We start from the raw sequence: 56,460 nt of genomic DNA on the forward strand, positions 1-56,460 counted from the left end.
GCGTAAGGCCCGCTGCTCACCGTCCCGCCTGACCGCCATCGTCCAAGCCATCCTCACCCTTCACCACCAGGCCGCATGAAGTTGGAAATGCCTCATGGATTGCCGTGCGCACCGTCTTTATGACGAAAGCGCTACAGGAAAGCCCAGCTTGCGCAGCCGCTTGATGGATCTCTTCGTACTCCACGTCGCTGACGCGGATTCTCAGTTCCCGCTCTCGCCGCCGCCCTCCGCCGAGCTTCGCTCGACGCTCCAACGGCCCCGCCCCGTCGCCACCTCGCCCAACTGTCGCCATACACCTCCGCTCCCGGCTTTCAAGGACCGCGCCCGGTCCCCACCTGGCCAGTGTGATCTTCCGAGCGGAAGTTATCCACAACAGGTAGCGCTCTACCAGCTATCTTGCACCCCGTACCGAGCTGATAAGGCGTCGATTCACGAAGGTCAGTTCATATCAATTGACAGTCGATTATGATACTCGCTGCCGGGCGCTATTACATCGTTCGCCTTGCTGACGAATTCCTCACTATCCGGTCTGTGCAGCAAAGGCAGGAATCGCCGAGAACGTCTTCAGTGCCAGAATCAGCCCAGTCGATCTGGCGAGGATAGGGCTTTCAACCTTCGCAGGCTGCGAGTAGGAGGGCAGCCATACTCGTTACGCTGACGATCTTCCCGGCTTCGACCAAGCCGCGGATGTCAGCCAGGGGGACCCATTCGACCTGCTCTACCTCCCATTCTTCGGTAGGCGGTCAGACGTGGGTGGCGCCATCCGCCCAGAAGATGTGGTGCTGCGAGTCGGAAATCTCTGGGGTCAGGTGGACGACGGTGAGAGGGCGCATCGGCCCCTGCCGCCATCCGGTCTCTTCCTCCACCTCGCGGGCAGCTACAGCGGCAGGTTCCTCCCGTCGCGGATGGCGCCGATGGGTATCTCCCAGGCCCATGCATCGGTGATGAAGCGGTGTCTCCAATCCAGGAGCACACGACGCCGCTCGTCCACCACGACGGCGCCGGTGCCGCCGGTTCGAGACCGGATGATGGAGTGCTCCAGATGACGGCCGCCGGTGATCTCGGGTGACCGTGGCACTCGGACACCCGCTTGCCCCGGCGCACGGGGTCCACGGGGCGTTCGTAACCCCCTGCTTCGAGCTAGCTCGACCATCTGTTTACAAGAAACCGGCCACCTCCTCTCGACTCACCTTCTCCCAGGTCAGACGGTGTGTGACCGGTGGTCCATGTAAGCCACCGTGCGGCCCTGTTGCGGTACTTCCGTGCTGTGCTCGTGCCGGGACTGGCCGACGACCATCCACCCGGTGGGGCCACCCGTTGTGGTCGCCGAACACGCCGAAGCCCTTAGAGCGTCCATGCATTGCTGCCGCTTATGTCTGATGTGAAGTGCTGTGGTCACGAGCCTGTTGTCAGTCTCGCGATATCTAAGTTGCTATTACGTGTTATCTATCCCATCAACGGCCCTAACCATGCCTGGATCCTCCATGACTTTATTGGGATACCAAACGACACATATCTGCATTAGAGGGCAATTCTTCTGTTCTCCAGGGTGCAGGCCACACGTGAATATCGCTAGAACGACTCGCTACCGCCTTATCAAAGGTCGGAGGGTTACTGAACTCTGCCTCGCCGAAGTTCACTTTCCCGCTGAACCTGGTCTCACGAAACCAGGTGTCCCCACTGAATTTGGCCTCCCAAAAGCTGACATCTCCATTAAATGCGGCCTCACTGAACCCCACGTACCCACTGAACCGCACTCCTTCAAACCCGGACTCGCCGTCGAACTTAGTCTTACTGAACCAAGCGTTCCCCACAAACCGGCTCTCAGTGAACGTGACACCCCAACTGAATTTTACCTGCTCGAACCAAGCCTCATCGCCGAACGTGGCTTCACCAAACCACACCGTGTCGCCAAAGGTAGCTTTATCGAATCTGACTTCCTTGCTAAACGTGGCGTCAAACCAGACTTCATAGAAGGTGGCTTCCCTAAATGTGGCGTATCCACTAAACGTCGTCGCGCCGAATCCAGCGATCCCGTTAAACAAGGCACCATCGAACCAGGCGACTCCACCAAACGTGACGCCATCGAACTTCGCATGGTCATCAAACGCGGTCTTGCCGAACATGGCGTCCCCGCGGAACGTGGCGCCGGAGAACTGGGCGCTTCCTTCAAATTTAGCCTCACCGAATTCGGCATACCCGCCAAATGTGACACCATCAAATGCGGCATATCCACTGAAATAGGTGCCAGCGAAGATGGTTTTGCGAGGACGGCAATTCGTGAAATCGAAATTAATCAGGCGAGCTCCAGTGAGGTCAATATCGATGTCGCCCCAGTAAGTGCCCGCTCCTGTTTGCTCGGGCAGCCTGGCGCTAAGGTGGTGCTGCAACAGGCGCTGGGCGGTGACGCGGACTTGGAGTTCTTGCGCTGCGTCGCCAGTGTCCTCACTGGGGGCAGAGGGTGGTTGGAACGGCATCCGCAGATAGGCGCAGATGACATCGATAACGGTCTGTCGGTGCTGCGGATGGTCTTGGCCAAGGCGTACTAGGGAGTACAGTCCTCCAAGTCGTACGGCTGCCCTGTCGTGGCCGAGTTGATCTATAGCTTGGCCGTAGAGCTCGGTCACCCGACGTTCGGTCGCATCATGAGCGTTGTCGCGGGCAATCTCTTCGGCGTGAGCTTGGACACGCTCGGCGCGCTCGCCGGCAGCTTCGTCCACCCGCTGGCGACGGTAGGCGGTTACCAATGCGACCAATGCGCCGATCCCGGCGACCAGAGCGAACACTAGCTTGAGCAGTTCGAGAAGGTCTTTGGTCTCCAGCGGCTTGGTCTTGGCCTGCGAAGGCGAACCCAGCAGCCACAACACCAGGAACCATGCAGCGACCAGCAAGACTATGGCTGCACTAAAGGCAACGGCCAGTGCCCGGCGCATCGACCACAGGCCTAGCGTCTTATGAGCGTCCTTGATCGGCCGGTAGTCCGGCGTCTCCTCGTTTTGACCCACACGCCTGATAGTAAGGAAATTCCTGCGGCACCGATGGTCGTTTCAGGCGATCCCACAACCTTCCCCTCTGCCTTGACAGCAACGAACCATGTGGGGGGCCTATCGAAGGTACTCGTTCGCGCAACTGGCGAGCTTGAAGCAGCGCGTCGGCAGATCGCCGGGCCTCGAACGGTGCCCACGCCCGTGGCGATCGTCCGGCTTGGTTCTGAGCATCTAATTACAAGCAAGTCACCCGGAACCTGAGGGACGCCGCGACGGCGTGAAATGATCTCCGGTCGGGGTCGGGTTGTGAGCCCGTCTGATCTTGCGTTCGGAGCGCGTTAGCAAGTCTGGAGCCGGGAGCGGTACGAGGGTTGCGTCCTGTTGCTGCGAGCACGCCGACCAGATTCGTCGGTCCCTGCCGGTTCCCCGGCCTGGCCCCGCCCTGTCGCTGAACGTTTCTGAAGGGGTGTGCGGGCCGGTGGCCGAGGTGAGGTCTGCTGCGGTGAGCGAGGCCGAGCAGGTGGAGGAGCCGACCGAGTTGCTGGCTCGGGTCGCGGCGGTCGATGTGGCCAAGGATTCCGGGGTGGTGTGCACCCGGGTGCCGCATGAGAGCCGGTCCGGCCGCAAGGTGCAGAAGGTGTGGACGGTGCCGGCCCGGTATGCCGATGTCGTCGCGCTGGCCGACCATCTGCGGTGCCAGGGGATCGAGCGGGTGGTGGTGGAGAGCACCTCCGACTACTGGCGGATCTGGTTCTATCTGCTGGAGGCCGCCGGCCTGCAGGTGTGGCTGGTCAATGCCCGCGACGTCAAGAACGTCCCCGGACGCCCCAAGACCGACAAGCTTGATTCGGTGTGGCTGTGCAAGCTGAACGAGCGGGGCATGCTGCGTCCCTCATTCGTGCCGCCGGCCGCTATCCGGGATCTGCGGCAGCTGACCCGGTTGCGGGCCGTGCTGGTCGCCGAGTCCTCCCGGCACCGCAATCGGATTGAAAAGGTGCTGGAGGACGCACTGCTGAAGATCTCCTCAGTGCTGTCGGACGTCCTCGGGCTCAGCGGCCGCCAGATCCTCAACGCGCTGGTCGCCGGGCAACGATCGCCGAAGGTACTGGCGGAGCTGGCCCACCCACGGGTGCGGGCGAGCCGAGCCGAACTGGCCGCCGCGCTCACCGGCCGATTCCGCGACGTGCACGCCACCGAGATCAAAGTGCTGCTGGAACTGATCGACACCCTGCACGCCAAGGTCGACCAGCTCGACACCCAGATCACCGCACTGATCACCGAGTTGCCCGGCGCCCACGGCGTCTGCACCAGCTGCGGAGTCACCGGAACCGCGCACACCCCGACCTGCCCCGACCTGGCCCTGCCGATCCTGTCGCTGGCCGAGCGACTCGACGAGATCACCGGCGTCGGGCTGCCCTGCGCGCACGTCATCATCGCCGAACTGGGCACCGCAGTCGCCGCCCAGTTCCCCACCGCCGGACACGCCGCCGCCTGGGCCCGCCTGGTACCGCTGGCCGACCAGTCCGGCGCCACCACCAAACCCGGCCGGACCGGCAACGGCAACCGGTGGCTACGCGGCGCACTCGGAACGGCCGCAATGACCTGCGCCAAAACCAAGGACACCTTCCTGGGCGAACGGTACCGGCGGATCCGACGCCGCCGCGGAAGGAACAAGGCCATGGTCGCCATCGCCCGCAACATCCTCGAAATCGCCTACCTGCTCATCGCCGACCCCAGCCTGCGGTTCCACGATCTCGGCGCCGACTACTACACCCGCCTCAACCCCCAACGCCAAACCCGCACCAAAATCCGCGACCTCGAACGCCTCAACCCCGGCATGAAAGTCACCCTCGTCCCCACCACCGCCTGACCAACCGCACACAACCCGTAACGCCCCTACCCGGCTCAACCACCCGCCAGGCACTGCCACCTGCCCACGTCACGATGGGGATTTCCGACCAGATCAGGACCATCCAGGACGGTCCCCACATGTCCCCTGACCAGCGCCGCACCCTCCCCCACGTCCACACCCGTCCAAGCTCATCCGACCCCGTTGTTAGCACTGCCGTTAGCACCCACACCCGTCCCGGAGGGTGCGCCCGCGCGAACGGCGAGACGGTGTGACAGACAGCTTCGCGCGGGCGTGCCCTCCGGCCCGCGGGGGGCTGGGGGCCACGAGGCCCCCGCTTCGGGCTCGTTCAGCCGGGCTTTTCGACAGCCAGTGTGCGATGGCCACTCGGGTTCTCTGCCGACTCGAAGAGGCCTCTCGAGATTGATCTGGAGGCCCTACGGTGCCTGATTCTTGGCGAAAGTCCTGAGGGTACCTCGCCAATCCACCGCCACGACCCTGATCAAGCGCCTTGCCCTTCCCCGCCTTCTGATTCGATGTCAGCTATTTCTATTCCGAAGTCAGGCAGTTCGGCGATAGCTACCCGCTCCCTCCTGGACGCATCCACCAGAAGCGGGAGGGCGCTTGTTAGGAATTCAGAAAGATAAAGCTTGGCAACTGTGCGACCAGTCGCGGTCCCCGTCTCAAAATCACACTTGATGTATCGACTTCCATCCCTGAGTGAAATAATCGCACTTTGAACGTGAGAAGACCTACCGATAACGGAGCTCAGGTCGCGAAGAAGACTGTCTTCTGCAAGGCTTCCTTCCGATGATGTCCGGTAATCCAACTGGCGGCCATCTTCGGCTTCGATACGCACTTCGCTAATGTTGATCTCTGCTTGCTGCGCTCGATCGAGGAGCTCCCCGATGCTGGGAAAAGGGCCCCTCTGTCTGAATGGCAGCGAGAGTGCGGAGAGGGGGCGAGTAGAGAAGTAGGATCGATATGACCGAGTCTGTAAAACCAGCACATTAGAGGCAACAGACCACCGGCGCTCGGAAATTTCTAGGTTGAAGTTGTCGGCGTTCTCTACCCAACAACTCTTAGCCCGAAAGCGGTCTAGATTGTAATTCACCAGATACTGAAGACTTTCAACTTCGGATGAAACATCCGTCTCACATAGACGCTCCAATGAAAGTCCCGCACCGATCCGCATCCAGAATTCTGGATCATCAGAGATCGAGATATCAAGGAGAAGCTGGAGCCCTTCCGCATCGAGGCTACTTACCGTCTCTGTCGCACCTGGGAAGGCCGTGGCGGCTGCTCCGGATCCCATCCAAACTGCGTGCAGGAGACGGTTTATCTGCCCAGAATTGGAGGGGTTCAAAAGGTCTTCAGCTAGTGTAATAGCCGCTCTTGTTGATTCCACCTCTGCACGCTGTGCGGCAACAAACCCCTGAGCTACAGTTTCACTTGCTACCCGAGCACGCCCTTGGTCAACTACACCGCGCCCTCCCTTATAGACCGCGCGGGACAGAAGACCGATAACCGCATTTTTCCTGCCGGCCTGGCTGAACGCATTAATCGTCGACGGCGGTGCGACCAAAGTCTGACTGTACGCCGACTCCTGCTCTAGTTCTCCTGAGTCTGCATCGGACGGAAGGGGAACCAAGGGCATGAGAATCGGTTTGCTATCCGATACAGTGGTTACGTCCTCACGGAGGTAGTCCAAATCGTTAGTGGTCCGCAAGAACACATGACGCTCGGAGGAATCTTTCTTCCATTGCAGGATGAGGTCGGGAGCATAGGAGTGGTTAAAGTAGTCAGTCGATTTGACAGTAACTTCCTTATCGGAAGAAACGAAATCTGCTATCACCGCATTTTTGATGGATGCCACATTGCGCGAGGGGTCGTCGTCAACCAAGTTGTTGAGCACCCGAGAGAGATCATCCATCACAACTCGCCCTTCCTAATCCTGTGCGCGAGGATCAGACTGCGGTGTTCAGGTGTGATTACAAGCTTCTCTTGTTTTTCAGAGAGAACAATCAGCCACATTCTCTCCGCTACATCTTTAGCGAGTTCTCGGTCCACTGCTGCCTTGGCCTCTGTTTCGTCCTCTAGGCCAAGAGCTCTATTTCGATTTCTCGCATGAACCAAGCCATCTATGACACTATCGACAGTACAGAGCTTTGACCAGGTCTTAACTCGGAAGGGATGCCAAGTTATCCACATAAAATGATCGGCAAGCCTGTAGTGGTCTTGCCGAGTCAGGTAGCATTTTGCAACAAAGTCGTCAAAATGCGCGCCCTGATCGGAATCACCGTCGTAGTTCTTACATTCTGCGACAAAGAAGTGGCCTTCAAATTCTCCGCCGCTCAGGATTCCGCCGATGTCGAAGGAGTATGGCCACTGCTCCCCGTGTGGCCAGTTGAATTCAAGCCTAGCTGCGTGAACCGCATCATCGTTTGTCCAAGATGACGTAACTCTCGTGGTGGCATCCATCCATTGCTTTGCCCTTCGTGCCCCGTCTGCACCTTTCTGGTGCATGGCTTCGCCTACCATGAGTGCATTCTAATTTCTTCGCTCCTCACCCTGTACCGCCAGCCGCACCCGGTTTCGAAGATCTTCACCCTAGCAATCGGCTAAGACGCAGTGAATGGCTCGCTAGGTACAAATACGTAACTCGACTCGGCCGGTATTGGCCACCGCGCTACGGGCAAGTATCTTTGGAGCGGCAGCCAGGACCGCCGGGCGGTCCGGGGCGGGTCGGCCCGGAGAGGCCGCATGCCCGGCCCGGACCGACCGGCGGCGGCCGCGTAGCGGGCGCCCTTGAAGGCGTAGAGAAAATACTCATCCAGCGGAGCGACAACCCTGCTGACCGGGTCTGTCCAGTTAAAGGTGTAACTGGATCTTGCAGGGTCTAGTTTCGGGCTGCGGCCAGGCGGCCTTCGAAGGCGATGTCGAAGGCGTTGAGTGCGGGCTTCCACCGTCGCATCCAGCGTTTGCGGCCGGTGCCGGTGGGGTCCAGGCTCATGATGGCCAGGTAGACGCACTTGAGTGCGGCCTGTTCGTTGGGGAAGTGCCCGCGGGCCTTGACCGCCCGGCGGATGCGGGCGTTGACCGATTCGATCGCGTTGGTGGAGCACACCACCGTGCGGATCTCGGGGTCGAACTGCAGGAACGGGACGAACTCGGCCGTGCGACGCGAAGTCGCTCGATGTAAGTGGACTGCCTGAGGAGGGTGGTTGATGGCCATGGTGTAGTCCCAGGTCCGTGCTCGATGACCTGTCCCCGCTCTGGCGTGCGTCGTGGGCGACCGCGGGGTGCGAAGCCCAGGGTTCAAGCCCAAGCGGGCCTTGCTCCATCCAGGGGCCGCAGGTGAGGGGAAGATCGGGCGGGCGAACGCAAGTGAACCCTCGTTGACGCCTCGTCATCGTGTGGTCCCGCAGGATGGGTCGCTTGAGCGGGATCTTAAGAGGGCTGGCCGCTGTGAAGCGGCAGGCGCTGGCCGTGGGGACCGACGCTGCCAGGTCGAGCACCGCCGTCCCGGGGTGGAGAGGGCGCCCTATCCGATCTGCTTGCACGAGCGGAACGCGACAACCCCGTTGAAGTCCAGGCGCATGTGCTCTGGTGGGCCGACCGTGAGGAAGGCCGATCCTTCAGCGGGCGAAGGATGACCCGAGAAGCAAATGCCGGCGGCCGAAAGGCGGCGGGAAACCGGGACGAACGGCGGCTCCTCCGCCGCCGTCTTGGATAACCGGCCGGATACCAGGTGTTTCCTGGGCCCGAAAGGGAGCTGACGCGGGTCTGGTGAACCTGTGGAGAGGCTGGATGCCGACAACGTCGGAACCGACGGACAAGTTGGACGCCAGAGCTCGGCTCGCCGACGGCGGCCGAGAGATGGTGAACGGACCTGAGGACGAACTTCTGGACTGGTCCCAGATCGCTTGGGACTCGGCCGAGGAGGAAGTACGGCGGTTGCGGCAGCGGATCTTCACGGCGTCGCGGGCTGGGGACCTGAAGAAGGTCCGCAACCTGCAGAAGCTGATGCTCCGGTCCCGGTCCAACACGCTGGTGAGCGTGCGCCGGGTGACGGAGGTCAATGCTGGCCGTAAGACCGCCGGGATCGATGGGAAGACCGCGCTGCTCGCGCCGCAGAAGGCCGAACTGGCCGCCTGGGTGCAAGAGCGTGCGTCGTCTTGGCGGGCCCGCCCGGTCAAGCGGGTGTTCATCCCCAAGGCCATGGGGAAGCTGCGGCCGCTCGGGATACCGGTGATGGCCGACCGGGCGCTTCAAGCCTGCGTCGCGGCCGCGCTGGAACCCGAGTGGGAGGCACGGTTCGAGGCGAGATCCTATGGGTTCCGTCCTGGCCGTGGCTGCCATGACGCGATCGAGGCGATCTACTCCGTCTGCAAAGGCGCTCGCGCCAAACGGGTGTGGATCCTGGACGCGGACTTGGCGGCGGCGTTCGACCGCATCGATCATCACCATGTTCTCGGCATGCTGGGCACCTTCCCCGCCAGGGGTCTGGTCCGGCAGTGGCTGAAGGCCGGGGTGGTCGATCGCGGACGGTTCGCTCCGACCGAGGAGGGGGTCCCGCAAGGCGGGGTGATCTCTCCGTTGCTGCTGAACGTGACCTTGCATGGGATGGAAGAGGCCGCCGGAGTCCGTTATCTGACCGGCTCTCACGCCGGTCAGGGTCACACCGCAACGGGCTCGCCGGTGCTGATCAGATACGCCGACGATCTGGTGGCGCTCTGCCACTCGCAGGCGGAGGCCGAACAGGTCAAGGCTCGGCTGGCCCAGTGGCTGACGCCCCGGGGACTGGCCTTCAACGAGGACAAGACGCGTGTCGTTCACCTCGCCGAGGGCTTTGATTTTCTGGGGTTCAACGTCCGCCGCTATCCCAACGGCAAGCTGCTGATCAAACCGAGCACGGCGGCGGTGCGGCGGATCCGGGAACGGCTGCGCATCGAGATGAGAGGGCTGAGGGGATCGAACGCCCGAGCGGTTATCGCGAAGCTCAACCCGATCATCCGCGGCTGGGCCGCCTATTACCGGACGGTGGTGTCCAAGAAGATCTTTGTGGCCTTGGACGCCTATGTGTGGTGGCTCGCCTTCAAATGGGGCGTTCGCACTCACCGGAACAAGCCGAAAAGCTGGGTCACCGCCCGGTACTTCGGGAAGTTCAATCCGGCCAGGCAGGACCGATGGGTGTTCGGGGACCGCGACAGCGGAACCTATCTCACCAAATTCGCCTGGACGAAGATCGTCCGGCACCAGATGGTCGACGGGTTCGCCTCACCCGATGATCCCGACCTGACCTACTACTGGTCCCGGCGGCGCAGCAAACAGCACCACCCACCGCTGAACAAGGACCGCAGGCGACTGCTCTCACGTCAGCAAGGCCGCTGCCCGCTCTGCGGGAACCTGCTGCTGCCCGGCGGCCGACAACCACAACACCCCGACGAGTGGGAACGGTGGATCACCGCAACCCGCAACGCAGTACGCGCGAAAACGCTCACGCTGCAAGCGGAACCGGCCGGACCAGACGATCGAACCGCACTATTTCTCGTCCACGCCGACTGCGCCAGGCACCACGCCCGGCAACGTCGCCCAGCACCTCCGCCCGCCCGCGACACCTCTGGGTTTGCTTGAGCCGTGTGCCGTGACAAGCGGCACGCACGGTTCTGAGGGGGCTCCGGCGCAGCAATGCGCCGGAGCTACCCGCCCAGGCGTCCTCGAACACCCGCACCGCCTGCGGATACCTGCGGCCCAGGTCGGTGCCGGCGAACTCGGCCAACGCCTCCAGCGCGGTGTCGGCGTCCACGGCGGTGTAGACCTTCTTCAGCTGTTTGGCCACCGCGCCGGCGTCGCGGCGCGCGACCGGCCGCAGCGCGTTTCTGATCAGGTGAACCACGCAGGTCTGCACCACGGTGGCGGGGAACGCGGCGCCGATGGCGTCCTCGAATCCCTTGAGGCCGTCGCAGCAGGCGATGAGGATGTCGCGGACACCGCGGTTGCGCAGGTCGGTGGTCACCGAGGTCCAGAACCGCGAGCTCTCGCCGGCGGTGGCGGTCTCGGCCGGGGTGCGCGCCAGCCAGATGCCCAGCACGTGCTTGTGCCCGTCGGTGTCGATCCCGACCGCGATGTAGGCGGGCTTGTTCTGCACGACGTTGTTGTCTCTGACCTTGACCACGATGGCGTCCAGGAACACCACGGCGTAGGTCGGGTCCAGCGGGCGGGTCTGCCAGGCTTTGACCTCGTCCATCACCTGGTCGGTGATGCGGGAGACCTGCTCGTGCGACAGTTCAGTGCCGTACACCTGCTTGAGGTGGTGCAGGATGTCGCGCACGCTCATGCCGTGCGCGTACAGGCTGATGATCATGTCGTCCAGGCCGCCTGCGATGCGCCCGGCCCGCTTGGGCACCAGCACCGGCTCGAACGTCCCCGCCCGGTCCCGCGGCACCGACAGGCGGACCGGGCCGACGCCGGTCTGCACCGTCTTGCCCTTGCCCCGCCCGTTGCGGGAGTTGCCCGAGTTGTTCCCGGACTGATCGTGCTTGTCATAGCCCAGGTGCGCGGTCAGCTCGCCCTCCAGCGCCCGCTCCAGCACCGCCTTGACCAGCTCACCGAGCATCGAACCCTCACCGGTCAGCCGCAACTGCCCCGCCTCGTCGCGGGACTGCTCGGCCAGCACGTCCAGCACCTCGTCGCTCAGCAGCTCCCGGATCGGCACATCCCCGGCCCCGGACGGCATCGGCACCCTCCCGACCGCAGCCGCCCCGGCCTGGGCGACACTCCCATTTCCCTCGATCACGCTCATGGCTTCGAATCCCCCCGAATTCGATGGATGATCTTCCTGTCGATCATCTACCCACCAAGATCATTTCCACGCTAGGAGAGATACCCCCGAGGTCCTCATCCGGCGGGCGGACGTCCCGCTGTGCTGTCCCGGGACATGCTTGACACCTCTGTCCCATCACATGCTTGACGGGTGCCTGTTCGGCTTGGCTGTCGCGTGTTCGTTTGCGGGTGTCGCGCGTCAGGAGGCCGGGATTGGCCCTGGTCGAGTTGTCGGTGGTGGAGCAGCGGTATCGCGCGGTGCTTCAGGTCGAGTCCGGTGTGCCGGTGACCGAGGTCGCGGCGCAGGTCGGGGTGTCGCGTCAGAGCGTGCATGCCTGGGTGAAGCGCTATCGGGCGGAGGGGCTGGCCGGGCTGGCCAATCGGTCCAGGCGGCCGGTGTCGTCGCCGGGGCAGATGTCGGCCGAGGTGGAGGCCGTGGTGTGTGAGCTGCGGCGGGAGCATCCGCAGTGGGGGCCGGTGCGGATCGTGTATGAGATCGGCCGGTTGGGTGTGGTGCCGTTGCGGATGGGGGCACCGGGCGCTGTTGCGGCATGGGCTGGTCAAGCTGGGTCAGCGGCGCCGCAAGCCGCGGGGAACGGGACGAGCCGATGGCGTTGTAGCAGATGGATATCGTCGGCGGGTGCGGCTGGTCCGCGACTAAGGACGCCACACCGCCACCAGCGCAGCCATGGTCCGCTGGGCCGCCATCGGCCTCATGACCCTTCACTTAGCCCACGGCGGACAACCCGCCGCCTGCCAAGCCCTCTCGCATGCCAATCGCGAGATCGTTCTCAATCGCGCACTTGGAGAGCCCCTGCCGTACCGCTCGGCTCAGGGGCTCTCGTCGTGATGCGCATGATGGGGGTGTCAGGGGAGGTCGTGCGCTCCGCGCTTGATGTCGGCGGCCAGTCGGCGGAAGCGCTCGGCCGGGAGTGTGATGGGGGGGCCGCTCGGGTCCTTGCTGTCACGCACGCCGACTGCCTGGGGGAAGCGCGCCAGTTCGACACAATCGGAGGTCGCGCTGCCGCCGCTGTGGCTCGACTTGCGCCAATTCGTCATCGATAGTTCTCCAGTTCGGCCGCCAGCAGCGCCCTGGACGGGCCGACCGGGGCGGCTATGTCGCTAATACGGTCATACCTTATGGCCACCTCTTCCACATCATGAGGGTCTGTCAGGAAACGCCCCCTCGTCACTGCTTCGGTGTAAGCCAGATCCCGACCGTCTGCGCTGACGATCTTGAATGGTCCATCCAGCCCTGGGTGTGCCCTGTCCTGTCGTTCGACGATCCGGATGCTCACGGACGGATGCTCGCTTAACTCGACGAGGCGGGCGAGTTGTTCGCGCATGAGTTCCGGCGCGCCGATGGGCTGTGCTAGGACCGTCCAGTTCAGAATCGCCGTTAGATGCGGGGGGTTGGGCTTGTCGAACACGGTGGCCTGGCGGCTGAGGCGCCGGTTCAGGGCGGCCTTCGGGTCCGCTACCGCGTTACCGGTGAACGTGGCGAGTGCATATTCCGGCGTCTGAAACAGGCCGGGAACGTACAGCGTCTCCCACATGCGAATGCGACTCGCGCGTCCCTCGTACTCCGTGAGCCCGGTGAACCAGTCTCCTTCGTCGCCTGCTCCTGCCAGTGTGACCAGGGACGTAAACATGCCCTGTGTCTGCCACGTTCGGTCAATGATCTCCGCATGCTTACGAGTGAGCTTGAGCAGTCCGGACTCATATCTGGAAACGGTGGAACGATCACAGTCCAGAATGTCCGCAAGAGCCTGGCCGGTGAGGCTGTGCGCCTCCCGGCATCGGCGCAGGTGCACAGCGATGAAGTGCCACAGCGAGCGATCCGGGTTGAGTGCATCGCGCAGGGACATACATGATCTCTTTCGTTGCGGTTGCTTCCGGAACGTAGCGAGCTTAGTTCTACGAAGGCACTCTTGACCTCCAATCCAAAACAACAGTCCAAAGGTCGTAGAGATGTCTGCATTTACCTCTGAAATCCCGACAATCTTCCTCGACCCCGGTGACCGTGCGCCGGCGTTGGCGAGAGACTTCGTCGCGGCGCAGTTCCGGGAGTGGGGCTCCACGGACGACTTCGTAGCGCGCCTGGTGGTGTGCGAGCTAGTGACCAACGCGTGGCGGCATGGCGAGGGTCAGATCATCCTGCGCGTCTTCCGCGACGTCCGCGCGGACTTGGCGGTGATCGAGGTGTGGGACCGGGGAGAGGGGCTGCCGGTGGTCGGCCTGGAGGACCCGGACGCGACCTCGGGGCGGGGCCTTCTGCTGATGTCGCAGCTCGTGCACGACTGGGGGACCCGACCGATCACGGAAGGCGGAAAGATCGTATGGGCGAGGTGCTCGCTGTGAGCGCCCAGGTTGAGCAGTGCGTCCTGCGGTGGCGGACGCACCGGGGCGGTGCTACGGCGGAGAGGTTCCTGAGCGTGTTGGCCGTGGCTCTGGAGCCTCGGGGGTGGCGCCTCGTTCGGCTCTACCGCGCGCAGGGGTTTCCACTGCCCCTGTTGTGGGTCTACGCCGGCGGCCCCTACAACCACGTCGGGCTCGGGGTGGTCGTGCTGGCGGTTTCGGGGAGGGCATGGGGATACCACGACGCGGAGCGCGGGCGCCGCGGTTACCTGGCTCCCTGCGGGGACGTCAAAGCCGCCGCTGAACAGGTCGAAGACCTGCTCAAGCACCGCATGTTCCCAGGCACCTGGTAGGCCGCAGAGGGACGTCCAGTGGGGCCGTGACAAGCGAGCTTCAGGAAGAGGGAATGTCCTTCACGTTCTGCACCCTTACTCCCTTTCGGTCACCGACCAACCCTGGCAGATGGGTAGCATCGGCGGTCAAGATCAGGACATCAGGCTGTTGCCCTGCCGCCTCCGCACGATCGGCGTACATGTGAGCCGTCGCGGCGACCAAGGCATCAACAACCTCCGTCGAGTCGAACCCCGCGTCACCGATCAGTTTCCCGGCGGCGCGCGCAAGGTCCTCGGTGACAGGCTCAACGACAGTCCTGGTGCTGGACAGCACATGGTTCAGTTTCGTGTCCCGGTCGGAGCCGCGCAGGATCTCCGTCAGCACGGCACTGGACGTGACCAAGCGCGCCTGCTTGCGCAGCGCAGCAGCGAAGAAGATCGCAACGTTGCGGTCCGTGGCGGCCTTGTTGATGGCGTCATTGTCGAGTACCAAAACCCCGCCGAGCCTCGCGGCCCGACGGCCTCGCACGGTGCTCACTGATCTTGCGCAGACGGCCAAGCGGCGAGGGCGGCCTGGATCTCGTCCTCACTGAACGGTCCGTGCCGCTCTTCCAGCTCGTCAACGAACTCGGCGAGGGCGTCGAGTTGGAGCTTGGCCGCGATCGCCTCATCAACGTAGGCAGAATCGGACAGGCCCAGCTTGCGAGCCTGTTCGCGGATCTCAGCCTTGCGGCCCCGACGGATAGTGGCCGACAACTTCTCGGTCGCACCGGGACCGCCCGCGGGCTTACGAACCTTCGCGGCCTTGCCGCGCTTCGCGACACGAAGGGGCTGCTTGACGGGAGTATGCTTGGCATCCACAACTCAATCATACCAATGGTAGGAGTGAGCTGCCCTCGGTGAGGGAATGAGATCTCGCATGCGGGCGCCTGGATCCCTACGGCCGCATGCTCGTGACCATGGTGCAGGGATCCGCGCGCCAGGCTACGGATCACCCTGATCAAGCGGCGGACCAGGCGGGGGCCTGCTTCCGACTGATGGCGCTTGCCGTCATCGCGTCAGCCGCGTCGGTTGCGTTGATCAGGTGTCCTCGCTGATGCCGCCGAGTCGTTCGACGTCCTCGGTTGGGATGTCGGTCAGGAGGGAGACGCTGGAGGTTGTCGACCCGTCGAGTTTGCAGAGCTTGTTGAGCATGGCCTGACGCATCTCCCTGCGGCGGGACTCCAGATGGGCCCGCAGGCTTTCACCACCCGATCCTTCTTGGTCATCCGAGGAAGTAGGCACTGTCGGTGATCGGCTCCTCTGTGTCCGGATCCCGCTCAGGGGCAGCGCTACACGGAGCGCAGGTTCGGTCTTGTCTCGGCGTGCTGGGCGACCAGCTGATCGGCGAGGACGGCCTGGAGTTGGCTGATCTTCGCTTGGGCTTCGGCGAGTTGTGCTTCGAGGTCTGAGGGCGCTTCCTGGCTCCCCTGGGTCGTGCGGATCTTGGCGAGGGCTTCGAGGGCGGTTTCGTCGGCGGTGGGGAGGGTGTGGAGGTAGCGCTCGGTTGTGGAGATCTTGCGGTGGCCGAGGCGTTCTTTGACGACCTGGAGGTCGGCACCGCCGGCTAGGAGCCAGGAGGCGTGGGCGTGGCGGAGATCGTGGATGCGGGGTGACCATCCGAGGTTGGCGGCGGTTCGGGCCGGGTGCCAGCAGTGCGTGCGGAACCAGTTGGCGGAGATGTGGGGGTCGTCGTCGATGACGCGGGGGTTGCGGGGGTTGTCCTTGCCCTGGGCGCGGCGCTCGGCCCGGTAGGCGGCGTAGGCCGCTCGGCAGTGGTGACATTTGCACTTGCCGAGGCTGTAGGCCGTGGTCGTTCCGTGAGTGTAGGTGCGGCCGTTCGGGCCTTCGAAGGTGAGAGTGTCGGGGTCTAGGAGTTCGAGCTTGGGTGGCTCGTCGCGGCGGCGGCTGAAGAAGAGGTCGTCGGAGACGAGGTTGTTGGCTTCCGCGTGGGCCTTGAGCCTGGCGACGATCTGGGGGCTGAGCTTGAAGCGGCGCCAGCGCTTGCCCTTGGGGTAGTCCTTGACGAGGAAGCGGCGCCCTTCGGGGTGGAACCTGGGGACGAGTTCGACCACGGAGCGGCTGACGGTGAGGATGCCGGTGGCGAAGTCCAGGTCCTTGACGCGGAGTTCGGTCAGCTCGCCCCAGCGGAGGCCGCTTTCGATGTCGGTCTCGACCAGGAGCTTGGCGGTCGCGTCTGGGAGGGCCTCATAAATGCGGGCGAACTGCTCTGCGGTGATGATCTGGCGCGGCTTTTCGGGGACGGGGTCGGTCTTCACGCCGCGGCTGGGGTGGTAGACGAGGACGCCGTCGTTGACCGCGGTCGTGAAGATGGCGTTGAGGATCGCGGTCTTGCAGTACTTGATGCTGTAGGCCGTGGCGCCCTGCTTCTTGAGGTGCGTGATCCACTCGCGGACGGTCTCTGAGGTGATGTCCTGCAGCTTCATGTCGCCGAAGTACGGCATGACGTGGGCGGCGAGGGCGTAAGCGTAGTCCTGGCGGGTTGATGCCTCGATGCGGTGGTTCGGGAACCAGCGCTCCTCTACGTAGGTGCGGAAGGTCTGGCGAGCGCGGCGGGGGTCGCCCGCCTTGCCTTCGGCGATGCGTGACTCGGCTCGTTGCCAGGCTCGGTCGGCCTCCTTGCGGGTGGCGAAAGTGCCGGCCGTCTGGCGGACGTTCCGGGCGTCGTCGTAAAGCGCCTGGTATCGGGTGCCGTTCGGCCCCTTGCGCTTGCGTGTGAAACCCATGGCCCCCCGAGCAAGATCATCTGTCACTCATTTGTCACTGGATCATGGAAATCCGAGCGATACCGACGAGTACAGGATGGCACACGAAACACCCTCTGACCTGCAGTTTAATGGACTTTTCATGATCACTCAAAGACCCATCGGCGCCGCTTCCAAACTGGCTACGCGGGTTCGATTTTCGTCGCCCGCTCTCGCTGGGAAGGGCCAGGCAGGAGTCGCAGTTCTCTGCTCCCTGCGTGCGGCGTGATTCTTTCCGGAGATCGTCGGCGACCAGCCTGTCTTTGCCCGGCTTGAGGGTTCGTCAACGTCGTAGGAAGGTCTTGACCATCGGCAGCACCAGGTCGGCCCGCGCGGCGACCTCCATATGCCTGGTTGCGGGCAGGATGGCCAGCTGCGAGTCCGGCAACCGGTTGTGCATCTCGACCGCGTGCTCAGGCCGGACGAAGTCGGTGTCGCCGATGATCATCAGGATCGGCATGGTCAGTCGAGCCAGTTGCTCGTCCGTCCATGGTTCGAAGCCGTGCACGGCCGGCTGGATTTTCTCCAGGAACGCGAAGAAATGGTCCGGGTCGGGCGCCGCCTCGGTGTAGGCCCGATACATGGCCGCGCCTTCTTCTTCGGTCGGCAGCCGGGGCGAGTCCTGCTCCGGCGCCGTGATCTCCGGGTAGTACGCGTCCGGGTGGAAGTGCGACGCGGCCAACACCACCCGGCCGACACGTTCCGGGTTGCTGGTGGCGACCTCGGTCGAGACCAGCCCGCCCAGGCTGTAGCCGAAGAAGTCGGCCCGGTCGAGGTTCAGGTGGTCCAGCAACGCCACCACGTCGGCCGCGCACTGCCCGATGCTGAACGGCCGGTCGCCGTCGGCGGTATGACCGTGCCCCTGCAGCTCGACACCGATCACGTGACGGTCGCCGGTCAGCTCCGGCAGCAGCGCATCGAAGCTGAGGTGGAACGTTTGCACGCCGCCATGCAGCATGACCAGCGGAGGTCCGGGGTGGTCCGCTCCGTGCACTTCATAGTAGAGCTCGATGCCGTTCACCGATGCGTACGCGCCCTGCGTCATCTGAGTCGTTCCTTTCGCTGGAGTGAGTGCTCACTGGTGCCCGCCGCGCGCTCTCATCATGGCCCAGGCCGCTGCACCCGGCCACATGATCTCGCTCGGGATGGGGCACAGCACGGTCCCCGCCGCGACGACGGAGACTGTCGGCAGCGCCGATGTCGCGCCTTCGGTGTGCGGGTGGTCGCCGCACGGGGGCGGGGAGACGGGCGCCCGGCAAGTTGACCTGGGCGTCCCGGTAGGCGAACCGCGTAGCTTTTCGCGGAGGCCGGGCCGTTCGACGATGAGGCCGCTGCGCAGCGATCAACGACTCTCCCCCCAGGAGGGCAGGATGCGCAAGGCGCTCATCACGTTCGCTCTCGCGCTCGCGGGCCTCGGCCTCACGGCGGCTCCGGCCGCGGCCGGGACCACCGGCGTCTACTACGAGACGGTCGCGGACGGGGACACGCAGTTCATCCCCGCGTGCATCCCCGGCCCGGACAACCCGGCCTGTGACCCGCGCGGTGCGGGAAGCAAGCTCATCTCGACCGGATCGCTCGCTTACACCCAGGGCGGGGCGTCCATCGGCTCCGTGCACACCGAATGCACCACGACGAGGAAGGTCGGAGCCGACTACTACGGGTTCTGCGTCGACACCCTCACCACGCCGCAGGGCACGTACATCGGGGTCGGTGAGATCAACGAGAGCGCCCTGGAGCGCTACGAGGCGCAGAAGCTCGTCCTCGCGGGCGCCCGGGGCTGCCTCACGGTCCAGCAGGTCGTCTACCCGAACGTCTTCAAGTTGACCGTCGACCGGCACTGACCCGACGTGGCGGCCGGGCCCCGTGGGTCCGGCCGCTTCATGTGTCAGGGGTTGCCGCAGGCTCGGCGCAAGGCTCGGGTAAGGGTGCCGGGATCGTAGGAGGGCAGGACCGCTGCCAGGTGGCCATCCGGCCGGATGAGGTGCACGGTGTCCGGGCCGGCTCGCAGGGCCGTGTGGAGGATCGCGTCGGTGTCGATTTCCGGCAGGGCGTACACGGTCAGCGGGACGTCTGCGGCGGATTCGGTGATTTCCTTGCACCGGCCGGTGTTGCCTGTGAGGACGACGAAGCCGGTGCCGAAAAGGCGGCGCAATCGGACGGGCTCGCCGTCGATCACGCACGGCCCGTCCGGGCACAGGACGCCGGGGAGCGGGGGCCGGACGATTCCGGGCTCGCGGGGGAAGGCGTCGGCCGGCTCCGTGAGGGTGGTCAGCGGGGAGTCGAGGTACCAGTACGGTTCGGCGAGCTTGCCGGAGTCGATGAGCGAGCGGGCGTCCGGGTGCGTCAAGGCCTGTTCGAGGGCCTCGACTCGCCGCTGACGTTGCTCGCGGGTGTGCGGGACGAGGAACTCCATGGTCCGGGTGGTCACGCGGAGGTTCTCCCCCGCCGCGGCCCACCGTTCGGCGTGGTAGCTGGCAAGAAGGTCTTCCGGAGCCCAGCCGCGCCGCACGAACGCGAGTTTCCATGCCAGGTTCTCTGCATCCTGGACGCCTGAGTTCAAGCCGCGGGCACCGAATGGCGCGTACAGGTGTGCGGCGTCGCCGGCCAGGAACACGCGTCCGGATTCGAAGGTCTCGGCGCAGCGTTCGTGGAAGCGGTACGCCGTCGCCCACACGATCTCGTAGGGAATGTCGCCGGCGATCTTCCGGATGCGGGTGTCGAGCGCGCCGGATTCCCGCTCGGCCTCCAGGTCGTAGTCGGCGGGCACCTGCCAATCGATCCGCCAGGTGCCGTCCGGGCACTGATGGACGAGCACCTGCCGACCGGGATTCCAGTCGGGATCGAAGAAGAACCGGCGTTCGCTCGGGAACGGCAGGTCCGCACGAATGTCACAGATGAGGAATTTGTCGTTGAAGGAGCGGCCGGGGAAGCCGATGCCCAGCAGTTGCCGGATGGTGCTGCGTGACCCGTCCGCCGCGACAAGGTGACTGCCGCGCACGGCGACTCTGGCGGTCGGGGTGGCGGCGTCCACCTCGACGCCCGAGCCGTCCTGGTGCAGACCGGTGATCGGGTGCCCGTAGCGGACGTCTATCAGCGGTTCGGCGTCGACCTGGTCAAGCAGGTAGTGCTCGACCTCGGCCTGGGAGATGTTGATCCATGGCGGGACGACGCTGCGCCCGGGGCCGGGGAAGGTGACCGCGAACAGTTCGGCGCCGCGGTAGTAGGTCCGTCCGGTCGTCCAGGTCACGCCGCGCGCGATCATCTTCTCCGCGCAGCCGACACGGTCCAGGACGTCCAGGACGTCGCGTTGGAAGCAGATGGCCTTGGATCCGGTCGGGTCGCGCCGGGCAGCGGCCTCGAGGACGACCGTGGGCACCCCGAAGCGTGCCAGCAGCAGCGCGGTCACCAGGCCGACGGGTCCGGCGCCGGCGATGACCACCGGCTCGGTCTCGTTGCCGTTCATCGTCACCCCTGCAGCTCATCCCAGACCGCCCGGTCGCGGTCCGCCGTCCAGATGATCGGCCGCTCGATCCCGGCCAGTTCGTCCCAGAGCCGGGACACGTCGAAGGGCAGGCAGTGTTCGAAGATCGGCCACCGGCCGTAGCGGGGCTCCAGTTCGGCGTGGACGGCCTGGAACGCCTCCTTGAGGGTGCCGCCACGCTGCTGGACGGTGCCGACCTCGCTGATCATCACGTCCAGGAAGTGGCGGGTTTGGGAGATCGCCGCGGTGACCGCCTCGGTGCCCACCGCGACGGCGCCTCGTCCGCCCACCAGCACCTCTGCGCCCAGCGCGGCGACGGCGTCCAAGGTCGCCGATGACCAGTCGCGGTGGAACGCGTCGCCGGTGTACAGCGCGGCCTGCGCCTCGACCAGGTCGCCGGCGAACAGGATCTTGTGCTGGGGCAGCCAGGCCACGATGTCGCCCTCGGTGTGCCCGCGCCCGCAGTACTGGAGGACGAGTTCGCCCCGGTCGCCGCCGAGTTGGATGGTGAACCGGTCGTTGAACGTCGCGGTCGGCCACGTCAGGCCGGGGATCGAGCCGGGCTCCTTGAACAGGCGCGGCATGCGCCCGTACTCGGATTCCCAGTCCTGCCGGCCGCGTTCGGCGACCAGTTCGCGCGTCTTCTCGTGTGCCACGATCACGTCGGCGTCGAACGCGCTCGCGCCCAGTACCCGGACGGCGTGATAGTGCGACAGCACCAGGTATCGGACGGGCTTGTCGGTGTGCTCGCGCAGCAATGCGAGCCATTCGCGGGCGGCGACCGGGGTGGCCAGGGCTTCGAAGCAGACCACGAAGTCTTCACCTTCGACGGCGCCGACGTTGGGGTCGCCTTCCGCCGTCAGTGCGTAGACACCGTCGGCGAGTACTTCCAGGCTGCGTTCCTTCTGCGCCAGGTCGGCCGAAGACGCGAACGGTTTCATTTCGATGACTCCAATATGGTCTGCGACGTTCATGTGAGCAGGACTTCGGCTCGCCCGACGGCATCGATGTCTGCCGCGATCCGGTTTTCGGACTTTACCGGAACCGATCTGGTGAGTGCTCCAAGGCGGCCGCCACATCCAAGTGATTCACGTGCTTTCCTGGTCGAGAAAGCCGCTGACGACCGCATGGTAATCGTGCGGACGCTCCTCCTGCAGGTGGTGCGAGGCATGGTCCATGACGTACAACTGCCCACGCGGGATCATTCTGGCGAGCATCAACGGATAGTCGGGAGTGAGAAACGCGTCCTGCATTCCCCAGCAGAACAGAACAGGTGCCTGAATCCGGCCGAGTTCGGAGGTGAGGTCCTGCCAGTCGCCGCGGGGGCTGTCGGATCGCGCCGCCAGCTCCATCTCGGCGGGGTCGAGGCTCTGCAGATAGCGCATCGTGACGGTCTCGTCGGGAAGCGCCTCGGGGTCGAACCATTCGAGCCGCGCGATGAGGGCGCGCATCTTCTCCAGGCTCGGGCCGTCACCGCCGTAGTAGGCGTCGCGGGCGTTGCGCCCGCGGCGCCCGCCCTCGGGAAGCGGCGCCAGGGGGCCGTAGAACACCGGCATCGATCCGGTGACGACGAGCGACCTGACCCGGTCGGGGTATTTCGCCGCGAGGTTCAGGGCGATCGTCCCGCCCCAGGAGTTGCAGATGAAATCGGCGCGCTCGATGTCCAGGGCGTCCAGGAGCGCGACGGTCTTGGCGGCGTGGAAGTCCCACATGGGTCCCTCGATCACGCATTTCTCCGACCGGCCGTACTGGAGGATGTCCACCAGGAGGCATCGGCGGTCCCGCGCGAACAGCGGGGCCACCGGGCCGAAGTCGCTCCAGGCGGTGCAGCCGGGGCCTCCGCCGTGCAGGAACACCGTCGGCGCGCCTTGGCCCATCTCGATGTAGTGATAGCCGACATCGGCGGCCTTGACGAAGACGCCTTCGGGTGCGGGCGTGATGTCCGCTTGCATGTCTTCCTTTCTGAGCGGATCCGCTCGCTCAACGACGGTCCAGGAAGTCGGCGACCAGGCGAGCGAACTCCTCGGCCTGGAACTCCAGGGGCACGGCTGCGCCCTCGATGACGGCGGTTTCGGCATGCGGGATCTGGCCGGTCAGCGGACCGAGTTCGGGGAATGCGTACGGGTCGCCGGCCGCGCCGACGCACAGGACCGGGCAGTCGATGAGATCGATCCGCTCCTCCATCCGGTAGGCGCTCACCGCGGCATGTCCGTGCTCGACGTCCGGCCATACGCGCAGCGCGTCCCGGACGAAGCGGGTCAGCAGGTCCGGGCGGCCCTCGGGATAGAAGGCGGCGCGGCGACCCCACAGTTCGGCCAGGTGGGAGCCGTCGGGCCGCTCGCCCACGGCGTCGATGGCCGGGCGGGCGGCGCGGCGCTCCCGCGCGGCGGCGTCGATGTACGGGGTGGAGGACAGCACCAGTCTCCGCACGCGGCGGGGAGCCCGCGCGGCGATCTCGGCCGCGACGACTCCGCCGGTGTGGTGCCCGACGAGGTCGAATCCGTCCAGTCCGAGCGCGTCCAGCAGGTACAGGACGCCGGCGGCGTAGTTCTCGACGGTGTGCTCGGCGACCGGGGCGGAGGCTCCGAAGCCGGGCGTGTCCGGCGCGATGGCGCGGCGGCCGTCGCCGAGGACCGGAAGGACCTCGCGGAACTCGTCCCACGAACGCGGGGTCTGGTGCAGCAGGACGACCGGCGGCCCGCTACCGCGTTCGGCATAGTGGAGTTGACCCAGCGGAGTGTCGGCATAGCCGAAACGGATCATGAGTTGGCCTTCAGGAACTCCAGCGACAGCGGGTTGTACAACTCGGCGCGCTCGTGCTGGGGCCAGTGACCGCAGTCGGAGAAGAACTCCAGCCGGGAGCCCGGGATGGCCTTGTGCATGGCCTGCGCCTCGGGCACGTCCCCGAACGGGTTCTGACGGCCCCAGACGATGAGCGCGGGCGCGGTGATGCGCGACATCCGGTCGGGCTTCAGCAGGTTCCGCTGCCGGGTCTCCATGTCCTGAAGGCACAGCAGATTGTGGACGTTGGCCGCGAAGTCGGGCCGGTGGTAGATCCGGTGGCGGATCTCGACGAGTTCTTCGGAGACGTCCTTGGCCGGGTCATGCATCAACAGGTGCAGCCGCTTGCGGGTGAGGTCGATGTCGTCGGTCTGCACGGCCTTCAGCGTGGACGTGCGGATACGTTCCATCACCCTGGGATCGGCCTTGGTGCCGCCGGCGGCCAGCAGTTGCAGGGACGCGACCCGTTCGGCTGCCTCGCTCGCCAGCCACGCCGCCACCCATCCGCCGAGCGACTCCCCCACCAAGTGGGCGCGGTCTGCTCCGATCGCATCCAGATAGGAGGTGAGGTGCTCGACGTAGCGCGGGATCTCGTACGGGTGGTCGGGCTTCGCGGTGTAGCCGTGCCCGAGCATGTCGATGGCGTGGCAGCGGTATCCCGCGCCGGCATGGGCGGGGATGTTGCGAACGAAAGCCTCCAGGTGCCCGCTGGTGCCGTGCAGGAACACCAACGGCGGGCCGTCCTCGGGTCCGGCGATGAGCGCACGCGTCGGCACGCCTCCCGCGTCGACGTAGGACAGCCGGTGGTCCACGCCGGTGAGGTCGGTCCAAATCGTCATGTGGTGGGCTCCTTCTCAGCGGTCGGGTCGAGGACGGCCACGGCCATGCCGGTGAGCCAGTCGTCGATCGGCTCGTAGGCGAGCCTGCGGCCAGGCGCATGACCGAGCGCGGCGGCCATGAGCAGCCACGTCCGGATCTCCTGGGCGCCGTTGCCGGCTTCCCGTTCCAGTTCCTCGGTGCCGACGGCGCATATCCGGTCGGCCTGTCCGGTCTCGATCAGGTCGAGGAAGTCCCGGTCGAAGTCGGGATTGATGATGCTCGGCGCCGCACGGACGATCTGCCGGCGGCGGGCGTCGTAGCGCGCCCAGTCCTCCCGGCCGTTCAGCCAGGCCGCCACCATGAACTCCTCGTCGTCACCGTGCGGGTCGCGCCAGTCCGGCCACGGCAGCCGGTGCGACAGCCCGCCGGAACCGATCACTGCTACGCGCCGGTCGCCGGGAAAGGCATGGACGGCCGTGCGCAGCGCCCCGCCGAGCGCGGCACAGCGAGCGGTCGTCGGCAGCGGCGGCGCGAACACGTTCACCACCAGGGGCACGATCTCCACGTCGAGCCCGTCCAGCAGGTACTGGACGGCATGGGACTGCCCATGGTCGATCTGCAGCCGCGCCGAGAACGCCGGGTCGAAGCCGCCGTCGACGAGCGAGGACGCGAGGTGCCTCGCGAGCGGCACGTCCACCGGCAGCGGCCCCTTCGGCGTGCCGGACTCGCCGCTCGCCACGCACTCTCCGACGCCGATGGTGAACGCGGGGATGAGGTCCAGCCAGAAGCCGCGGAAGTGGTTGGACCCGGCGATCACCACGGTGTCCGGACGGGCCTCGGCGAGCAGGTCACGCGCCTGGTACAGCGCATCGCGAAACCGGGTGGCCTCCGCCTGCTGCCGCGTCTCGTCCCAGTGGGTGTTCATCAGCGTGCTGTGGGACGCGCCCACACCGAACACGATCTCACCCGGCATCGCGCACCCCGATCACGTCGATCGCCACCCGGATCAGCAGTCGGGTCAGCCGTTCCATCTCCCGCAGGTCCACGGTGTTCATGCCCATCTGGAAGTCGCTCGCCGGATCGACGCCCAGCTCGCCTGTGCGCGCCTTGGGCATGCCGATCCGGACGGTCGGGATGCCGCGCGAGCGCAGGATGTTGGCGTCGGTGGCCCCGGAGTTGCCGAGGATCGGCTCGTGCGGTCGGCCCTCGGCCTCCTCGAACGCGGCCGCGGTCGCGGCGACCACGGGATCGGACGGGTCGGTGCGCGTCCCGGGAATGGCCAGCACCATCTCCCAGGTGACGTCGGCCCCGGCCTTCTGCGCGAGGTCGCCGACGGCCTCCGCGAACTCGCGTTTCGCCTGCGTCGGTGACAGATCCGGCGGCAGCCGCAGATCGCAGCGGAACCGGCATGCCGCCGGCGTGACGGCGGCCATCCGCATCCAGCCGCCCTCGATCGCGCTCACGGCACCCTGCGGCGCGACCGTCCCGGACGTGTGCCGTGCGGCGTACTCCTCGAACCACGCCTCCAGGCCGGCGACGATCTCGCCCGCGAGCGCGATCGGGTTGCGGTACGGGAGCCGGTGCCTGCTGCCGACGTAGGTGTGGGTGCCGTGCACGGTGACCTCGAACCAGGCGAGGCCGACCTCCTCGTGCGACACCGTCCAGCCCGGTTTGGCGATGACGGCGTGATCCGCCCACAGGCCCTGCTCCAGCAGGAACGAGCAGCCGACGCCCTGCCCGGTGTGCCGCCGGACGTCGCCGTCCAGGCGGGGAGAGTTCGTCGGCATGCCGCCGGCGCCCAAGCCGACCAGCAGATCGCCGGCCAGCGGCACGCCCGCCGCCCGCATCGCTTCGGCGGCCGCCATCACGCAGGCGGCGTGGCCCTTGGGGTTGCCCGCGCCGAGGCCGACCACGTAGTCCCCGTGGACGGACGGCGCGGGGCGCATGTCGGCGCGCAGCTCGGGCCCGATCCACGGGACGTCCGCGTCGGCGCGCCCGATGGTCAGCGTGTCGACCGGCGCGTAGAGCATCAGGTCACGGCCGCCGCCTGTGCCGGGCAGCCGCCCCCACGCCGACGCCTGCCGGTCGTCCAGCGGCAGCGTCCCGGCCCGCAGCCCGGCCGCCGCCAATTCCGCCGCCGCGTAGTCGGCCAGTGGCCCCTCATCGCCGGTCGGGCTGGGGACTCCGACCAGCCCCGTCACCAGCTCCAGCAGACGCTCGCGGCGCACGCCGGCTCGGGCTCGCTCGATCCAGCTCACTGGTTGATCCGGTGGACCTGGGTCCGGCTCGTCCGCAGCAGCCGCCATGCGCCGGCCAACAGGCCCGCCAGGGCGACGACCACCAGCACACGTCGCATCTCAGTCGTCCTCCTTGGTGATCGTGGAGAGCTTGGCCTTGTACTCCTTCTCGGCCAGCCCGCGCCAGGCGGTCAGGGACACGTCCGGCCGGTACAGCTGCTCGGGGGGCGCGTCGGTCACGTCGACCATCCAGGCGTCCTGGCCGGAGAACTGGCCGTGGAACAGCCACCGGACCCACCCCAGGTACTTGAGGTAGAACCTCAGCGTCCCGGGGCCGCGCCGGAAGTTGACCATCACGCCCACATACCGGTGCCGGTCCGCATCGACCGGGACGTAGAACTCGTAGTGGATGAACTTGGGGTAGACGATGCGCAGCACGCCCGGCATCGACACCGACGCGAACCCCGGGAACCCCTGGGCGGCGATGACCGGGTCGATCTTGGACGCGGCGCCGGTGTTACCGATGTTGGACGGTGCGCCGCCGTCCTTGGCCGACGGCGGGCCCAGCTTCCACCACCGCTTGTTCGTCCAGCGGCCCAGCCCCGGGAAGTCGGCCTCCCAGAACTGCTCTTCCTGCTTGCGGTAGATCCAGCGCCGCTGCGGAACGATGCGTGTCACGTTCCAGGTCGGCATCGCCTTGAACAGCCGCCACAGCGATGTCCGATGCAGGTACTTGGCGTGCCCCTCGTCGAAGCCGTTCTCGCACGCCAAACGCCAGTTCCCGGTCCGGTCGTCCATGCGGCCGCCCATCACGAACGGGTTCTCCACCAGCTCCCCGGGCAACTGCTCGTCGATCGGATGGGGCTCCTCATCGGCGATCGGGACATAGACCCACACCATGCCCAGCCGCTCGGCCACCGGGTACGTCGCGACCCGCGCCTTGCCGCAGATCGGCGACTGCGGCCCGTCGGTGATCGCGGCGACCAGCTCCCCGTCCCCCAGGTCGTAGGTCCAGCCGTGATACGGGCAGCTCAGCGTCCCCGGGAACTCCTTGCGGCCCAGCGACAGCGGCACACCCCGATGCGGGCACCGGTCGTGCAGGGCGTACGCGGCGCCGGCGTCCCGCACCAACGCGATCTTGTCTCCGCACAGCGTGACGCCCACGGGCCTCCCGGTCACGTGACTGGACCAGGCCACCGGATACCAGTAACCCCGAAAGCCCGCGGCCGCCGCGTCATAGCGCGGCCACGTCGACCAGTCCCGGCGCCCGCGCGCCCCCCGCTGCGTCTGTGTCTCAGCATGTGTCACGCCTCGATGTTCGAGCGCGGACACCGTCCGGCCCAAGGAACAAGGTCCGCCCACCGAACCGGACCCGGTCATCTGCTCTCCTGCTCCAGCTCGTAGTCGATGAGGCGCTCGGAGATTCGGGTGGCGGCGGCGAGGACGGCTGGGACGAGCCTGGGCAGCCGGGTGCGGGAGGTGGGCGCTGCGACCGAGATGGCTCCGGGGATGCGGCCGTGGGCGGCGCGGACGGGCGCGGCGACGGAGAGGTAGCCGACGCGGGTCTCCTCGCTCTCGACGGCGTAGCCGGCACGGCGGATGCGGTCCAGTTCGGCGAGCAGCAGCCGGGGCGCGATCACGGTGTGGCCGGTGAGGCGGCGCAGGGGGCGGGCGAGCAGGCCGTCCACGACGCGGGGCGGCGCGTGGGCGAGGAGGACCTTGCCGGTCGCGGTGCAGTGCAGCGGCATGCGCCCGCCCGTGCGGGACGGCCGGGTGACGCTGCGGTGCCCGCCGAGCTTCTCGATGTAGAGGACGTCGGTGCCGTCGCGGACGGCGCAGTGCACGGTCTCACGGGTGAGGTGCGCGAGTTCTTCCAGGTAGGGCAGCGCGATCTCGCGCAGGATCCGCTGCCGGGGCGCGATCTGGCCGAGTTCGAAAAGGCGCAGGCCGAGCCGGTAGTCGAGCCCGGCGCGTTCGAGCGCGCCCCAGGCGACCAGTTCCTGGCTGAGCCGGTACACGGTGGCCTTGCGCAGGCCGGTCCGGCGCACCAGTTCGGCGAGCGAGACGCCTTCGTCGTCGGGGCGGAACGCCTCCAGGATGAGGCGGACCTTGGACAGGACCGAGTCGGTCTCCCCCGAGTGCATGGGGCCGACGGGTGTGAGCGTGGCGGCAGCGGTGATCATCGTGGCTCTCCCTCGCCTCCGGTGAACTGCTGGAGTCCGGCTCGCGCGGCAGGGTCGACGCGGGTGCCGGGGGCGTCGACGCCGCGCACTCCCGGCAGGCCGAGCAGGACGGGCGCGACGAGCGCCTCGTGGCAGGCGGGACGGCCCGGGCATCCGGCGCACATCCCGGTGTAGCGGACGGTGGGCACGGCGCCGTCGGCGACGAGTTCGAGGCCGCCGCCGTGTCCGCGCATCGTCCGGGACAGGGCGCGGACGGCGTCAGGGACGTTCATCCGAAACCCCGGCCATCGGGGACCTCGACGCCGAAGAGCCGCGCCGCGTTCAGGCCGAGGATCTTGCGTTTGTCCTCCCGGGTGATCTGCGGGTAGCCGTAGCCCTCGCGCAGGTCGTCCGGGATCTGCAGGGCCATGAACGCCTCCAGGTAGGGACGTGGCGGGCCGGCGAGGGCGGCCTCCGACCCCCAGAGGAGGCGGTCGGCGCCGACGGCGGCGAGCAGCTCGCCGACCTGCCGCTGGATCAGCCGGGGCCGGACGGGTGTGAAGTTGACGGTCGCCGACAGGGCGAGGTGGATGTTGGGGAACCGGGCGGCGATGTTGACGCATTCGTCGAAGTACGGCATCGCCAGGTGGTGGATGACGAAGGTGAGATCGGGGAAGTCGCGTGCGGCGCGCTGCAGGTCGCCGGGGTGGAGCTGTTCGAGGTTCTCGGTGCCGAACGGGTTGCCCTTGTGGAACTGCAGGACGCGGATGCCGAGGTCGCGGGCGCGCTCGTAGACGGGGTAGGCGAGCTTCTCGTCGTCGCAGCGCCAGCCGCGGTCGACGTGCCCGTTGTAGAACTTCAGCGACACCGCGCCGAGGTCGGTGACCTGCCGTTCGAGATGTTCCAGTGCGGCGCCCACACCGCGGTGCCCGGGGTCGACGCCGCCGCAGAACAGGGCCCGGCCGGGGTAGGCGCGAGCGAACTCGGCCTGCAGTTCGACCGGCGCCCACCAGTCGTCGTACCAGTCGAAGACCGGCACGACCTGGGCCATGGCGACGTCGGTGGGCTCGCTGCCGGCCGGGTCGCCGAAGACCATCCGTCCCATCGTGGCGGCCGACAGCCTGCGGTCGAAGGTCTCCTGGTCCCCGTGCAGAGGCCGCAGTGCCTCGCCGAGGCCGAGCGACATGTCGCGGACGTGCCGTGACCAGGGCGCTGACTGCAGAAGGTTCGCCTCGCTCATGTCGTGCAGGTGCACGACCAGGTCGAACACGAAGACGTCATCGATCAACGGCCACCTCCAGGACGACGCGGCCGGCCGCGCGGCCGGCGGCGAGCGTCCGCCAGGCCACCGGTGCCGCGGCGAGGGCGTACCGGTCGGTCCGCAGGGTCAGCTCACCCTTGGACAACCGAGTTCCACGCGGGTGCCGGCCGTGTACCCGACGATGACGGCGACGCCGCCGGGCGTGACGGCGTCGAGCCGGGACGGCAGCGCGGAGCCGCCGACCGTCTCGATCAGCGCGTCGTAGGGTCCGTCGTCGGCGGCGCCGATGAGCGTCCGGACATCGCCGGGGACGAGCGCCGCCCGCTCTTGGCGCGACACCAGTGCCGTGACCTCGGCGCCCGCGAGCACCGCGAGCTGCACGGCCAGAGAGCCGACCGCGCCTGCCGCGCCGGTCACCAGAACCCGCTGGCCGGACTGGACGGCGGCCAGTTCGTGCACCGAGATCCAGGCCGACGTCGCGGGTGAGAAGAAGCAGGACGCGAGGACCGGGTCCGCGTCCTCGGGTGCGAGATGCACGGCCTCGTCCGGCACGGCGGCGTACTCGGCGGCGACGCCGTCGCGCGTGACGCCGAGGCCCCCGCCGCGCAGCCACACCAGCGCGCCGCGCGGGAAACGCCCGGACTCCTCGACCCGGCCGGCGCCGTCACCGCAGGGGACATAGGGCAGCGGCGGGTTGCGGGGGAAGCCGCCGGAGGCGACGCTGCGGTCGAGATGCCCGAGCGCGGCGGCGGCGACGCGCACCAGCGTCGTCCCCTCGCCGGCGGCGGGCATGGGCAGGTCACCGGCCACTTCCGGTGCCCGTCCGAACTCCGCGAGCCGCAGTCCGCGCATGCCGCTCACTCCCCCGCGCCGAGTTGGGCGGCGACGGCGGCGTGGTCGTAGTAGACGGTCTCGTTGACCATCGTGTCGCCCTCGAACCGGAACACGATGACGCCCTCGACGTCCATGACGCGCCCCTTGCACGGGATGCCCGCCCAGTCGGCGTGCTGGGTCCCGACGGTGCGGCCCTCGATGATGACCGCGTCGGCCGCGTGGTGGACGAGTTCGGGGATCAGCCGCAGGTCCGGGAACGCGCCGAGCAGGCCGGTCAGCAGCTCGCGGACCTGATCGTCGCCCGCGTGGACGCGTCCGGTCGGCAGGATGCGGTAGTGCGCGCCCTTCGGCATGGTCGCCAGGCAGGCGTCCAGGTCGCCGGCCATCTCGGTGAGGAGATGCTCGACGACGACCGCCTCCCGCCGGGCGCGCAGGTCCGCGTCCGGGAGCGGACGGTCGGCGGGCCGGCGGCCCCGACGTCAACCATCTCGGGCTCGACGAGAGCGCCACCCGCACCAGCAGGGCCTACTCCCCTGCGGCCCTCGACCGCCTCACCACGATCAAACAGACGTACGATCCACACGAAATCGTCCAAACCCCGCCCTGGATCAACGCCTCAATGACATCACCCACAGAGCGATAGCCACGGGCTGAAGAACCGGCTCGGGCTCGAACGCCACGCCGCCCGCACCACAAAAGGACTGTGGACGCGCTTTGAGCTTCATCGCGAGTACCTCCTCCGGGACGGCTCAAGCGGGAAGTTCCGTGACGCCGAGGGCGAAGTTCCAGCCCCCAACCCCGTGGCGTGCGAGGCCCATGGTGAGCACACCCGCTCCTTCCAGCCAGTGCGCCATCTCCAGGCCGCCGGCGTCCAAGGGGCGCAGCCCGAGGCTCTTGATGAACGCCTCCACGATCGCCTTGGCCTGCACATCGTCGCCGGCGATGAAGACGTCGGGCCGGCCCTTCTCCAGGACATGACTGAAGATTGTGTTGAATCCCTTCACCACGCTGGCACTGGCCGGGGCCGTCTTGGAGGCTTCCTGCGCGATCGAGGTGACCCCGGGGCGGGCCAGACCGTCGGCCGTGGCATTGAAGGGGTTGCTGATCTCAATGATGACCTTGCCCGCGAGGGCGTCTCCGTAGTGGGCGACGACCGGAACGACACTGTCGGCCAACAGGGCCACAAGGACGATGTCGCCGGCCGGGACGGCACCCCACTCTCCCGTCGTGGCGCCGTCGCCGAGAGCCTTGGCCAGGTCAGCGGCCTTGTCGTGATCGCGGCCCATGACCTCGACGGTGTTGCCGCCGGCCACCGCCAGCGCGCCGATCGTACGGGCCATGTTCCCGGTGCCGATGATGCTGATGCTGCTCATGACGTGTGCTCTCTTCCTTGTTCTCGAACTATCGCTTTGTTTCGTTGGTGCGGGGTCACCCAACGGGGTGAGCCGTGGAACTCGGCACCGGCGGAGGGGCCACGGTGTGTTCGTTCAGATCACCGTGGTGCCGCCGTCGGGCCAGGTCGGTCGCGTCGCCCTGCACGGCGGTCATGTTCCGGCCGATCACCTTCACCGCCTCGTCCAGCGCCTCCTGCCGCCGGCCGGTGATGAACCTGGTAAACCGATCTGTTTACGTAACGTATCCGACGACCGGCGGGGAGCGCAAGCTATGTAAACCGAGCGGTACCGACTTGAGGTACGATGCGGGCATGACGAAGTTGGAGAAGGGCCCCCAAGGCCGGCGCCGCGGCAGGGGCGCGCGCGAGCGCATTCTCAGCGCGTCACAGCAGCTGTTCCGCACTCGGGGCATCAACCGCACCGGTATGAACGAGCTCTGCGCGGTGGCCCAGGTCTCCAAGCGCACGGCCTACCAGCACTTCACCGGCAAGGACGAGCTGGTCGCCGAATACCTGCGCCGGTTCGATCCCGGCCTCATGGCCGCGGTGTTCGACCGCACCGACCTCACACCCCGCGAACGACTCCTCGCCGCCTTCGAGGTGCCCACGTCCGGCCCGGGCGAGCTCACGCCTCTGTGCCCCTACATCGCGGCGACCATCGAAATCCACGACCCCCAACACCCCGCGTCCCAATACGCACGCGAGTACAAGCTCGCCATCGCCGCGCGGCTCGCCGAAACGGCCCGCGAAGCCGGCGCCACCGACCCCGAACAGCTCGGCGAACAACTGGCGCTGCTCCTCGATGGCGCCTCGGCCCGCACCCGAGTGCTCAACGCCGAGTCCTTCCCCACCGCCGCCGCCATCGCCGCCGTCCTCATCGACAACGCCCTCCCCGCGATGGGCCGGGAGCAGGAAGACGTCAAGGCAACGGTCGAGTAGCCCCAGGGTGGAGATTCCCTCGGGCCCGCGACGACGGAGACTGGCGGCAGCGCCGGTAGCGCGCCGTTACTTGTCTTGCTCCGTGGAGTCAGGTCGCTTGGCGCGGTCGTAGGCTTCCTGGGCCGCCGACACGTCGCCGAGGTGCGCGATCGCCCATTCCTCCAGCGCGCGCAACGGCTCGCGCAGGGTGCGGCCCGCCTCGGTGAGGGTGTACTCGACGCGGACCGGAACTTCGGGGTAGACGGTGCGGCGCACGAGCCCGTCCCGTTCGAGCCTGCGGAGAGTCTGGGTGAGCATCTTCTGCGAGACGCCCTCAATGCGCCGGCGCAGCTCTGAGAAGCGGGCGCTGCCGTCCCAGAGGGCGCCCACGATGAGCACCGTCCAACGGTCGCCGATGCGATCCAGGATGTGGCGAGTCGGGCAGTCCGCGCGGTAGGGGCTGCCGCGGAGCACCGACTCGGGCCGGGTGGTTACCACAAGGTGCCTTCTTCCCATCGGGTAGCTGCACTCCTACGGTAACTAGTGCGCGTCGTCCGACGCCACCCGTCCCGTAGAAGGGCACCTCGTGTCTCGTATTTCCGTCATCGGCGGCACCGGCTATGCCGGGTCGGACATCGTCGCGGAGGCCGCCGCTCGTGGTCACCAGGTCACCGCACTGAGCCGCTCGCTCCCCGACGCGCCGATCCCGAACGTGACCTATGTCCAAGGCGACGCCACCGACGAAGCAACGCTCTCGGCATTCATTGAGGGCGCGGACGTCGTGGTGGGCGCACTCGCCCCACGCGGCCCGCTGGCCGGCGCCTTCCGCGACGTCTACAGCACCATCGCGCGTCTGGCCGATGCCGCGGGTGTACCGCTGTTCGTCGTCGGCGGCTACTCGTCGCTGCGTCCTGCGCCCGGGGCGGATCGCTTCGTCACCGACCTCAGCCACATCCCCGCGGAGCTCCACGACGAGATCCGCGCCGGGGCGGCGCTCATCATTGAGGACCTCCCGGCCACGCCCGAGACGCTCAACTGGGTCTTTGTGAGCCCGGCGCTCAGGTTCGGCGCCCGTATGCCCGGTGAACGGCTCGGCCGTTATCGGCTCGGCGACGACGTCGCGGTTCGGCCCGAGGACGGCGGCGCGATCTCCGCCGCGGACTACGCCCTCGGATTCGTCGACCTGATCGAGAAAGGCGGCCACCACAGGGCACAGGTCAACCTCGGCCACTGAGCGTCGATCCATCGGTGGCGCATCGGGGCTGATCATTTGCCGCGCGCGGGCGCAGGCGGGATTCTCGCCCTGTTGCGATGAAGGAGCGCGGGGGCGCCCTGACGGCTCCGTGGCCGCGTCTTTGCAGGACGTCGTTTCCATCCCGCGCCAGTTGACCGTGGGCAAAGAAGCGGTTAGCGCCGGCGTGCGGACTGTGACATCGGGTAGTCCGGCTGCGTCACAGAGGAGGGATAATGATCAACACACTGCATAAATGGGGCATGCGGTCCAATCTCATGTACACGGCGGGCATCGCCTCGATCGGGCTGGCGTTCGCCTCGTGGATGGCGTCCAACCGGCTGGAGGCCGCGGGCGTGGAACGCGCTGACCGGTGGGGCATCTTCGTCGGCGAGTGGGCCCCGACCTTCTTCGCGATGGGGATCGCGCTGCGCATGGAGGAGACGCGCGATCAGGCCATGGAGGCCTTCGAGGAACGCGCCGACATGGATGAGAGGGTCGGCGGCTACGCGGGGAGGTCCTCGGCGATGCGGTAGCCGCGAGCCGGGCGCCTCACGGCCGGCACCGGCGGGCCCGGCCGTTTCGGCCGGGCCCGCCGGGTAGTCATGACCGGGTCGCGGCGCGGAGCCGTAGGGCCGGCGGAGGGAGGCTGTGATGCCCGGCGAAGAGGTCATCGCCGTCGATGGGGTGCGAACGCACGCTTTCGAGGTCTCCACCGATGGTCCTGACGGGGTCGAGGAGGACGGCACGCTGAGGTGGGGCTCCACGACCGTGATCCTCGTGGAGGTGCGCGCCGAAGGCCATACCGGGATCGGCTATACCTACGGGGACGTCTCGGTCGCCGCCTTCGTGGATTCGAAGCTGGCGCCCATCGCCGAGGGCGGGGACGCGCTCGCCCCGGCGGCGGCCTGGCACCGCATGTTCGCCGGGATCCGCAACGCCGGACGTCCCGGCGCCGGCGCCATGGCGGTGTCCGCCGTCGACATCGCGCTGTGGGACCTCAAGGCGCGGCTGCTCGGCCTTCCGCTCTTCCGGGTGCTGCCGGCCTTCCACGACCGGGTGCCCGTCTACGGCAGCGGGGGGTTCACCAACTACTCGCTGGAGCGGCTCACCAGCCAGCTCGCCGGCTGGGTCGAGCAGGGCATCGGGCGGGTGAAGCTGAAGACCTCCCGCAGGCCCGGGGAGGATCCGCGGCGGCTGACGGCCGTCCGGGAGGCGATCGGGTCCGGGCCGGAGCTGTTCGCCGACGCCAACGGGGCCCTGACCCGCAAGCAGGCCCTGTACTGGGCGCGGCGGTTCGCCGAGGAGTGGGACGTCCGCTGGTTCGAGGAACCGGTCGCCTCCGACGACATCGCGGGACTGCGGCTGGTGCGCGACCACGGGCCCGGATGCCTGGACGTCGCGGCCGGCGAGTACGGATTCGTCCTCGAGGACTTCGCCGACCTGCTCGACGGGCCCGCCGTCGACTGCCTGCAGGCCGACGTGACCCGGTGCGGCGGCATCACGGGACTGCTCCAGGTCGCGGGGCTGGCGTCGGCCCATCAGATCGACCTGTCGGCGCACTGCGCCCCGGCCGTCTCGGCGCACGCGTTCTGCGCGGTGGATCGGCTCCGCCACCTTGAGTACTTCCACGACCACGTCCGCGTGGAGGGTCTGCTTTTCGATGGGATCCTCGAACCCGGGGACGGCATGCTCGTGCCCGCCACCGACCGTCCAGGGCTGGGCCTCCAGGTCAGATGGGACGACGCGGAGCCGTACCGCGTGCACGGCGACCGTCCGTCCTGATCAGGGCGCCGGGCTCAGTGGGGCCCGGCGGGCGTGACGGATGCGGCTCCGGCGGCCGGCAGCAGCCGCGGGGCGATGGCGGCTCCCAGTGTCGCTCCAGCGGCGGCCGCCGTGACGACGAGCCAGGCGCCGGGTCCCAGCGGGGTGCAGCCGAAGAACCCGCTGAGGCCCGGCGTCTCGACGACGGCGAACAGCGCGCCCGCTGAGACCACGCAGGTGGCGATGACGAGGGGGCTGTGCCGGCGGGCGATGAGGGTCTGGCCGAGCTGGGCGCCGACCAGGGCCGCCAGTGCCATCGTGGACGCCCTGCGGCGCCCGCCGGGGATCAGGCCGGGCAGCCTGCCGGCCTGCCAGGAGACCAGGGCGGCGGCCGCGGTGGCGGTGCCACGGACGGCGAGCGCGGACCGCATGTCGTGGCCGCTGAACCCGTGGACGGGCGCCCCGCCGAGCGGCTCCTCCGCGTCGGGGCGGTGGCCGGCGGGTGTGAGCGCTACGGCCAGTGCCGGGAGCATGTCGGTGAGCATGTTCACCACGAGCAGCTGCCGGGTGCTGAGCGGGGCGTCGCCGCTCAGGGCCGTTCCGAGGATGGTGAACGACACCTCGCCCGCGTTGCCGCCGACGAGGATGGCGGCGGCGTCGCGGACGCTGCGCCACAGGGCGCGGCCTTCGCGGAGCGCGTCCAGGATCAGCGCGTTGTCCGGTGCCGTGAGGACGAGGTCGGCCGCGGTGCGGGCCGCGCCGGAGCCGCGTCCGGCGACCGCGATGCCGACGTCGGCGCGGCGGATGGCGGCGGCGTCGTTGACGCCGTCGCCGGTCATCGCGACCACCCGGCCGGCCCGGCGCAGGTCCTTGACGATGCGCACCTTCTGGGCGGGGGAGACACGGGCGAAGACGGCGGCGCGCTGGACGGCCCGGCGCCGCTCGCCGGCGGTCATGGCGTCGAGCTCGGTCCCGGTGAGGACCCGGTCGGCGTCGGGGATGCCGAGCTCGGCGGCGACGGCCGCGGCGGTGGCGGGGTGATCGCCGGTGATCATGGTGGTGCGCACCCCCGCGGCGCCCAGCCGCCGCACCGCGTCCTCGGCGGTGGGACGCGGGGTGTCGGCGATGCCCACGAAGCCCAGCAGGGTCAGGTCCTCGATGTGGTCGGTGATCTCGCCGCGGTCCCGGCCCGGGCCGGGGGCCTCGGCGACGGCGAGCACGCGCAGGCCCTGCCCGGCCAGCCGCCGGACGATCGCGGCGGCGGCGCGGCGGCGGGCCGGGGTGAGCGGCTCGTCCCGGTCGGCGGGAGCCTGGGGGACGTGGATCCGGGCGCACCGGGCCAGGAGCACCTCGGGTGCGCCCTTGACGGCGATGACCGGCCGGCCGCCGTCGCGTCCGAGGGAGGCGGAGAACCCGCGGGTGGCCTCGAAGGGCAGTTCCTCGTCCAGGGTCCACCGGGAGTCCGGCGGGAGATCGCCGGCGGACTCCAGCACGGCGCGGTCGGTGGCGTGCGCGACCCGCCTGCCGTGCGGCGGCGGGCAGGCCCGCGCGGCGACCCGGAGGATGCGCCGACCGTCGGCGCCGGTGAGCGGGAGCGGCCGGGCCGGGCCGGCCGCGCGGACGAGGCGGAGCCTGCCCTCGGTGAGGGTGCCGGTCTTGTCGAAGCACAGGGTGTCCACCCGGCCCAGCGCTTCGAGCGCGCGGGTGGAGCGGACCAGCACGCCGAGGTGCGACAGCCGCCGCGCCGCCGCGAGCTGCGACAGGGTGGCGACCAGGGGCAGCCCTTCGGGGACGGCGGCCACGGCGACCGCGATGCCCGATTCCAGGGCGCGGTGCAACGGCAGGCCGCGCAGCATGCCCAGGACGGTGACGGACGCGCCGCCGAGGAGGGTGGCGGGGAGGGCCTGGTGGGTGAGTTCGGCGAGGTGCGCCTGCATGCTGGACGAGGCGTCCGCCGCCCCTGCGAGGGCCGCGGCACGGCCGGTCTCGGTGGCCTCCGCGGTGGCGACCACGAGGGCGACCGCGTCGCCGGCGACGACGGTGGTGCCCTCGTAGACCATGCAGTACCGGTCGGCTGGGTCGGCGCCCGGCGCCGGCTCGACGCTCTTGCCGACGGGCACCGGCTCCCCGGTGAGCGTGGCCTCGTCCACTTCCAGCGACTCCGTCCACAGCAGCCGGGCGTCCGCCGGGACGACGTCCTCGGGGCGCAGGCGGATCACGTCGCCGATCCGCAGGCGCGCGGCCGGGACCTGGTCGGTGGCGGCGGAGCGCAGATGCGCGAACGCGTCCGGGTCCGCGGCGCCGGGCCGCGGGGGCCGGGCGGCGCCGTCCCGCAGGCGGCGGGCGCCGACCTGCTGCCCGAGGAGCAGTTCGCCCAGGACCTGCTCCGCCCGCATCCGCTGCACGCCCCCGATGAGGGCGTTGCCCGTCATGACGCCGGTGACCAGGAGCGCGTCGACGCTCGAACCCACCACCGCGGACGCCGCCGCGCCGAGCGCGAGCACGGGGGTCAGCGGATCGTCGAGTTCCTGCCGCACCGCGGACGCCAGGCGCAGGCCCGCCCTGGCCGGCCGGACCACCGTCCAGTGCAGCGGCGGCAGCACCACCGGGCCTGCGCGGACGGCGGCGTAACGCGACCCGGGTCTCCGCGTCTCGGCTTCGCCGGTCGCGGGTCCGGCGGCGGTGCGCGCCAGCCGCCGGAAGACCTCCTCGGCGGTGAGGGCGTGCCAGGCGTCGCGGACGACGGGCGGCGGCAGCGGGCGGTGGTTCAGCCGCCGGGCGCTCAGCGCGTTGGCCAGCATCGCCATCATGCCCGCCACGTGCACCGGCGGGACGTCCCGCGAGTACGCGATCCCGCGGCGCCGGGCCGGTCCCCCGGCGAGCAGGAGCGCGCCGAGCGCCGACGCGCTCAGGGACAGCTCCGCGGCGCGGTCGCTTGCGCGCCTCGCCGGCCGGACCGCCGTCAGCAGCCGCCACGCCTCGCCGAGTCCTGGCCCGCACACCAGGTCGGCGCGCCAGTCGGCGGGCCCGTCCCCGCCCAGCACGCTCACTCCGACGTCGGCCGCGTCCAGCGCCCGGTCCTGCCCGCGCGCGATCGCCAGCACGCCGTGGCCCTCGCGCTGCAGGGCGCGCACGGAGTCGGCGAGGTCGCGGGCGGCCACCGGGGAGTCGTCGCCCCAGGCCACCAGTTCCCGGGTGCTGGCGTGCTCGGTCAGGACGACCACGTCGGCCGCCTCGTGCGCCGCCGCCAGCAGCGCCTCGGCCAGCGGATCGAGCGAGCAGCCCACCCGCACGCGGCCGCATCGCCGGTCCCGTCCGTCCAGCAGGTCCAGCTCCGCGCCCTGCGGGTCGGCGGGGCCGCCGTCCGCCGCCCTGGCCAGGCGCCATCCCGCGTCCCGGTCGTCCTCCTCGCCGCCGGGCCGCTCGACCGGCCAGGGGCCGGGCCCGGCCAGGTCGCCGGTGCCGAGGCCGGCCAGCAGCCCGCCCGCCGCGCGCCAGACGGCCGCGTCGTCCAGTTCGTCACCGGTCGCGGCCGCCGACAGCAGCCGCGGCTCCCCCGCGCACAGCACCGCGGAGTCGATCACCACCGCGCCGACCCGGTCGAGCCGGCGCAGCGCGGCCGGGTCCAGCACCACCGTGCCGAGGCCGGCCAGGTCGTGCGCCAGCACCGCGGCGAACGCCTCCCGGCCTTGCCGCGCCGCCTTGGGCATGGTCGCCAGCAGCAGGTCGGCGGCGCGGGACGCCTCCCCGGTGCCCGCCATGACGCCGGTCGCGCCCAGCAGATGTCCCAGCTCCGTGCGCTTCCCGGCCTTCTCCACCGGGCCGTCCGGAAGGGGGCGCGGCCGCCGGGGCCGGGTGCCGCACTCCTGCGGCTGCCGCCCGGCCACCGCGAGACGCGGCTCGCGGCGCCGCCACACGTCGCGGCGCGCCCCGATCTCGTAGAGCTGGAACACCCGGTGCACGGCGTCCGAGGCCAGCGGGGCCACGCCCTGGCCGGCCCCCTGGACGACGGCGTTGGCGGCCCCGAGCAGGGCCTCGGCGCGCGGCCCGCCGAGCCGCCGCTCCACCACCGCCCGCACCCGCGGCGTCGAGTCCACCAGCGACACCGCCGCCCGCACCGGGCTCGGCATCGGCGGAAGGGCCAGCAGCCGGCCGACCGCGGCGGCGGCCGACCCCGCGCAGTCCGCCGCGAGGGCGGACGTGGCCGCCGCCCAGGCCATCTCGTCGTCGGGACGGCACGCGTGCGCGTCCTCGTCGAACCGGGCGGCGTCGTGCGCGTTCTCCACGTCCTGGACCGCCGCCACCAGGGCGCTCAGGTCCACGTCGCGTTCCGCGTACGCCACCAGGATGTGACCGGTGACCGCGTTCACCTCGGCCCAGTCCACCCCATCCAGCCGATGCAGCGCCCCCGTCAGCGCCTGCACGTACCGCCGGTGCCGCTGCCCGCGGCCCGACAGGCCGTTCACCTGGATGTGAGCGCGGCCGCCGTGCGCCCACACGCGCCGCCCGGGGCCGCCGGCGGCGAGCGTCGCGAGTGCGCCCGCGGCCCGGGTGGCGCGGTGCGCCCCCTCCCCCACGGCAGCGCGGAAGGGCCGCACGGGCCGTGCCCGCACACCCGCCCTCGCCCCTCGCACGGCCAGCGCGGAGGCCGTATCCGCCGCGGCGACCGGCACGCTCAGCACCGTCTTGACCAGGGACGCCCCCGGAATCGCCACCGCCCGTTCCCCCTACCGCGGATGACCGACCCACCGACGAACGCCGGTTACCCGTGACCACGCTCCGTAAACGGGGCCGGTCGTTAGAGCGGAGCGTGGCCGGGTAGCAGCGCGATGCAGGCAGAGCCGGTGATTGGCAGTGACCATGGGGGCAGAGATGACCACGCCTGAAGAGAACGCGCCGAAGACCGAGGACACGGACCAGGTCGTGATGAAGCCGGGCGGAGACGAGGGCCGCGAGCCGGGCCGGGAACCCGGGTCGCGGCCCGACGTTCGCACGGAACTCGGCGCCGAACTCGAAGACAAGATGTCGGAGAAGGGACTCTCCCGCGACGACTTCTCAGAGTCCTGAGCTTCTCAGGGGGACGCGCCAGACGATGACGGTGCCGCCGCCGGGCCGGTCCCGGGTCGTGCAGTCGCCGCCCAGTCCCCCGGCGCGGTCGGACATGTTGCGCAGGCCGCTGCGGCGGCCGCCGCCGGGGATGCCGACGCCGTCGTCCTCGACGCGGAGGGTCAGGTCCTCGTCGCCGACGTCGATCACCACCACGGTCTCGGTGGCGTGGGCGTGCCGGGCCACGTTCGAGAGGGCCTCCCGCACGACGGCGAGAAGGTGATCGCCGGTCTCGTCGTCGACGGCGGTGTCCAGGAGGCCGTCGAGCCGGACCGACGGCGCGAAGCCGAGCTGTTCGGCCGCCGCGTCGACCAGGGCGTGGACGCGGCTGCGCAGCGAATCCTCGTCGGCCGGGGCCTGCAGGGCGAAGATGGACGAGCGGATCTGCCGGATGGTGTCGTCCAGGTCGTCCACGGCCCGCTGGACCCGGACGGCCACCTCCCGCTTCTGAGTGATCTTGCCCACGGCCATCAGCGTCATCCCGGTGGCGAAGAGCCGCTGGATGACGGTGTCGTGCAGGTCCTTGGCGATCCGGTCGCGGTCCTCCAGCAACGCCAGCCGCTCGGTGTCGCGGCGCCGGTCGCCGAGCTCCAGCGCCACCGCCGCCTGGCCCGCGAACGCCTCCAGCAGCCGCTGGGCGCCCTCGGTGAACACCGCGCCGCCGGGCGGGTTGCTCACCGAGATCACGCCGCGCGCGGCGGCCCCGACGCCCAGCGGGACCGCCACCACCGGGCCGGCCACCGGTTCGCCTCCCGGCACCCCGGCCTCGCGGGCGGCCTCGGCGCCGTCGGCCAGCCGCAGCGCCACGCCCTCGTCGAACACCCTCCCGATCACCGAATGATCACGGGGGAGGCGCAGGCCCTGGAGGCGGTCGGCGCCGTCGCCGGACGCGGCCTCGACCACGAAGCCCCGCCCGTCCTCGTCGGCCAGCGCCACGTTGCCGAGCGCGGCGCCGGCGATCTGCCGGGCCCGCTCGGCGACCAGCGCGGTCACCTGATGCGTGCCGACACCGGACAGGAGCGCGGTGGAGATCTCCGCCGACGCCTCCAGCCACCGTTCCCGCCGCCGGGTCTCCTCGTACAGCCGGGCGTTCTCGATCGCGACGCCCGCCGCGGTGGCCAGCGCAGTCACCACGACCTCGTCCTCCTCCTCGAACTCGCCGCCGCCGGCCTTCTCGGTGAGGTACAGGTTCCCGAACACCTCGTCCCGCACCCGGATCGGGACGCCCAGGAACGTCCGCATCGGCGGGTGGCCGGGCGGGAACCCGTACGACTCGGCGTGCTCGGTCAGGTCCGGGAGCCGCAGCGGACGCGGATCCTCGATCAGCAGCCCGAGGATGCCGTGGCCGGTCGGCCACGCCCCGATCTCGGCGATCTCCTCGTCGCCGACGCCGACGGTGACGAACCGGGCCAGCCGCCCGCCATCGTCGCCGATCACCCCGAGGGCGCCGTAGCGGGCGCCGGCCAGGGTCGTGGCGGCCTCGATGATCCGCCGCAGCACCGTCTCCAACTCCAGGTCGCCGCCGATGGAGACGACCGCCTCCAGCAGCGCGTGCACCCGGTCGCGGGTGGCGCGGGCGGCCTCCAGCCGCGCCTGCAGCTCGGTCAGCAGATCGTCCAGCCGGAGCTGGGGCAGAATCAATCTCGCCCGATCCTCCCCGAAACGAGATTCGTCGGCCACACCGACAGTATCCCCGCCCGTCCCGGAGAACGTCGGCCCGGGACCTCGGTCCCCGGGAGCGCGGGACGTCCGGCCGCTGTGTCGCGGCACGCGCGGCGGGTACCGTCTGATCCGTCACCGCCGAGCGGGGAGAAGAGCCGATGACAGACCCGGGGGACGCCGCGCCGATCAGGGTGTTCCTGGTGGACGACCACGAGGTCGTGCGCCGCGGGGTGGCGGCGCTCCTGTCGGCCGAGGACGACATCGAGATCGCCGGTGAGGCCGGCAACGCCGCGCAGGCGCTGGCGCGCATTCCCGCCTCCCGGCCCGACGTGGCCGTGCTGGACGTCCGGCTGCCGGACGGCGACGGCGTGAGCGTCTGCCGGGAGCTGCGCTCCCAGATGCCGGACCTGGCGTGCCTGATGCTCACCTCCTACGACGACGAGGACGCCCTCTTCGAGGCGGTGATGGCCGGGGCCGCCGGCTACGTCCTCAAGCAGATCCACGGATCGGACCTGGTCGGCGCCGTACGCACCGTCGCCGCGGGCCAGTCCCTGCTCGACCCCCGCTCCACGGCCCGGATGCTGCGGCGGCTGCGCGACCGGCAGGAGGAGAGGGACCCGCTGAAGGGCCTGACCGAGCAGGAACGCAACATCCTGGAGCTCATCGGCGAAGGCCTGACGAACCGGCAGATCGGCGAACGCCTGTTCCTGGCGGAGAAGACGGTCAAGAACTACATCTCCAACCTGTTCGCCAAGCTCGGGATGAGCCGCCGCACCCAGGCCGCCGCCCTCGCCGCCCAGCTCAAGGCGGACAACGCGAAGTCCAGGCGCCTGCGGGACTGATGCTTCCGCGGCCCGGGCCGCGAAGCGCGATCATCGACGACCGGGAGGATTCATCGATGCGGGTGATCTCGGAGACGCACCTCGGCGCCGTCCTGTCCGGTCTGCCGGGCCGGCCGCGGGTGGTGGCAGGGGGCAATTTCGCCACGCCGCGGCGTGCCCTGGCCGTCCTGGACGCGGCACTCCCGGAGTACCGGCTGTTCATGCTGAACGCCCAGGGCGATCTGCCCGACCGGGACGGCGTGGACCTGGAGACCCCGTTCGTCGGCGCCGGGATGCGCGGCCGGGACGGCCTGCGGTACTACCCCTCGCGGCTGTCGCTGGTGCCCAACCTGCTCAAGGAGCTGCTGCCGCCGGACGTGGTGGTGATGCAGACGTCCATGCCCGCCGGCGGGACGGTCTCGCTCGGCATCGAGGTGAACATCCTGCCCGCCGCCATCGAGGCCGTCCGGGAGCGCGGCGGCGTGGTGGTCGCCCAGTTGAACCCGCGGATGCCCTACACCTACGGCGACTCCGTCCTCGCCCTGGAGGACGTCGACTACGCCATCGAGACGGACGAGCCGCTCGCCACACCCGTGCCGCGGCCGCCGGGCGAGGTCGCGCGGGAGATCGGGCGGCGGGTGGCGCGGCTCGTCCCCGAGCAGGCGACGCTGCAGCTCGGGATCGGCGGCGTCCCCGACGCGGTGCTGGCCTCGCTGCTGGACCGCCGGGGCCTCGGCGTGTGGTCGGAGATGTTCAGCGACGGCGTCCTGGCCCTGGAGAAGGCCGGCGCGCTCGACACCGCCACGCCCATCACCGCCTCGTTCGCCTTCGGAAGCCCCGAACTGTACGACTGGGCCGACCGCAACGAGCGCGTCCGGATGCTGCGCACCGAGAAGACCAACGACCCCGGCCTGATCGCCCGCAGGCCGCGCCTGGTCTCGGTGAACTCCGCCCTCCAGGTCGACTTGTTCGCCCAGGCCAACGCGAGCCGCGTGCGCGGTGTGATCTACTCCGGATTCGGCGGCCAGACCGACTTCGTCGTCGGCGCCCTGCACTCCCCCGGCGGACGCGCCGTCATCGCGCTGCCGTCCTGGCACCCCCGCGCGGACGTCTCCACCGTCATACCGCGCCTGGCCGGACCGGTCACCTCGTTCCAGCACAGCTACATCGTCAGCGAACAGGGCACGGCCGCCGTCTGGGGGCATGACGCCGTGTCCCAGGCCCAGCAGATCGTGGACGAGGTCGCCCACCCCTCCGCACGTGACGAACTGCGCGAAGAGGGCCGCAGGCTCGGTTTCCCGCTGCGCTGATCCGGGCGCCGGCCACGCGCCGACACTGACGCTGAATGTTTGCGTTAACCAACAGAACTGTCAATGGACGGCACGACACAAGTGCGCTCCTGCTGGTCAAAGCCCTAACGATCGGACGCTCGCGGAGCGGGGCGCCGCGGGTGTTGACGCCGGTGGTGATAACGCTAACAATCGGGTGGCGAGTTGGGTCACGGTTGTGACGCGGCGCACACCGGCCTCTTGACATGGCAGTGTGACCGGTAACAGCCTGTCCTGCGACCACCGGCAGCCACCCCGAGGTGAGACGTGAAGCGTAGGAAGCTCGTCAGCCTGGCGCTGGGCCTAGGGCTCACGCTCGGCATGACCGCGTGCGGGTCGAGTGAGAAGACCATCGACAAGGAGAAGGCCGAGAACACGTCGGCGAAGGGCGCCCTCATCGGCGTCACGATGCCGACCCGCTCCTCCGAGCGCTGGATCCACGACGGCGACAACCTGAAGAAGCAGCTCGAGCAGCTCGGCTACAAGGTCGATCTGCAGTACGCCGAGAACGACATCCCCACCCAGGCCAACCAGATCGACAACCAGATCACCAAGGGCGCCCGGCTGCTGATCATCGCCTCGATCGACGGCACCGCGATCACGACGCAGCTGCAGAAGGCGGCCGACAACGACATCCCGGTCATCGCCTACGACCGGCTGATCCGCAACTCCCCGAACGTCGACTACTACGCCACCTTCGACAACTACAAGGTCGGCGTGCAGCAGGCGACGTCGCTGCTGGTCGGGCTCGGCCTGAAGAAGGCGGACGGGTCGGAGGGCACCGCGAAGGGGCCGTTCAACATCGAGCTGTTCGCCGGCTCGCCCGACGACAACAACGCGACGTTCTTCTACAACGGCGCGATGGACACCCTGAAGCCGTACATCGACAAGAAGACCCTCGTCGTCAAGAGCGGCCAGACGGACTTCAAGACCATCGCGACGCTGCGCTGGGACCCGGGACGCGCGCAGAAGCGCATGGAGGACCTCCTCACCCGCGAATACGGCGGCGGAACGAAGATCCAGGGCGTCCTGTCCCCCTATGACGGCCTGTCGATCGGGATCCTGTCGGCGCTGAAGTCCAGCGGCTACGGGACCGAGGGGCAGCCGTACCCGATCGTGACCGGCCAGGACGCCGAGGTCGCCTCGGTCAAGTCGATCATCGCGGGAGAGCAGTACTCGACGATCTACAAGGACACGCGGCAGCTCGCCTCGGTCACGGTGAAGATGGCCGACGCCGTCCTGAAGGGCGGGAAGCCGGAGGTCAACAACACCAAGGACTACGACAACGGCGTGAAGGTCGTGCCGTCGTACCTGCTGAACCCCGTGATCGTCAACAAGGACAACTACAAGAAGCAGCTCATCGACACCGGCTACTACACCGAGGACCAGCTGAAGTAACGCGCCGGGGGCAGGCGCCCGCGGGCGCCTGCCTACCCCGAGGAGGAGCATGACCGACGCGATACTGCGGATGCGCGGCATCACCAAGACCTTCCCCGCGGTGAAGGCACTGCAGGACGTCACCCTGGAGGTCCGCAGAGGCGAGATCCACGCGATCTGCGGCGAGAACGGCGCCGGCAAGTCGACGCTGATGAAGGTGCTGTCCGGCGTCTACCCGCATGGCGACTACAGCGGGGACATCGAGTTCGAGGGCGAGCCGTGCCGGTTCTCCGGCATCCGCGACAGCGAGCGGCGCGGCATCGTCATCATCCACCAGGAGCTGGCGCTCAGCCCGTACCTGTCGATCGCCGAGAACATCTACCTCGGCAACGAGCGCCGGGGGCGGTTCGGCCTCATCGACTGGAACCGGACGAACGCCGAGGCGGCGGAGCTCCTCGACCGGGTCGGGCTGCGGGAGAACCCGGTGACGCCGGCGATGGACCTCGGCGTCGGCAAGCAGCAGCTCGTGGAGATCGCGAAGGCGCTGTCGAAGCGGGTGCGGCTGCTGATCCTGGACGAGCCGACCGCCGCGCTGAACGACTCCGACTCCGAGCATCTGCTGGACCTGCTGCGCGGCCTGCGCGACGAGGGCATCACCTGCGTGATCATCTCGCACAAGCTGAACGAGATCCGCGCCGTCGCCGACTCGACGACGATCCTGCGCGACGGCCGGACGATCGAGACGCTCGACATGCGCGGCGACGTGTCCGAGGACCGCATCATCTCCGGCATGGTCGGCCGCGACCTGGACCACCGCTTCCCCGACCGCGTCCCCGACATCGGCGGCGAGGTGCTGCGGATCGAGGACTGGACCGTCCACTCCCCCACCCAGCACGGCCGCGTCGTCGTGGACGGCGCCGCGCTGACGCTGCGCCGCGGCGAGATCGTCGGGCTCGCGGGCCTGATGGGCGCGGGCCGCACGGAGCTGGCGATGAGCGTGTTCGGCCGCAGCTACGGCATCGGGATCACCGGCCGGGTCTACAAGAACGGCGAGGAGATCACCCCCCGGACGGTCACCGAGGCGATCCGGCACGGGCTCGCCTACGCCACCGAGGACCGCAAGACCTACGGCCTGAACCTCATCGAGGACATCCGGCGCAACATCTCGGCGGCGGGCCTGCGCGGCCTCGCCAGGGCGGGCTGGGTGGACGACAACCGCGAGTTCGAGGTCGCCGAGCGGTACCGCAAGGAGATGAACATCAAGGCGCCGAGCGTGCTGACCCCGGCGGGGCAGCTCAGCGGCGGCAACCAGCAGAAGGTCGTCCTGTCGAAGTGGATGTTCACCGACGCCGACGTCCTGATCCTGGACGAGCCGACCCGCGGCATCGACGTGGGCGCCAAGTACGAGATCTATTCGATCATCAACCGGATGGCCGACCAAGGCCGGGCGGTGCTGGTGATCTCGTCCGAGCTGCCGGAGCTGATCGGGATCTGCGACCGCGTCTACGCGATGGCCGCGGGCCGGATCACCGGCGAGGTGAGCCGCGCGGACGCGACGCCCGAGCGGCTGATGCACTACATGACCCAGACCGAGGAGACCACAGCATGAGCAGCGTGGCGCCGGCCGACCGGGCCGTGACCCCGCCGCCCGCCGAGCGGCCGAAGGCGGGCCGGGCCCTGCCCGTCAACCTGCGGCAGAGCGGGATCTACATCGCGTTCGGGCTGATCGTCGCGCTGTTCGCGGTGCTCACCGACGGGCAGTTGCTGTCCCCGCAGAACATCTCCAACATCATCGTCCAGAACTCCTACATCCTGATCCTGTCCATCGGGATGATCCTGATCATCATCGGCGGGCACATCGACCTGTCGGTCGGCTCGGTGGTCGCGGTGACCGGCGCCATCGCGGCCGTGCTGATGGTCGACCACAACGTGCCGTGGCCGGTGGCGATCGTGCTGACGCTGCTGGCGGGCGCCGCGATCGGCGCGTGGCAGGGGTACTGGATCGCCTACTTCGGGATCCCGGCGTTCATCGTGACGCTCGCCGGGATGCTGGTGTTCCGGGCGCTGACCCTGACCGTCCTCGGCAACAAGGGCATCGGCCCGTTCCCGGACGAGGTGCGCACGATCGCCAACGGCTTCCTGTCCGGCTACTTCGGCAACATCGGGCTCGGCCCGCTCGGCGGCGCGGACCTGTTCACGCTGCTGGTCGCGCTGGCGCTGGTCGGCGGGTACGTCGGCCTCGGGTGGCGGAACCGGCAGGGACGCATCGGCTACGGGCAGAAGGTCGAGCCGTTCGCCGTCTTCGTGCTGAAGAACGCGCTGGCGATCGTGGTCGTGATGTTCATGGCCGTGCAGCTGGCGCGGTTCAAGAACATGCCGTGGGTGCTCGTGCTGCTGGGCGTGCTCGTCCTCGGCTCCACGCTGGTGATGAACCGGGCCGTGTTCGGCCGGCACGTCTACGCGCTCGGCGGCAACCCGCTCGCGGCCCGGCTGTCCGGCATCAAGGTCAAGTCGGTGTCGTTCTGGCTGTTCGTCAACATGGGCGTGCTGTCGGCCATCGCCGGGATCGTGTTCGCCGGGCGGCTCAACCAGGCCGGCCCGACCGCCGGGAACATGTTCGAGCTGGACGCGATCGCGGCGGCGTTCATCGGCGGCGCGGCCGTGCAGGGCGGGGTGGGCAAGGTGATCGGCGCGATCACCGGCGGCCTGATCATGGGCGTGATCAACAACGGCATGTCGCTGCTCGGCGCGCCGAGCGAGCGGGTCATGCTGATCAAGGGCCTGGTGCTGCTGGCGGCGGTCGCGTTCGACATCTGGGCGAAGCGGCGCGCCGGGACGTCGCGCTGAGCGGGCGGCGGCTCGGGGACGCGGACCCGATACATTCCGAGGTGACATGACCGCCACCCCACCACCGGCCCGCCCCGGGCTCCGCGACGTCGCCCGGCTCGCCGGGGTGTCCCACCAGACCGTGTCGCGGGTGTTCAAGAACCATCCGATGGTCAGCCCGAAGACCCGGGACCGCGTGCTGGCCGCCGCGGCGCAGCTGGACTTCAGGCCGAACGCGGCGGCGCGGGCCCTGGCGACCGGGCGGTCCCGCACGCTCGGCGTCGTCAGCTTCGACACGGCGCTGTTCGGCCCGGCGTCGATCATCGCGGCGATCGAGCGCAACGCCCGCGCCGCCGAGTTCTTCACCAGCGTCGCGAGCCTGGAGTCGCCGGGGCACGGCGCGGTCGCGGGCGCGGTGGACCGGTTCCGCGACCAGGGCGTGGACGGCATCATCATGATCCCCGGGCATGTCCCGCCGGACGAGGCGCTGCGGCATCTGCCGGACGATCTGCCGACCGTACTGCTGGGTCCGGAGGCCGCCCTCGCGACCGTGTCGGCCGACCACTACCTGGCGCCCCGGGAGGCGGTCCGGTACCTGCTGGGGCTCGGGCACCGGACCGTCCACCACCTGCCGGGCCCGGCGGACTGGTGGGAGGCGAACGAGCGCACGCGCGGCTGGCGGGACGGGCTCGCGGAGGCGGGCGCGGACGTCCCCGACTGCGCGCCCGGCGACTGGAGCGCCCGGTCCGGTTACGAGCGCGGCCGGCTCCTGGCCGCCGACCCCGGCGTCACGGCCGTGTTCGCGGCCAACGACCAGATCGCGCTCGGGCTGCTGTGGGCGATCCACGAGAGCGGCCGCAGGGTGCCGGACGACGTCAGCGTCATCGGCTTCGACGACATCCCGGAGGCGGCGTTCCTCACCCCGCCGCTCACGACCGTCCGGCAGGACTTCACCGCCCTCGGCCGCCACTGCGTGGAGCTGCTGATCAGACAGCTGACCGAGCCCGGCAAAGCGGCCGGCGCCCCGGATCCGGTCCCGAGCCGGCTGATCATCCGCCGCAGCACCGCCCCCGCCGCCTAGCCGTCAGCGCAGGGCGCGGAGGCGGTGCATGATCTCGCCGTCGGCGAAGGCGTCGTGCAGGGAGCGGTAGATCTCGTAGAGGTCGTCGTAGGCGTCGGCGCGGGCCCTGTTAGGGGTGTAGGCCGACGGGACGCGGCGGCCCATCGCGGCGGCGGCGGACGTGATGTCGGGATAGGCGCCGGCGGCGACGGCGGCGTGCACGGCGGAGCCGAGCGCCGGGCCCTGGGACGAGCCGATCAGCGACAGCGGGCGGCGCAGGACGTCGGCGTAGACCTGCATGAGGAACCGGTTCTTCATCAGGCCGCCCGCGACGACGAACTCCTCGACGGGCACGCCCGACGCCTCGAACGTCTCCACGATCACGCGGGCGCCGAACGCGGTGGCCTCGATGAGGGCGCGGTAGACGTCCTCGGGCCTGGTGGCGAGCGTCTGGCCGACGATCAGGCCGGACAGGTCGTGGTCGACCAGGACGGAACGGTTGCCGTTGTTCCAGTCGAGCGCGACGAGGCCGTGCCGTCCGACCGGCTGCTCCTCGGCGAGGGCGGTCAGGTGCTCGTGCACGGTCAGCCCGGCCGCGGCGGCCGCCTGGTTGTAGTGGGCGGGGACGCAGTTGTCGACGAACCAGGCGAAGATGTCGCCGACGCCGGACTGGCCGGCCTCGTAGCCCCACAGGCCGGGGACGATGCCGTCCGCGACGACGCCGCACATCCCGGGGACCTCGGCGAGCTGGTCGGACGACATGACGTGGCAGGTGGACGTCCCCATGATCGCGACCATCTGGCCGGGGCGGACGGCGTCGGCCGCGGCGGCGGTGACGTGGGCGTCGACGTTGCCGACGGCGACGGCGATGCCTTCGGGGAGGCCCGTCCAGGCGGCGGCCCGCGCGGTCAGGGTGCCGGCGAGGCCGCCGAGGGGAGCCAGGTCGTGGCCGAGCTTGGCGGGAAAGTCCGCGAAGTCCGGGTGGAGGGCGGCCAGGAACTCGCGGGACGGGTACCGGCCGTCCTGGTGGATGCCCTTGTATCCGGCCGTGCAGATGTTGCGCGACTCCCGGCCGGTCAGCTGCCAGACGATCCAGTCGGCCGCCTCGATCCAGCGTTCGGCCAGGCCGTAGAGCTCGGGGTCCTGCTCCAGCAGTTGCAGGGCCTTCGCGAACTCCCACTCCGAGGAGATCTTGCCGCCGTAGCGGCGCAGCCACGGCTCGCCGCGCTCGGCGGCCAGGGCGTTGATCCGGTCGGCCTGCGGCTGCGCCGCATGGTGTTTCCAGAGTTTCGGCCAGGCGTGCGGCCGGTCCGGGTGCAGATCGGACAGCGGCGTGCCCGCGGCGTCGGCCGGCAGGACCGTGCAGGCGGTGAAGTCCGTGCCGATGCCGATGACCTGGGACGGCGACACGTCCGCGACGGCCAGCGCCTTCGGGACGGCGGACCGCAGCACGTCCAGCCAGTCCCCGGGCGCCTGCAGGGCCCAGTCGGGATCGAGGCGGGCCCCGGCCGGCAGCGCCTCGTCGATCACCCCGTGGTCGTACTCGTGCACGCCGTCGCCGACCTCGGCGCCGTCCCGGACGCGGACGAGCACCGCCCGGCCTGACAACGTGCCGAAGTCGACGCCGACGACGTACCGCTCTTCCGCGCTCATGGGCTCCTCCTCATCACGGAACTGTTCCCTACGGCCCGGCGTCACAGGCCCCGGGCCAGGCGGTGGTACGCCTGGTTCCAGCGGATCTCCTTCGTGAACTGCCGCAGCGTGGTGCCGGCGTCGATCGTGAGCAGCTCGACACCGGCCATCTCGGCGAGATCGTCCAGCTCGTCCGTCCCGAGCGCCGCCGACAGGACGGTGTGGTGCGGCGCCCCCGCGGTCAGCCACGCCTCGGTGGACGTGCGCAGGTCCGGCAGCGGGCGCCACACCGCGCGGGCGACCGGGAGCATCGGCAGCGGCTCCGGCGGCGCGACGACCTCGATCTCGTTGGCGACCAGGCGGAACCGGTCGCCCATGTCGGCGAGGCCGGCGACGACGGCCGGGCCGGGCTCGGCGTCGAACACCAGCCGCACGGGGTCCTCGCGCCCGCCGATGCTCAGCGGATGGATCTCCAGCGAGGGGCGCCCGGCGGCGATGGACGGGCAGACCTCCAGCATGTGCGCGCCGAGGATCAGCTCGTTGCCGGGTTCGAGGTTGTAGGTGTAGTCCTCCATGAAGGACGTGCCGCCGGGCAGGCCGGCCGACGCGGCCTTCAGCGTGCGCAGCAGCGTCGCGGTCTTCCAGTCGCCCTCGCCGCCGAAGCCGTAGCCGTCGGCCATGAGCCGCTGGACGGCGAGGCCGGGGAGCTGCCGGAGCCCGCCGAGGTCCTCGAAGTTCGTCGTGAACGCCTTGAACCCGCCGTCGTCGAGGAACGTCCGCAGCCCGAGTTCGATGCGCGCGCCGTAGCGGAGGGAGTCGTGGCGTCCGCCGCCGGGACGCAGCTCCGGGACGACGTCGTAGAGGTCGTCGTACTCCTTGACCAGTTCGGTGACGTCGCCGTCGGGGACCGCGTCCACCACGTCGACCAGGTCGTTCACGCCGTAGGTGTTGACGGAGACGCCGAACCGGAGCTGGGCCTCGACCTTGTCGCCCTCGGTGACGGCGACGTCCCGCATGTTGTCGCCGAACCGGGCGAGCTTCAGCCGGCGCAGCTCGTGGGCGCCCGCCGCCGCCCGCGCCCACCCGGAGACGCGGACCGCGACCGACGGGTCGGTGACGTGCCCGGCGACGGTCTTGCGGGCGACGCCGAGCCGCGCCTGGACGTACCCGAACTCGCGGTCGCCGTGGGCGGCCTGGTTCAGGTTCATGAAGTCCATGTCGATCGAATGCCAGGGCAGCTCGACGTTCGCCTGCGTGTGCAGGTGCAGCAGCGGCTTGGTCAGCACGTCCAGCCCGGCGATCCACATCTTCGCCGGGGAGAAGGTGTGCATCCACGCGATCAGGCCGATGCAGGAGTCGTCGGAGCCGGCGTCCAGGCACGTCCGGCGGATGGCGTCCGCGCCGGTGAGGACGGGCAGCCACCTCACGGTGACCGGCAGCGCCTCGCCGAGCCGCGCGGCGATCGCCGCGGACTGGTCGGCGACCTGCCGGAGGGTGTCCTCGCCGTACAGGCCCTGGCTGCCGGTGAGGAACCAGATCTCGCGGTTCGGAAAGCTCATGGTCGGCCCTTCTGCCCGTAGACGTTCTGGTAGCGGTCGTACAGCCGGTCGATGTCTCCGGCGTCCATCGGGACCGGTTCGCCGAGCTGGCGCGCCAGGTGGACGGTCCGCGCGACGTCCTCGCACATCACGGCCGCCTTGACCGCGGCGCGGGCGTCGGCGCCGATGGTGAAGACGCCGTGGTTGCGCATCAGCACGGCGGGGCTGCGGTGGCCGGCGAGGGTCTCGACGATGCCGCGGCCGATGTCGTCGCCGCCGATGAGCGCGAACGGGCCGACGGGGATCTCGCCGCCGAACTCGTCGGCCATCGCGGTCAGCACGCACGGGATCGGCTCGTCCCGCGCCGCCCACGCGGTCGCGTAGGTGGAGTGGGTGTGCACGACTCCGCCGACGTCCGGGCGGTGCCGGTACACGTGGGCGTGGGCGAACACGTCGCTGGACGGCTTGAGCGGCGACTCGCCGGCCGGCTTCCCCTCAAGGTCGCACAGCACCATCGCGTCGGGGGTGAGCTGCTCGTACGGGACGCCGCTCGGCTTGATCAGGAAGGTGTCGGCGTCGACGCGCGCCGACACGTTCCCGGCCGTCCACACGACCAGCCCGCCCTCGACGAGGAGCTGGTGCAGGACGGCGAGCTCCGTGCGGAGCACGGCGGTCCCGCCGGCTGGCTCTGGCATCTCGGCTCCGTTCTGTTAGCGCTAACATCAATCGGCATGACGAAGGACCTGGCTCGCGGGGACGGGACGGGGGGTTAGGTCCGGCGGCGGACCCCGGTGCTCTCTCGGACGACGAGTTCCGGTTCGACGACCCGGCGCGACCCGGACTCCAGGGGCCCGCCGATCCGGTCGAGCAGCAGGTCGAAGGCGCGCCGCCCCACCTCGGCGAAGTTCTGCCGGACGGTGGTGAGCGGCGGCGGGAAGTAGGCGGCCTCCGGGACGTCGTCGAAGCCGACGACGCTGACGTCGCCGGGCACGTCCCGCCCGGCCTCGCGCAGGGCCCGCAGCAGGCCGAGCGCCATCGCGTCGTTGGCGACGAAGACGGCGGTGACCTCGGGGTCGGCGGCGATGCGCCGGCCGTACTCGTAGCCGGACCTGGCGCTCCAGTCGCCGGCGGGCGGCGGCGGGACCTCGCGTCCCGCGGCCTCCAGTGCGGCGCGCCAGCCGTCGACGCGCCCGCTCGCGTCCACCCAGTCGGCCGGGCCCGCCAGGTGCATGACGGTCTCGTGGCCGAGGCTGAGCAGGTGCCGGACGGCGCGCTCGGCGCCCGCCCGGTGGTCGACCGCGACCACGGGGAACGGCACGTCCGCGCCCGCGCCGACCGCGACGAGCGGGGTGGTCGCGGGCAGTTCCTTCAGGCCGTCCGCCGCCGACTCGTGCGGCGCCACGACCATGATCCCGTCCACCGACTGGGCGCGCAGCCGCTCCACGCCCTCGCCGATCGAGCGGCGGTTCAGGGAGCTCAGGCTGACGATGCTGACGGTGTAGTCGTGCTCGCGGGCGACCTGCTCGATGCTGAACAGCGTCGAGGCCGGGCCGTACAGCGTGGTGTCGAAGCTGACCACGCCGAGGACCCCGGACCGGCCGGTGGCCAGCACCCGCGCCGCCGAGTTGGGCCGGTAGTCCAGGGCCCGCACCGCCGCCATCACCCGGGCGCGGGTCTGCGGCCGCACCTTCTCGGGCGAGTTCAGCACACGCGACACGGTCATCGCCGAGACGCCGGCCATCGCGGCCACGTCCTCCATCACCGCCAGCCGACGGCCGTCGGCCGTCTCCGGTGATTCGGCGGCCACATCGCCTCCCCGCGCCCTTGTGGTTCGTCCTCATCCCCGGCGGGCCCGGCGGCGCAGGCGCCCGAACCGGGCCGGATGGAGAACACTTCTACCGCTACACGCGAATGTTTGCGCTAACTAACCCGTATGTCAACACCGCCGCGCATCGTCCGCCGCCGCTTTCAGGCCCCCGGCCAGTCACCGGAGGGCTCCGGGGCGCCGCGTCCGGTCCGCGATCCCGCGTAGGCGAGGCGCCGCAGCCGCATGAACGGCCCGACCGGGCGCAGCCCCGGCAGCGCGTTCAGGACGGGGTCGAAGGCGGTGACGGCGGGATCGTCCTCGCGCAGCGGCGTGTGGACGCCGAGGACCGCCACCGGCGCCCACCGGCCGAGCGGCGCGGCGGCGGCGAGCGTGAACGCCAGCGGCTCGGCGGCCACGGCCGCGTCCAGGCGTCCGACGTCCGCGGGCAGCCGGCGGCGCCCGGCGGGGAACAGGCCGAGGACGCGCGTGCGGCCGCCGACGCCGTAGGGAAGCAGCGTGGTGTAGGGGCCGGGCAGGAACCCGCGGCGGGGCCGGAGCACGTGCCGCGCCAGCGGCAGCATCCCGGTGCTCGCGAACAGCAGGTCCACCGCCTGGGCGCCGTGGCGGACGCGCAGCGCGACGCCGAGGATATCGGGAAGGCCGCCCGGAAGCCCGGTGCTCTTGGACAGCCGCGCGATGACCTCGTGCTCGCCCGGCTCGCTCAGCGGCCCGGCCCCTGCGGGCGCCCCCGCCGGGACGCGCAGCGTCCCGGTGTACGAGCGGCCCACCCGGTGCAGGGACCGCCCGCCGCGCAGCCGCGACACCTCCTCGGCCCCCTTGGCGGCCGTCGCGGTCGCCGCCGCGGCCACCCGGTTCCGTCCCCGGTCGGTCTTCGTGGTCTGCATCGGCCTTCCCCGTTCCCAGTCCGGTGCCGCGGAGTGCGGCGAGCGGCGCGGGACGCGAACCTCCTTACCCAGAGTCACTGCGATTACACGGGACGCGACGGAAACGACGTCCACCGAATTCCGTTCGGCCCCCGGCCGCCGATCGCCCCCGCGCACCAGTAACCTTCGGCTCACCGACGAGCGGAGGAGAGCTTCCATGGGCGAGTTGAGTGCGTTGGAGACCACGCGGGCCGCCGACCGGATCATCCATGACATCGGCGCGAAGTGGATGCTCGACAAGGCGACGTGGGCGCACGGCAAGAAGCACGGGTTCGACAACCCCTTCGCGCACTACTTCGCCGGGCGGTGCGGAGTGCTGGGGG

Annotated in this window: 50 protein-coding genes and 3 pseudogenes (1 of these 53 only partly in view); 18 read left to right on the forward strand and 35 right to left on the reverse strand. The window is 69.4% G+C overall.

The window, feature by feature from the left end:
- Positions 1–877: 877 nt before the first annotated feature.
- Together AB0C35_RS27265 and AB0C35_RS27270 are read right to left on the reverse strand one after the other, a co-directional pair.
- Entirely contained in the window at positions 878–1,078 is a 201-nt protein-coding gene (locus tag AB0C35_RS27265) for a hypothetical protein (RefSeq protein ID WP_358461407.1), read from the reverse strand.
- A gap of 412 nt (positions 1,079–1,490) precedes the next feature.
- Positions 1,491–3,005 (reverse strand): pentapeptide repeat-containing protein, encoded by a 1,515-nt coding sequence (locus AB0C35_RS27270; protein WP_358461410.1) that lies wholly within the window; start codon positions 3,003–3,005, stop codon positions 1,491–1,493.
- 484 nt (positions 3,006–3,489) lie between these two features.
- On the opposite strand from AB0C35_RS27270, the gene AB0C35_RS27275 reads away from it, so the two are divergent.
- A complete protein-coding gene (locus AB0C35_RS27275) occupies positions 3,490–4,857 on the forward strand; it encodes an IS110 family transposase (protein WP_358461413.1) in 1,368 nt (455 codons plus the stop codon).
- Between the two features lie 481 nt (positions 4,858–5,338).
- Here the strand turns inward: AB0C35_RS27275 and AB0C35_RS27280 are convergent, their stop codons facing one another.
- The 3 genes and pseudogenes from AB0C35_RS27280 to AB0C35_RS27290 form a co-directional block, all read right to left on the reverse strand.
- A complete protein-coding gene (locus AB0C35_RS27280; RefSeq protein WP_358461416.1) occupies positions 5,339–6,772 on the reverse strand; it encodes a hypothetical protein in 1,434 nt (477 codons plus the stop codon).
- Positions 6,769–7,377 carry a hypothetical protein gene (locus AB0C35_RS27285; protein ID WP_358461419.1) on the reverse strand — a complete coding sequence of 203 codons (609 nt, stop codon included), beginning with the start codon at positions 7,375–7,377 and terminating at the stop codon, positions 6,769–6,771. The genes AB0C35_RS27280 and AB0C35_RS27285 overlap by 4 nt, the downstream gene beginning before the upstream one ends.
- 358 nt (positions 7,378–7,735) lie before the next feature.
- Positions 7,736–8,011 (reverse strand): annotated as a pseudogene (locus AB0C35_RS27290) (transposase); the annotation flags it as partial.
- A gap of 635 nt (positions 8,012–8,646) precedes the next feature.
- Between AB0C35_RS27290 and ltrA the strand changes: the two are divergent.
- Positions 8,647–10,473: a group II intron reverse transcriptase/maturase gene (gene ltrA / locus AB0C35_RS27295; protein ID WP_358461422.1), complete on the forward strand. Its 1,827-nt coding sequence runs from the start codon at positions 8,647–8,649 to the stop codon at positions 10,471–10,473.
- A gap of 82 nt (positions 10,474–10,555) precedes the next feature.
- On the opposite strand, the pseudogene AB0C35_RS27300 reads toward ltrA, so the two are convergent.
- Positions 10,556–11,641 (reverse strand): annotated as a pseudogene (locus AB0C35_RS27300) (IS256 family transposase); the annotation flags it as partial.
- Positions 11,642–11,889: 248 nt separating this feature from the next.
- Between AB0C35_RS27300 and AB0C35_RS27305 the strand changes: the two are divergent.
- Positions 11,890–12,156, forward strand: a pseudogene (locus AB0C35_RS27305) (leucine zipper domain-containing protein); the annotation flags it as partial.
- A 372-nt stretch (positions 12,157–12,528) separates the two neighbouring features.
- Here AB0C35_RS27305 and AB0C35_RS27310 read toward each other — a convergent pair.
- On the reverse strand, positions 12,529–12,720 hold the full coding sequence (locus AB0C35_RS27310; RefSeq protein WP_358461425.1) for a DUF397 domain-containing protein: 192 nt from the start codon (positions 12,718–12,720) through the stop codon (positions 12,529–12,531).
- A complete protein-coding gene (locus AB0C35_RS27315; protein ID WP_358461427.1) occupies positions 12,717–13,529 on the reverse strand; it encodes a helix-turn-helix transcriptional regulator in 813 nt (270 codons plus the stop codon). The genes AB0C35_RS27310 and AB0C35_RS27315 overlap by 4 nt, the downstream gene beginning before the upstream one ends.
- Positions 13,530–13,695: 166 nt before the next feature.
- Between AB0C35_RS27315 and AB0C35_RS27320 the strand changes: the two genes are divergently transcribed.
- Together AB0C35_RS27320 and AB0C35_RS27325 are read left to right on the forward strand one after the other, a co-directional pair.
- On the forward strand, positions 13,696–14,022 hold the full coding sequence (locus AB0C35_RS27320) for an ATP-binding protein (protein WP_358461430.1): 327 nt from the start codon (positions 13,696–13,698) through the stop codon (positions 14,020–14,022).
- Complete coding sequence (locus AB0C35_RS27325; RefSeq protein WP_358461432.1) at positions 14,019–14,372, forward strand: hypothetical protein; 354 nt, start codon at positions 14,019–14,021, stop codon at positions 14,370–14,372. Before AB0C35_RS27320 ends, AB0C35_RS27325 begins: the two co-directional genes overlap by 4 nt.
- A gap of 40 nt (positions 14,373–14,412) precedes the next feature.
- Here the strand turns inward: AB0C35_RS27325 and AB0C35_RS27330 are convergent, their stop codons facing one another.
- From AB0C35_RS27330 to AB0C35_RS27345, 4 genes are all read right to left on the reverse strand, one after another.
- On the reverse strand, positions 14,413–14,889 hold the full coding sequence (locus AB0C35_RS27330) for a PIN domain-containing protein (protein WP_358461435.1): 477 nt from the start codon (positions 14,887–14,889) through the stop codon (positions 14,413–14,415).
- Positions 14,886–15,212 carry a hypothetical protein gene (locus AB0C35_RS27335; protein WP_358461438.1) on the reverse strand — a complete coding sequence of 109 codons (327 nt, stop codon included), beginning with the start codon at positions 15,210–15,212 and terminating at the stop codon, positions 14,886–14,888. The genes AB0C35_RS27330 and AB0C35_RS27335 overlap by 4 nt, the downstream gene beginning before the upstream one ends.
- A 470-nt stretch (positions 15,213–15,682) precedes the next feature.
- A complete protein-coding gene (locus tag AB0C35_RS27340; protein WP_358461441.1) occupies positions 15,683–17,137 on the reverse strand; it encodes a tyrosine-type recombinase/integrase in 1,455 nt (484 codons plus the stop codon).
- Between the two features lie 301 nt (positions 17,138–17,438).
- Positions 17,439–18,200, reverse strand: coding sequence for an alpha/beta fold hydrolase (locus tag AB0C35_RS27345; protein ID WP_358461444.1), 762 nt, complete (start codon positions 18,198–18,200; stop codon positions 17,439–17,441).
- 325 nt (positions 18,201–18,525) lie between these two features.
- Here AB0C35_RS27345 and AB0C35_RS27350 point away from each other — a divergent pair, with 325 nt between their 5' ends.
- On the forward strand, positions 18,526–18,996 hold the full coding sequence (locus tag AB0C35_RS27350) for a hypothetical protein (RefSeq protein ID WP_358461447.1): 471 nt from the start codon (positions 18,526–18,528) through the stop codon (positions 18,994–18,996).
- A 44-nt stretch (positions 18,997–19,040) separates the two neighbouring features.
- Here AB0C35_RS27350 and AB0C35_RS27355 read toward each other — a convergent pair whose 3' ends face one another.
- The 15 genes from AB0C35_RS27355 to AB0C35_RS27425 all read right to left on the reverse strand — a co-directional run bounded on the left by AB0C35_RS27355 (position 19,041) and on the right by AB0C35_RS27425 (position 32,103).
- The gene (locus tag AB0C35_RS27355) at positions 19,041–20,618 is read right to left on the reverse strand and encodes an FAD-dependent monooxygenase (RefSeq protein ID WP_358461450.1); all 1,578 of its coding nucleotides are present in this window, start codon (positions 20,616–20,618) and stop codon (positions 19,041–19,043) included.
- Between the two features lie 2 nt (positions 20,619–20,620).
- Entirely contained in the window at positions 20,621–21,583 is a 963-nt protein-coding gene (locus tag AB0C35_RS27360; protein WP_358461757.1) for an MBL fold metallo-hydrolase, read from the reverse strand.
- 141 nt (positions 21,584–21,724) lie between these two features.
- Positions 21,725–22,588 (reverse strand): alpha/beta hydrolase, encoded by an 864-nt coding sequence (locus tag AB0C35_RS27365; RefSeq protein WP_358461453.1) that lies wholly within the window; start codon positions 22,586–22,588, stop codon positions 21,725–21,727.
- 28 nt (positions 22,589–22,616) lie between these two features.
- The gene (locus AB0C35_RS27370) at positions 22,617–23,399 is read right to left on the reverse strand and encodes an alpha/beta hydrolase (protein ID WP_358461455.1); all 783 of its coding nucleotides are present in this window, start codon (positions 23,397–23,399) and stop codon (positions 22,617–22,619) included.
- On the reverse strand, positions 23,396–24,256 hold the full coding sequence (locus AB0C35_RS27375) for an alpha/beta hydrolase (RefSeq protein WP_358461458.1): 861 nt from the start codon (positions 24,254–24,256) through the stop codon (positions 23,396–23,398). Before AB0C35_RS27375 ends, AB0C35_RS27370 begins: the two co-directional genes overlap by 4 nt.
- A complete protein-coding gene (locus tag AB0C35_RS27380; RefSeq protein ID WP_358461461.1) occupies positions 24,253–25,209 on the reverse strand; it encodes a hypothetical protein in 957 nt (318 codons plus the stop codon). The genes AB0C35_RS27375 and AB0C35_RS27380 overlap by 4 nt, the downstream gene beginning before the upstream one ends.
- Positions 25,199–26,494: a peptidase dimerization domain-containing protein gene (locus tag AB0C35_RS27385; RefSeq protein ID WP_358461464.1), complete on the reverse strand. Its 1,296-nt coding sequence runs from the start codon at positions 26,492–26,494 to the stop codon at positions 25,199–25,201. Before AB0C35_RS27385 ends, AB0C35_RS27380 begins: the two co-directional genes overlap by 11 nt.
- Before the next feature lie 99 nt (positions 26,495–26,593).
- A complete protein-coding gene (locus tag AB0C35_RS27390) occupies positions 26,594–27,853 on the reverse strand; it encodes a Rieske 2Fe-2S domain-containing protein (RefSeq protein ID WP_358461467.1) in 1,260 nt (419 codons plus the stop codon).
- Positions 27,850–28,656, reverse strand: a complete 807-nt coding sequence (locus AB0C35_RS27395; protein WP_358461470.1) for an IclR family transcriptional regulator — start codon at positions 28,654–28,656, stop codon at positions 27,850–27,852. Before AB0C35_RS27395 ends, AB0C35_RS27390 begins: the two co-directional genes overlap by 4 nt.
- Positions 28,653–28,928 (reverse strand): hypothetical protein, encoded by a 276-nt coding sequence (locus AB0C35_RS27400; RefSeq protein WP_358461473.1) that lies wholly within the window; start codon positions 28,926–28,928, stop codon positions 28,653–28,655. Before AB0C35_RS27400 ends, AB0C35_RS27395 begins: the two co-directional genes overlap by 4 nt.
- The gene (locus tag AB0C35_RS27405) at positions 28,925–29,923 is read right to left on the reverse strand and encodes an amidohydrolase family protein (protein ID WP_358461476.1); all 999 of its coding nucleotides are present in this window, start codon (positions 29,921–29,923) and stop codon (positions 28,925–28,927) included. Before AB0C35_RS27405 ends, AB0C35_RS27400 begins: the two co-directional genes overlap by 4 nt.
- The gene (locus AB0C35_RS27410; protein ID WP_358461479.1) at positions 29,913–30,041 is read right to left on the reverse strand and encodes a hypothetical protein; all 129 of its coding nucleotides are present in this window, start codon (positions 30,039–30,041) and stop codon (positions 29,913–29,915) included. Before AB0C35_RS27410 ends, AB0C35_RS27405 begins: the two co-directional genes overlap by 11 nt.
- Positions 30,023–30,748 (reverse strand): hypothetical protein, encoded by a 726-nt coding sequence (locus AB0C35_RS27415; protein ID WP_358461482.1) that lies wholly within the window; start codon positions 30,746–30,748, stop codon positions 30,023–30,025. Before AB0C35_RS27415 ends, AB0C35_RS27410 begins: the two co-directional genes overlap by 19 nt.
- 5 nt (positions 30,749–30,753) lie before the next feature.
- Entirely contained in the window at positions 30,754–31,116 is a 363-nt protein-coding gene (locus tag AB0C35_RS27420) for an ester cyclase (protein WP_358461485.1), read from the reverse strand.
- Positions 31,117–31,479: 363 nt separating this feature from the next.
- On the reverse strand, positions 31,480–32,103 hold the full coding sequence (locus tag AB0C35_RS27425) for an NAD(P)-binding domain-containing protein (RefSeq protein ID WP_358461487.1): 624 nt from the start codon (positions 32,101–32,103) through the stop codon (positions 31,480–31,482).
- A gap of 332 nt (positions 32,104–32,435) precedes the next feature.
- Here AB0C35_RS27425 and AB0C35_RS27430 point away from each other — a divergent pair, with 332 nt between their 5' ends.
- Positions 32,436–33,062 carry a TetR/AcrR family transcriptional regulator gene (locus AB0C35_RS27430; RefSeq protein ID WP_358461490.1) on the forward strand — a complete coding sequence of 209 codons (627 nt, stop codon included), beginning with the start codon at positions 32,436–32,438 and terminating at the stop codon, positions 33,060–33,062.
- A 66-nt stretch (positions 33,063–33,128) separates the two neighbouring features.
- Here AB0C35_RS27430 and AB0C35_RS27435 read toward each other — a convergent pair whose 3' ends face one another.
- Positions 33,129–33,539 carry a helix-turn-helix domain-containing protein gene (locus AB0C35_RS27435; protein WP_358461493.1) on the reverse strand — a complete coding sequence of 137 codons (411 nt, stop codon included), beginning with the start codon at positions 33,537–33,539 and terminating at the stop codon, positions 33,129–33,131.
- A gap of 88 nt (positions 33,540–33,627) precedes the next feature.
- On the opposite strand from AB0C35_RS27435, the gene AB0C35_RS27440 reads away from it, so the two are divergent.
- From AB0C35_RS27440 to AB0C35_RS27450, 3 genes are all read left to right on the forward strand, one after another.
- Positions 33,628–34,275, forward strand: coding sequence for an NAD(P)H-binding protein (locus AB0C35_RS27440; protein WP_358461496.1), 648 nt, complete (start codon positions 33,628–33,630; stop codon positions 34,273–34,275).
- A gap of 260 nt (positions 34,276–34,535) precedes the next feature.
- Positions 34,536–34,808 (forward strand): hypothetical protein, encoded by a 273-nt coding sequence (locus AB0C35_RS27445; protein WP_358461498.1) that lies wholly within the window; start codon positions 34,536–34,538, stop codon positions 34,806–34,808.
- Between the two features lie 118 nt (positions 34,809–34,926).
- Positions 34,927–36,057: an enolase C-terminal domain-like protein gene (locus AB0C35_RS27450; protein ID WP_358461500.1), complete on the forward strand. Its 1,131-nt coding sequence runs from the start codon at positions 34,927–34,929 to the stop codon at positions 36,055–36,057.
- A gap of 14 nt (positions 36,058–36,071) precedes the next feature.
- Here the strand turns inward: AB0C35_RS27450 and AB0C35_RS27455 are convergent, their stop codons facing one another.
- Positions 36,072–40,751: a cation-translocating P-type ATPase gene (locus AB0C35_RS27455; RefSeq protein ID WP_358461502.1), complete on the reverse strand. Its 4,680-nt coding sequence runs from the start codon at positions 40,749–40,751 to the stop codon at positions 36,072–36,074.
- Between the two features lie 157 nt (positions 40,752–40,908).
- On the opposite strand from AB0C35_RS27455, the gene AB0C35_RS27460 reads away from it, so the two are divergent.
- Positions 40,909–41,103: a hypothetical protein gene (locus tag AB0C35_RS27460; protein WP_358461505.1), complete on the forward strand. Its 195-nt coding sequence runs from the start codon at positions 40,909–40,911 to the stop codon at positions 41,101–41,103.
- Here the strand turns inward: AB0C35_RS27460 and AB0C35_RS27465 are convergent.
- A complete protein-coding gene (locus tag AB0C35_RS27465; protein WP_358461508.1) occupies positions 41,092–42,783 on the reverse strand; it encodes a GAF domain-containing sensor histidine kinase in 1,692 nt (563 codons plus the stop codon). The two genes, AB0C35_RS27460 and AB0C35_RS27465, sit on opposite strands and share 12 nt — an antisense overlap.
- 179 nt (positions 42,784–42,962) lie before the next feature.
- Here AB0C35_RS27465 and AB0C35_RS27470 point away from each other — a divergent pair, with 179 nt between their 5' ends.
- From AB0C35_RS27470 to AB0C35_RS27495, 6 genes are all read left to right on the forward strand, one after another.
- Complete coding sequence (locus tag AB0C35_RS27470) at positions 42,963–43,646, forward strand: response regulator transcription factor (RefSeq protein WP_358461511.1); 684 nt, start codon at positions 42,963–42,965, stop codon at positions 43,644–43,646.
- A gap of 56 nt (positions 43,647–43,702) precedes the next feature.
- Entirely contained in the window at positions 43,703–44,935 is a 1,233-nt protein-coding gene (locus AB0C35_RS27475; protein WP_358461514.1) for an acetyl-CoA hydrolase/transferase C-terminal domain-containing protein, read from the forward strand.
- Positions 44,936–45,220: 285 nt separating this feature from the next.
- On the forward strand, positions 45,221–46,351 hold the full coding sequence (gene chvE, locus AB0C35_RS27480) for a multiple monosaccharide ABC transporter substrate-binding protein (RefSeq protein WP_358461517.1): 1,131 nt from the start codon (positions 45,221–45,223) through the stop codon (positions 46,349–46,351).
- A 49-nt stretch (positions 46,352–46,400) separates the two neighbouring features.
- Positions 46,401–47,939, forward strand: a complete 1,539-nt coding sequence (gene mmsA / locus AB0C35_RS27485; protein WP_358461520.1) for a multiple monosaccharide ABC transporter ATP-binding protein — start codon at positions 46,401–46,403, stop codon at positions 47,937–47,939.
- Positions 47,936–49,177 (forward strand): multiple monosaccharide ABC transporter permease, encoded by a 1,242-nt coding sequence (mmsB, locus tag AB0C35_RS27490; RefSeq protein WP_358461523.1) that lies wholly within the window; start codon positions 47,936–47,938, stop codon positions 49,175–49,177. The genes mmsA and mmsB overlap by 4 nt, the downstream gene beginning before the upstream one ends.
- A gap of 46 nt (positions 49,178–49,223) precedes the next feature.
- Complete coding sequence (locus tag AB0C35_RS27495; RefSeq protein ID WP_358461526.1) at positions 49,224–50,237, forward strand: LacI family DNA-binding transcriptional regulator; 1,014 nt, start codon at positions 49,224–49,226, stop codon at positions 50,235–50,237.
- Between the two features lie 3 nt (positions 50,238–50,240).
- On the opposite strand, the gene araB is transcribed toward AB0C35_RS27495, so the two are convergent.
- The 5 genes from araB to AB0C35_RS27520 all read right to left on the reverse strand — a co-directional run bounded on the left by araB (position 50,241) and on the right by AB0C35_RS27520 (position 56,098).
- Positions 50,241–51,869, reverse strand: a complete 1,629-nt coding sequence (gene araB, locus AB0C35_RS27500; RefSeq protein WP_358461529.1) for a ribulokinase — start codon at positions 51,867–51,869, stop codon at positions 50,241–50,243.
- 41 nt (positions 51,870–51,910) lie between these two features.
- Positions 51,911–53,407, reverse strand: a complete 1,497-nt coding sequence (gene araA / locus AB0C35_RS27505; RefSeq protein WP_358461531.1) for an L-arabinose isomerase — start codon at positions 53,405–53,407, stop codon at positions 51,911–51,913.
- Positions 53,404–54,081: an L-ribulose-5-phosphate 4-epimerase gene (locus AB0C35_RS27510; protein ID WP_358461534.1), complete on the reverse strand. Its 678-nt coding sequence runs from the start codon at positions 54,079–54,081 to the stop codon at positions 53,404–53,406. Before AB0C35_RS27510 ends, araA begins: the two co-directional genes overlap by 4 nt.
- Before the next feature lie 74 nt (positions 54,082–54,155).
- Positions 54,156–55,145, reverse strand: a complete 990-nt coding sequence (locus tag AB0C35_RS27515; protein ID WP_358461760.1) for a LacI family DNA-binding transcriptional regulator — start codon at positions 55,143–55,145, stop codon at positions 54,156–54,158.
- A gap of 209 nt (positions 55,146–55,354) precedes the next feature.
- Complete coding sequence (locus AB0C35_RS27520; RefSeq protein ID WP_358461537.1) at positions 55,355–56,098, reverse strand: hypothetical protein; 744 nt, start codon at positions 56,096–56,098, stop codon at positions 55,355–55,357.
- A 196-nt stretch (positions 56,099–56,294) separates the two neighbouring features.
- On the opposite strand from AB0C35_RS27520, the gene AB0C35_RS27525 reads away from it, so the two are divergent.
- A protein-coding gene (locus AB0C35_RS27525) for a hypothetical protein (protein WP_358461539.1) crosses the window boundary here: on the forward strand, positions 56,295–56,460 show its 5' portion. It continues 572 nt past the right edge of the window; only the first 166 of its 738 coding nucleotides appear in the window; the start codon lies at positions 56,295–56,297; the stop codon falls past the right edge of the window.

Source organism: Spirillospora sp. NPDC048819 (assembly GCF_040650055.1).
Taxonomy (GTDB): Bacteria; Actinomycetota; Actinomycetes; order Streptosporangiales; family Streptosporangiaceae; genus Spirillospora.

Excerpts from the sequence above, each read along its gene's own strand:
- AB0C35_RS27495 (WP_358461526.1), top strand. The coding sequence starts at position 49,224 with ATGACCGCCACCCCACCACCGGCCCGCCCCGGGCTCCGCGACGTCGCC.
- AB0C35_RS27390 (WP_358461467.1), bottom strand. The coding sequence starts at position 27,853 with ATGACCGGGTCCGGTTCGGTGGGCGGACCTTGTTCCTTGGGCCGGACG.
- AB0C35_RS27460 (WP_358461505.1), top strand. The coding sequence starts at position 40,909 with ATGACCACGCCTGAAGAGAACGCGCCGAAGACCGAGGACACGGACCAG.
- AB0C35_RS27355 (WP_358461450.1), bottom strand. The coding sequence starts at position 20,618 with ATGAACGGCAACGAGACCGAGCCGGTGGTCATCGCCGGCGCCGGACCC.
- ltrA (WP_358461422.1), top strand. The coding sequence starts at position 8,647 with ATGCCGACAACGTCGGAACCGACGGACAAGTTGGACGCCAGAGCTCGG.
- AB0C35_RS27470 (WP_358461511.1), top strand. The coding sequence starts at position 42,963 with ATGACAGACCCGGGGGACGCCGCGCCGATCAGGGTGTTCCTGGTGGAC.
- AB0C35_RS27475 (WP_358461514.1), top strand. The coding sequence starts at position 43,703 with ATGCGGGTGATCTCGGAGACGCACCTCGGCGCCGTCCTGTCCGGTCTG.
- AB0C35_RS27345 (WP_358461444.1), bottom strand. The coding sequence starts at position 18,200 with ATGACGCAGGGCGCGTACGCATCGGTGAACGGCATCGAGCTCTACTAT.
- AB0C35_RS27370 (WP_358461455.1), bottom strand. The coding sequence starts at position 23,399 with ATGATCCGTTTCGGCTATGCCGACACTCCGCTGGGTCAACTCCACTAT.
- AB0C35_RS27425 (WP_358461487.1), bottom strand. The coding sequence starts at position 32,103 with ATGAGCAGCATCAGCATCATCGGCACCGGGAACATGGCCCGTACGATC.
- AB0C35_RS27445 (WP_358461498.1), top strand. The coding sequence starts at position 34,536 with ATGCGGTCCAATCTCATGTACACGGCGGGCATCGCCTCGATCGGGCTG.
- AB0C35_RS27310 (WP_358461425.1), bottom strand. The coding sequence starts at position 12,720 with ATGACGAATTGGCGCAAGTCGAGCCACAGCGGCGGCAGCGCGACCTCC.
- AB0C35_RS27420 (WP_358461485.1), bottom strand. The coding sequence starts at position 31,116 with ATGGCCGGCGACCTGGACGCCTGCCTGGCGACCATGCCGAAGGGCGCG.
- AB0C35_RS27395 (WP_358461470.1), bottom strand. The coding sequence starts at position 28,656 with ATGATCACCGCTGCCGCCACGCTCACACCCGTCGGCCCCATGCACTCG.
- AB0C35_RS27380 (WP_358461461.1), bottom strand. The coding sequence starts at position 25,209 with ATGCCGGGTGAGATCGTGTTCGGTGTGGGCGCGTCCCACAGCACGCTG.
- AB0C35_RS27450 (WP_358461500.1), top strand. The coding sequence starts at position 34,927 with ATGCCCGGCGAAGAGGTCATCGCCGTCGATGGGGTGCGAACGCACGCT.
- AB0C35_RS27285 (WP_358461419.1), bottom strand. The coding sequence starts at position 7,377 with ATGGTAGGCGAAGCCATGCACCAGAAAGGTGCAGACGGGGCACGAAGG.
- AB0C35_RS27430 (WP_358461490.1), top strand. The coding sequence starts at position 32,436 with ATGACGAAGTTGGAGAAGGGCCCCCAAGGCCGGCGCCGCGGCAGGGGC.
- AB0C35_RS27415 (WP_358461482.1), bottom strand. The coding sequence starts at position 30,748 with ATGCGCGGACTGCGGCTCGCGGAGTTCGGACGGGCACCGGAAGTGGCC.
- AB0C35_RS27340 (WP_358461441.1), bottom strand. The coding sequence starts at position 17,137 with ATGGGTTTCACACGCAAGCGCAAGGGGCCGAACGGCACCCGATACCAG.
- AB0C35_RS27510 (WP_358461534.1), bottom strand. The coding sequence starts at position 54,081 with ATGCCAGAGCCAGCCGGCGGGACCGCCGTGCTCCGCACGGAGCTCGCC.
- mmsA (WP_358461520.1), top strand. The coding sequence starts at position 46,401 with ATGACCGACGCGATACTGCGGATGCGCGGCATCACCAAGACCTTCCCC.
- mmsB (WP_358461523.1), top strand. The coding sequence starts at position 47,936 with ATGAGCAGCGTGGCGCCGGCCGACCGGGCCGTGACCCCGCCGCCCGCC.
- AB0C35_RS27520 (WP_358461537.1), bottom strand. The coding sequence starts at position 56,098 with ATGCAGACCACGAAGACCGACCGGGGACGGAACCGGGTGGCCGCGGCG.
- AB0C35_RS27375 (WP_358461458.1), bottom strand. The coding sequence starts at position 24,256 with ATGACGATTTGGACCGACCTCACCGGCGTGGACCACCGGCTGTCCTAC.
- AB0C35_RS27400 (WP_358461473.1), bottom strand. The coding sequence starts at position 28,928 with ATGAACGTCCCTGACGCCGTCCGCGCCCTGTCCCGGACGATGCGCGGA.
- AB0C35_RS27350 (WP_358461447.1), top strand. The coding sequence starts at position 18,526 with ATGCGCAAGGCGCTCATCACGTTCGCTCTCGCGCTCGCGGGCCTCGGC.
- araB (WP_358461529.1), bottom strand. The coding sequence starts at position 51,869 with ATGAGCGCGGAAGAGCGGTACGTCGTCGGCGTCGACTTCGGCACGTTG.
- AB0C35_RS27515 (WP_358461760.1), bottom strand. The coding sequence starts at position 55,145 with ATGGAGGACGTGGCCGCGATGGCCGGCGTCTCGGCGATGACCGTGTCG.
- AB0C35_RS27365 (WP_358461453.1), bottom strand. The coding sequence starts at position 22,588 with ATGCAAGCGGACATCACGCCCGCACCCGAAGGCGTCTTCGTCAAGGCC.
- araA (WP_358461531.1), bottom strand. The coding sequence starts at position 53,407 with ATGAGCTTTCCGAACCGCGAGATCTGGTTCCTCACCGGCAGCCAGGGC.
- AB0C35_RS27315 (WP_358461427.1), bottom strand. The coding sequence starts at position 13,529 with ATGTCCCTGCGCGATGCACTCAACCCGGATCGCTCGCTGTGGCACTTC.